This is a genomic window from Limnohabitans sp., from assembly GCF_040400975.1.
GTDB lineage: Bacteria > Pseudomonadota > Gammaproteobacteria > Burkholderiales > Burkholderiaceae_C > Limnohabitans_A.
On sequence record NZ_JBBAPF010000022.1, the window covers coordinates 1 to 49,446 of the forward strand.

Consider the following 49,446-nt stretch of genomic DNA (forward strand, 5'->3'; position numbering starts at 1 on the left):
CAAGTTGCGTGAAAAATACCCCCAAGTCAACATCAGCCTACACCAAGGTGCGCCCGACCAAGTGGCCAAAATGTTGTTGGACGATACGGCCGAGATCGGCATCGCCACCGAGTCTTTGTCTGCTTATGAAGACTTGGTTACCCTGCCTTGCTACGAATGGCAACACGTGCTGGTTTTGCCTTTGGACCACCCCTTGGCAGCCAAACCCACTTTGTCTTTAGAAGACATTGCCAGCGAGCCCCTGATCACTTACCACCCCTCTTTCACAGGTCGCAGCCGGATTGACCAAGCCTTCGCAGCCAAAAAAATCACGCCCCGCATCGCCCTTGAAGCGATTGACTCTGACGTGATCAAAACCTATGTGCGCCTTGGCCTTGGCATCGGTATCGTGGCCGAAATGGCCGTGAAGGACGACCCCATCAAAGATCTGGCGGTTCGACCACTTGGCGCTTTGCTGGGCATGAATGTGGCCCGAGTGGCCTTCAAACGGGGAGCTTATTTGCGCCAATTTGTCTACCAATTTGCCGAAATGCTGAGTGACCGACTGACCGCTCCTTTGGTCGCACGGGCCATGATCGGCCACGTCAACGATTACGAACTTTGAACCTGCCATGAACGCACGTACACCTGATATTGTCTCCAAAGCGCCCCACATGGGCACCACCATCTTTACCGTCATGTCGGCCTTGGCCGCCGAAAAAAATGCTGTCAATCTGGGGCAAGGCTTTCCGGACTTTCCCTGCGACCCGCGCCTTCCGGCCTTGGTCAACGACGCCATGTGTGAGGGCCTGAACCAATACCCGCCCATGACGGGTGTGGCGCCCTTGCGCGAGGCGGTATCGTACAAAATTCAAAACCTTTACGGACGGCACTATGAAGCGGTGAGCGAAATCACCGTCACTGCAGGGGCGACCCAAGCCATCTTGACCATCGTGTTGGCCATCGTGCACCCTGGCGACGAGGTCATCGTGCTGGAGCCTTGCTACGACAGCTATGTGCCCAACATCGAGTTGGCTGGCGGTGTGGTGGTGCGTGTGCCGCTTACCCCTGGCTCTTTCCGTCCAGATTTTGACAAAATCCGGGCCGCCATCACATCCCAAACCCGGGCCATCCTGATCAACTCGCCACACAACCCCAGCGGCATGATCTGGTCCAAGCAAGACATGCTCACGCTGCAAGAAATTTTGGAGCCCACCAACATCGTACTGATCAGCGATGAGGTTTACGAGCACATGGTCTACGCCCCTAACCAGCACTGGAGCGCAGCCCACTTCGACGGCTTGGCCGCCCGCGCCTTCATCGTGTCCAGTTTTGGCAAGACCTACCATGTGACGGGCTGGAAAATTGGCACCGTAGCGGCCCCGGCGGCTTACACGGCCGAGTTCCGCAAAGTACACCAGTTCAATGTATTCACCGTGAACACCCCCATGCAACATGCGCTGGCACGCTTCATGGCCGACCCTGCGCCCTACTTGGAACTGCCAGCCTTTTACCAACGCAAGCGCGATTTGTTCCGCGCAGGCTTGGCGCAAACGCACTTCAAATTGCTGCCGGGCGAGGGCACTTACTTTCAATGCGTGGACATTTCGGGTTTGAAGGTGCCCGAGAAAAATCTGAGCGAAGCTGACTTTTGCAAATGGCTGACCACCAACATCGGTGTGGCCGCTATTCCACTGTCGGCTTTTTATGGCAACGGTTTTGACCAAAAGGTCATCCGCTTTTGCTTTGCGAAGCAGGACCACACGCTGTTAGCCGCGCTGGACAAACTCAAGGGCCTTTGAAGCATGGCGTTCATGATCTGGGCTTGATGACCCTGTTCAAATTTTGGGGCCAATCATGGCTCACCGCCCTGGCTTTGTTGGGCTTGACCGCCTGCTCGCCCAGTCCGGCGCAAATCGCTTCGGTGCCCGTGCGTGATGATCCACCAAGTGCCAGCGCACCAGCACCTTTGCCGGTTCAGTTCCATCTCACAGATGGGCAAAGTTTGGCCGGTCGCGTTTGGCACCATCCCCAACCTCGTCACATCGTGCTGGGTGTGCATGGCTTCAACGACCACAGCAAGGCTTTTGAGCCCTTGGCACAGCATCTGAGAAGCGAATTGGGGGCCACCGTCTATGCCTATGACCATCGCGGATTTGGGGCTAACCCGTCCCCCGGGGTCTGGCCTGGCTCTGCCCCGCTGCTGGAAGACCTGCGGCAGATTGCCTCGCAATTGCGACAACGTCATGCGGGCTTGACGTTCACGGTGGTGGGCGAAAGCATGGGCGCCGCCGTGGTGTGGGTGGCAGCCTCTGAGCAGCCCGGCCTGTTGGCAGACCAATTGGTTCTGAAGGCCCCTGCCGTCTGGGGTGCCAACAGCATGCCTTGGTACCAAAGACTGAGCTTGAACTTCATGAACGCCCTAGCGCCCGACATGCGCCTGACGGGTCGGGGTGTTCAGTCATTGGGGATCACTCCCACCAATGACCCTGATGTTTCGCGCGAACTCAGTCGCGATCCGCTATTTATCAAAGCCACCCGCATCAGCAGCTTGGCCGGCGTGACCGAGCTCATGGGCCGAGCACAAGCCCTGAGCCTTCCACCACCGCAGCGAAGTTTGGTGTTGTACGGTTTGCGCGACCGCATCATCCCGCCACCGCCGGTGTGCGATTGGCTGACGCACCTGAATGCCACAGGGGCTCCCATCACCGAAATCGATTTTGTGATTTATCCTGAAGGTTGGCATCTTTTGACGCGCCAATTGCAAACCCACGAAGTGCTGCGCGACATGCAACAGTGGATAGAAAAAACGCCATTGAACCCAAGGAAAAGTGCCCTAGAAGCACAAGATGCGGTGTGCAGCAAGCGGCCTAAACACTGAGCACTGAACCCTGAATTTTGAAGATTTCACCCCCATGACACCTCGACCAATCATCGCCTTGCTTTTGTTGTGTCTTTTGATGCCCAGTGCTTTTGCGCAGCGAATGTTCGACAACAGCGGAAGGGCTCTTGGAAGGCTGGATGCCGAGCGGATTTACAACGCATCAGGTCAACAAGTGGGTCGCATCGATGGTGAACGCATCTACGACGGATCTGGGCGCCAATTAGGACGCATTGAAGGCGACCGGGTTTACAGTGCATCGGGGCGCCAAATCGGCCGCATTGATGGGGACAGGCTCTACAGCGCCCAAGGCACGCAGATGGGCCGCATCGATGGCGATCGCTTGTACGATGGATCTGGCCGCCAGATTGGCCGTGCCGATGGGCTGCGCCGGATGCAAATGATCGTGTTCTTTTATTTTTTCATGTGAGACGACCCATGACTGTTCGTGACATCCTCAAAATGGGCGATGCGCGCCTGTTGCGCGTGGCAGAGCCCGTGCAGACCTTCGACACCCCCGAGCTCCATGCCTTGATCGCCGACCTGCAAGACACCATGGCCGCCGTGAACGGTGCAGGTCTGGCCGCCCCGCAAATTGGCGTGAACTTGCAACTGGTGATTTTTGGCAGCACGGCATTCAACCCGCGCTACCCGGGCCGCCCGCTGGTGCCACGCACAGTGCTGGTCAATCCGCAGATCACCCCCCTGGGGATCGAGGAAGAAGACGATTGGGAAGGCTGCTTGTCGGTGCCGGGCTTGCGCGGTGTGGTGCCGCGCTGGTCGCGTATCCGCTACACCGGTTTTGACGAAAAAGGGATAGCCATAGACCGCAGCGTGGACGGATTCCATGCCCGGGTGGTGCAGCACGAATGCGACCACCTGATCGGCAAGCTCTACCCCATGCGGGTACGAGACTTCACACGCTTTGGCTATACCGAAGTGCTGTTCCCCGACATCAGTGCAGCCGAGGACGATTGAAAAGTCAGGGTTTCTGACCCGAAAGCAACACGGCCAAACCCGCATCGTCGAGCACTCGAACACCCAAGTCTTGGGCCTTGTCAAGCTTGGTGCCTGCCTCGGCGCCAGCCACAACGTAGTGGGTTTTCTTGCTGACTGAGCCTGCGACTTTGGCACCCAAGGACTCGAGCTTTTCCTTGGCTTCGTCGCGGCCCATGCTTTGCAGAGTGCCCGTCAGCACCACGGTGATACCGGCCAAGGGCATTTCGGTGGGGGCCAGCGCGTGACCTTCAGGCCAATTCACGCCCGCGTCCCGCAAGGCTTGCACCACCTCGCGATTGTGCGGTTGGTCAAAAAAGGTGCGGATGCTGTGCGCGACCACTGGGCCCACGTCGGTCACTCGCAATAGTGCGTCTTCACTGGCCACCATGACGGCGTCGAGTTGCCCAAAATGGCGCGCCAGTTCTTTGGCCGTGGCCTCGCCCACATGGCGGATGCCCAAGCTGAACAAGAATCGTCCAAGCGTGGTGGTTTTGGACTTTTCCAATGCTTCGAGGAGGTTAACAGCCGATTTCTCGGCCATGCGGTCCATGTTGGCCAGTATGTCGGGCTTCAGGTGGTACAGGTCAGCCAAGGTTTTGACGTGTCCTGCATCGACCAGTTGGTCCACCAGTTTGTCACCCAAGCCATCCACATCCATGGCGCGGCGGTGGGCAAAGTGCCAAACGGCTTGCTTGCGCTGAGCGCTGCAAAACAGCCCGCCCGTGCAGCGGTGATCGGCTTCGCCCTCTTCCCGCTCGGCCAGGCTCCCGCACACTGGGCAGTGGCTCATCATGGTGAATTGCGGCGCATCGGCCAGGCGACGGTCTAGCACCACCGACACCACTTCGGGGATCACATCGCCGGCACGTCGCACGATCACGGTGTCGCCCACCCGCACGTCTTTTCGGCGGGCTTCCAATTCATTGTGCAGCGTGGCATTGGTCACTGTGACCCCACCCACAAACACCGGAGCCAGCTTGGCGACGGGCGTCAGCTTGCCGGTACGTCCCACCTGCACGTCAATGGCCTGGACGGTGGTCATTTCTTCTTGAGCCGGGTATTTGTGGGCCACGGCCCAGCGCGGCTCGCGCGTCACAAAACCCAGGCGAGCCTGCTGCGCCAGGTCGTTGACTTTGTAGACAACACCGTCGATGTCATAAGGCAAGGCATCGCGTTCGGCCGATATGCGCTGGTGAAAAGTCACCAATCCTGCTGCGCCTGGCACACAAGACGTTTGCTCGGCCACAGGAAAGCCCCAAACCTTGAGCTGATGGAGCATCTCAAAGTGCGTGCCCCACTGCGGACCGCCTACGGCGGGTGGCGTGATGTCCCCCAAACCATAGGCAAAAAAGCTCAAGGGGCGCTCAGCGGCGATGCCTGAATCCAGTTGCCGCACCGCGCCAGCGGCAGCATTGCGCGGGTTGACGAAGGTTTTTTCGCCCTTGGTGCCTGCTGCGATGCGTTGGCGCTGGCGCTCGTTCAGGCGCTCAAAGTCATCCCGGCGCATATAGACCTCACCGCGCACTTCCAGCACAGCAGGGGCATCGGGCGGCAAACGCAGCGGAATCTGTCCGATGGTACGGATGTTGGCGGTGACCTCTTCACCCGTTTCGCCATCGCCCCGGGTGGCCGCTTGCACCAGCACGCCGTTTTCGTAGCGCAAGCTCATGGCCAGGCCATCAAATTTAAGTTCACCCACGTAGTCCACGGGCGGATCAGATTCACTCAAGCCCAGCTCTTTGCGGATGCGGGTGTCAAAAGCCTCGGCCCCGCTGGCTTCGGTATCGGTTTCGGTGCGGATACTGAGCATGGGCACGCGGTGCGTGACCGGGGCAAAGACATCCAACACCTGCCCACCGACACGTTGGGTGGGCGAATCGGGCGTCATCAGCTCGGGGTGGACCGACTCCAGCACTTGCAGCTCGCAAAAAAGCCGGTCGTATTCTGCGTCCGGAATTTCAGGCGCATCGAGGGTGTAGTAAGCGTGCGAATGATGGTGAAGTTGATTTCGCAAGACCTGCGCCCGAGCGGTTGGCGTCAATGGGCTGCTGTCGGTGGACTGGCCAGACGCCGGAGGTGTCGACTTTGATGGTTCTGGGGACACATCGCCAAACAGGTCGGGCGTGCGGGGATTCAAGGCTTGGGCCCCATCAAGAGAACAGGCGCCGCGCTTGGGGCGAGCCAGCAGACAGCTCGCGAGCATCGAGGGCGTCATAAAGCTGCTGTAAATCTCCGCCGATTTGATCCAGCGCATCGGCGTTCAAGCTTTGACCCTCACCATCGGTGATGGCCCCGTCCATGGCTTCAGCCAGCAAACGTCCGGCTTCTCTGAGACGTGTAAAAGGCTCGTCCTCCCTAGCGGTTTGGGGCACGTCCAGGCTCAATGTAAAAGAGCGAATGGCCGACAATGCAGGGTCTTCGGCCAAGGCCGCATGCGAATCGAACGTGAGGGCCAAAACCGGTGGCAAGCCCTGTTCTGCAGCAGGCAAGACCATGCGACCGGGCATGACCCCTGGAACAAAGCCCAAACGACCGGCATGCTGCTGAATGTAGCCAGGACTCCAAGCTGCGCTGTGGGCGCAAAGGGTAAAGCTCAACTGCGCATCGTGCACGCTGGCGAACTGATCGAGTTCGCGTGCACGGGCGACTTCTTCGAGCATGTCACTGAAACTGGGCGTACCACCCACAGCATCGGCAAAAGCTTGGGTTTTGACGACAAACTCTGAAAACTCAATGTTGTTCAGCGCCCCCATGCGGTTGGCCAACTGCACCCCCGCCTGAAAAGCGGTGTAGCGCCGTGAGGGAGCCAAGCTGTCCCACAAGCCGGTTTCTTGCGACAGGCCTTCGACCATGAACAATTTGCTGCCGACACGGCGCGTGACGGGCAAAGCCGCTAAAGCAGCATCACCCGACACCGCTTGGTCCACTTCAATCAAAGCGATCACATCAATCAGCGCATCCAAAGCGATTTTCCGCTCCAGCAAAGGCAGACTGCCGAAACCGTCATCCAATGCAGGCCCATGCCCAGCGGTCGGGCTGGGGGCCAGATCGGACTCCAGAACGGGCTCGGTCACACCGGCCACAGGTTCGCGCAACGGGTCGGCTTGTCGGGGTTCGTTTTTTCGCGAGGTCCACTGGTTGTAAACCACCACGGCCGCAACCGTGAGCGCGCCAATGGCTGCCAAACTCATCTGCAAAGAACTCATCGATTCCAACATAAGGTCCTCAAGCCAGATCGGCCAATGAAACTGCGGACTCCATGTCCACAGCCACAATGCGTGAAACGCCCTGCTCCTGCATGGTCACGCCAATCAATTGCTCAGCCATTTCCATGGCGATCTTGTTGTGGCTGATGAACAGGAACTGGGTCTCTTTGCCCATGCCCTTGACCAGTTTGGCGTAGCGCTCGGTGTTGGCGTCGTCCAGCGGCGCGTCCACCTCGTCCAACAAGCAAAACGGGGCCGGGTTGAGCTGAAAAATCGCAAACACCAAGGCGATGGCCGTCAGGGCTTTTTCGCCACCCGACAGCAAGTGGATGGTCTGGTTTTTCTTGCCGGGCGGCTGCGCAAGCACCTGAACACCTGCATCCAGAATTTCGTCGCCGGTCATCACCAAGCGGGCATTGCCACCCCCAAACAGCTCGGGGAACATGCGGCTGAAGTGCTCGTTGACGATCTTGAAGGTGCCGCCCAGCAACTCACGTGTTTCGGCATCGATCTTGCGGATCGCGTCTTCCAGCGTGTTCATCGCATCGGTCAGATCGGCGCACTGCGCGTCAAGGAACACCTTGCGCTCGCGGGAAGTGGTCAGCTCTTCCAAGGCGGCCAAGTTGACCGGACCAAGCGCGCTGATTTCGCGCTGGATGCGGTCGATCTCGCCTTGTAAACCGGTCACGCGCACCTGGCCCGCCTCAATCGAAGCGGCCACGGTCTGCAGGTCGGCTTGCGCATCGGCCAGCAGCTGGGTATATTGCTCAAGACCCAAGCGAGCAGCTTGCTCCTTGAGTTGCAAATCGGTGATGCGTTGACGCAATGGGTCGAGTTCACGCTCAAAACTGACCCGGCGCTCATCGCTGGCACGCAGCTTGGCGGTCAGGTCGTCATAGGCGCTGCGACAAGCGCCCAAGGCTTGCTCGCGCTCCAGCTTGACGGCCAGCACGTTTTGCAACCCGGCTTGCGCCGCTGCATCCGTCAGCCGGCTGAGTTCATCATGCGCACGCTGCCTTTCGACATCGATACTGGCCATTTGCTGCTGAGCGGTCTCGATCGTGCGGTTCAGCTCAGCCCGGCGGGCATCCAGGCTGCGCTGTGAGAACTGCGCCTCTTGGGCGCGGCGCTCCAGCCCGCGCTGTTGTTCTCGGCACTCGGCCAGTTTGCGCTCGGCCTCGATGACGCGTTCGTCCAGCTGGGCGTGGCGCTCTTGTGTGTCAGCCAGCTGCATGTCCAGCTCTTCAAAGCGCGCTTCTGCCGTGACACGGCGCTCTTGCAGCTCGTCTAGCAAAGCGTCCACTTCGGACAGGTCGTTGTTGATCTGCTCGCTGCGGGCACGGGTTTGCGCTAGCAGTTGTGACAGGCGCAGGGTCTCGACCTGCAGCTCGTGCGTGCGCGACTGGCTTTCGCTGGCTTCGCGGCGAACGGTGATCAAGCGTTGCGAGGCATCGGCATAGGCCGCTTCGGCCCTCACCAGGGCGCTGCGGCTTTCTTCCGAAATCAGGGTCTGGGCACGCAGTTGCTTTTCCAGGTTCTCGATCTCCTGCGCACGGGCCAAGAGACCCGCTTGCTCGGAGTCTTGCGCGTAAAACACCACGCTGTTGAGGTCCACCGCATGGCCAGCCTGCACCAACAGGGTTTCACCGGCTTGCAGCTGGCTGCGCCAGGTCAAGGCGTCTTCCAAATTGGGGGCGGTGTAGCAGCCTTGCAACCAGTCAGCCAACAGGGCCGACAAACCGGCGTCGTGCACGCGCAGCAAATCGACCAAAGGCTTGCAGCCAGCGGGCATGCCGCTGCGCGGTGAGGCTTTGGCGGCCAGCGGGGGGCTGAAAAAGCTCAGCTTCGCAGGCGGCGCGTCATGGGCAAACGCGCGCACCATGTCCAGGCGAGAAACTTCCAGGGCGGACAGGCGCTCGCGCAGGGCGGATTCAAGGGCGTTTTCCCAACCAGGCTCGATGTGGATTCGGCTCCACAGGCCTTCCAAGCCCTCCATGCCGTGCTTGGACAACCAAGGCTTGAGCTTGCCGTCGGTACGCACTTTTTCTTGCAAGGCCTTGAGCGCCTCAATGCGGGCGCTCAAATCAGCCAACTTGGCCGACTCTTGGTTCACAGCGGTTTGGCGCGTGCGGCGGTCATCGTCGAGCGCGGGCACCTGTTCTTGCAAATCCTGCATCCTGGCTTCGGCCTCGGCAGACAAGGCTTCGGCCTCGGCCAGTTGTTCTTGCAAGTTGTGCAAACGCGCCTCGTCAGGCGCGGCCAGGGCATTGCGGTCGGTCAGCAAGCGTTCGCGGCGGTTGTCGAGTTGGCGCGCTTGCTCTTCAACGTTGCGTTGGTCTGCGGCCAGCACACCGATTTGCTGCTGCACCTGCACCACGGTGGCACGCTGGGAAGTGGCATCGTTTTGGGCTTTGCGCAGGGCTTCTTCCAAATCAGGCAGGGCCATGGCCTGGTCTTCAACCTGGGCGGCCAGCGTCATGTTCTGATCTTCGGCCATGGCCGCTTGCTCGGCCAAGGTTTCCAACTCGGCTTGGGCGTCTTGGCTGCGGGTGCCCCATTGCGCGGTTTGCTCGATCAACTGCTGCAAACGCTGCTCTGCGCGTTGGCGGCCTTCGACCACAAAGCGAATTTCGGCTTCCAGCCGACCCACTTCTGCACTGGCCTCGTACAAAGCACCCTGCGCCTGGTTGACCTGGTCACCCGCCGCGTAATGAGCCTGGCGAATCGTCTCTAGATCGGCTTCCACATGCCGCAAATCGGCCATGCGCGACTCCAGCGCATTGACGGCCTGGTCCACTTCCGACTTCATGCGGCCTTGGTCAGTCTCGGCATCGCGGCGCTTCAAAAACCACAGCTGGTGCTGTTTCAGCGTGCTGTCGGCTTGCAGGGCGTTGTACCGACGGGCCACTTCGGCCTGTTTTTCGAGCTTTTCGAGGTTGGCGTTCAACTCGCGCAGGATGTCATCAACCCGTGTCAGGTTCTCGCGCGTATCGGACAGTCGGTTTTCGGTTTCGCGGCGGCGCTCTTTGTATTTCGAGACGCCGGCGGCTTCTTCGAGGAACAAACGCAACTCTTCAGGGCGCGACTCGATGATGCGGCTGATTGTGCCCTGCCCGATGATGGCGTAAGCGCGTGGGCCCAGGCCTGTGCCCAAAAACACGTCCTGCACGTCACGGCGGCGCACCGGTTGGTTGTTGATGTAATAACTGCTGTTGCCATCGCGGGTCAGCACACGCTTGACCGCGATCTCGGCAAATTGGCCCCACTGGCCACCGGCGCGGTGGTCGGCGTTGTCAAACACCAACTCAACACTGGCACGGCTGGCCGGTTTGCGGGTATTGGTGCCGTTGAAGATGACGTCCTGCATGGACTCGCCACGCAATTCTGAGGCCTTGGACTCGCCCAACACCCAACGCACCGCGTCCATGATGTTGGATTTGCCGCAACCGTTGGGGCCGACCACGCCCACCAGCTGCCCTGGCAGCAAGAAGTTGGTCGGTTCGGCAAACGATTTGAAGCCTGAAAGCTTGATGGAATTGAGGCGCACGGCGGTAAGGAGTCGGTCTCAGGATCAATAAAGACGTCAATGTTAACTGACAGTGATGGTCATGATGTCTTTGCAACCCGCCAGTGTCTGCAAAAGCCTCAACCGTGAATTCAGCCCATCCATCCCGGATAATCGAATCATGAACCCCCTACTTGCCAAGCTGAAACCCTATCCCTTTGAACGGCTCAAACAGCTGTTCGCCAGCGTCACACCCAATCCCGAGCTGCGCCACATCAGTTTGGGGATTGGAGAACCCAAACACGCCACACCGGCTTTCATTCAGGAAGCTCTCAAGGCGGCGGTGGCCACCGGTCTATCGGCTTACCCGGCGACAGCTGGCGAACCCGCTCTGCGCAAAGCATGCGCTGCCTGGCTTCAAACCCGCTACCAATTGAGTTTGGACCCCCTAACGCAGGTGCTGCCGGTCAACGGCTCGCGTGAGGCGCTGTTTGCCCTGACGCAGACCGTGATCGACCCGACCCGCACCGGCGCGACAGTGGTCAGCCCCAACCCTTTTTATCAAATCTACGAGGGCGCGGCCTTGCTGTCAGGGGCTGCGCCCTATTACGTGCCCAGCGATCCGGCCCGAAACTTTGCCAATGCTTGGGACAGCGTGCCTGCCGAAGTCTGGGCCCGCACCCAACTGCTGTTCGTTTGTTCGCCCGGCAACCCCACGGGTGCGGTCATGTCCTTGTCCGAATGGGAAAAGCTCTTCGCCCTGTCCGACCAACACGGTTTTGTGATCGCGTCGGACGAGTGCTACAGCGAGATTTATTTTCGCGAAGAAGCGCCCTTGGGAGGTTTGGAGGCGGCAAAGCAGCTGGGCCGTCACGACTTCAAACGCCTGATCGCCTTCACCAGCCTCAGCAAGCGCAGCAATGTGCCGGGCCTGCGCAGCGGTTTTGTGGCAGGCGACGCGGCCATCATCCAGCAGTTTTTGCTCTACCGCACCTACCACGGCAGTGCCATGAGTCCGGTGGTTCAATCGGCCAGCGTGGCCGCCTGGGGCGACGAAAAGCATGTGGTGGATAACCGCAACCAGTACCGCGCGAAGTTCGCCCAAGTCACCCCCGTGCTGGCTGAAGTGCTGGATGTGAAATTGCCCGACGCCAGCTTTTACCTCTGGGCTGGCGTGCCCGCAGGCTGGCAAGGCGACGATGCCGCATTTGCTCAAGCGCTTTACGAAGCCGAACACGTCACCGTGTTGCCCGGCAGCTACTTGGCGCGTGATTTCAACGGCAGTAACCCCGGGCGGGGTCGCTTCCGCATGGCGCTGGTCGCCGAAACCGCCGAGTGCCTGGAAGCGGCCGAGCGCATCGCCCGATTTGTCCGCGCCCACCCCAAGAAGGCTTGAAGATGACCACCTGTCACGACACCCTGCGCTTTGCCGAGCAGTTGATCTCCAAACCCTCGGTCACCCCCAACGATGCCGGCTGCCTGGACCTGATCGAAGACGCTTTGAAGCCTTTGGGCTTTGCCTGCGAATTCATGGACTCTGGTCCTGACACCTTCCGAGTGCGGAACCTGTGGGCCAAGCGCGCGGGCACCTCAGGTCAGACCCTGGCCTTTGCGGGCCACACCGACGTGGTGCCCACCGGGCCGCTCACGCAATGGGACAGCGACCCCTTCACCCCTACCCACAAAAACGGCAAGCTGTTTGGGCGCGGCGCAAGCGACATGAAAACGTCCTTGGCAGCCATGGTGGTCGCGGTGCAGGAGTTTCTTGCGGCTAACCCCAACCCCGCTTTGGGCATCGCCTTTTTGCTGACCAGCGACGAAGAAGGTCCTGCGCTCGACGGCACGGTGGTGGTCTGTGACAAGCTCCAGGCCCGTGGCGATGCGCCGCAGTTTTGCATCGTGGGTGAGCCCACCTCGGTATTGCAAACCGGCGACATGATCAAAAACGGCCGACGCGGCACCTTGAGCGGCAAGCTCACCGTCAAAGGCGTTCAAGGTCACATTGCCTACCCTCACCTGGCCGATAACCCCATCCACCGCCTGGCCCCCGCACTGGCCGAGCTGGTCAGCATCCGCTGGGACGAAGGCAATGCGTTTTTCCAACCTACCAGCTGGCAAGTGAGCAACATCCACGCAGGCACGGGCGCAAGCAACGTGATCCCGGGCGACTGCGTGGTGGATTTCAACTTCCGTTTTTGCACCGAATCCACACCCGAAAGCCTGCAGCAGCGCCTGAAAGCGGTGTTAGACCGCCAGGGTCTGAAGTACGAGCTGACCTGGACCCTGGGTGGTCGACCATTTCTGACCACGCCAGGTACCTTGGTGGCCGCTATCCAGCAAGCCATCACCGACGAAACCGGTTTGAAGACCGAACTGTCCACCACAGGAGGTACCAGCGACGGCCGCTTCATCGCGCAGATTTGCCCGCAAGTCGTCGAGTTCGGCCCTCCCAACGCGACCATACACAAGGTCAATGAGCATGTGGCGCTCGCCGACATCGCCCCGCTCAAAGGCATCTACCGCCGCACGCTGGAACAACTCAACGCAGGTCTGTCCGCATGAGGGCTTCGAACCTTTCGGGGTTGATCGCAGCGTCGGCCGAGCGACTCCAGCAAGCCGGTGTGGCTTTCGGCCACGGCACCCTCAACGCTTTTGACGAAGCTGTTTGGTTGGTGCTCTGGCGTCTAGGCCTGCCGCTGGACACCGACTTGGACGAAGTGGCAGAACAAGCTGTAACGCCAAAGCAGCAAGCGGGGTGCGCGTCGCTGATCGAGGCGCGCATTGCCACCCGCAAGCCTGCCGCTTACCTGACGCAAGAAGCCTGGTTGCAAGGCGTGTCGTTTTACATCGACGAGCGGGCCATCGTGCCGCGCAGCCTGATCGCCGAAGTGCTGGCCGACGCGACCATCGATGCCTGGCTGAGTGATCAGACGAAAAATGTACTGGACCTGTGCACCGGCAACGGCAGCCTGGCCGTGCTGGCCGCTTTGGCTTGGCCCGAAGTGCAAGTCACCGGGGCCGACATCTCGGATGACGCACTGGCCGTGGCCGCAATCAACCTGGTACGCCACGAACTGCAAGAGCGCGTGAGGCTGGTGCACAGTGATGGCTTGTCGGCATTGCCAGGCCCGTTTGACCTCATTTTGTGCAACCCCCCTTATGTGTGTCAGGCCAGCATGGACGCGCTGCCTGCTGAGTACCGCGCCGAGCCTGAACTGGCGCTGGCAGGTGGCACGGACGGCATGGACTTTGTGCGCCAGTTGTTCAAAGATGCGCCGTCCCGCATGAGCCAACAGGCCATCTTGGTGCTGGAGATCGGCAACGAGATTGAACACTTCATGGCGGCATTTCCCAAACTTGAAGTCGCTTGGCTTGACACCAGTTCAGGCAACGAAGAAGTCATGTTGATCACCCGAGAAGCTTTGCTCAGCCTTTGAAGGGCTTCACCTCAGCTAGCTTCAGCTCTGCAAACTGTCTTTCGCCACCATGCCTGAAAGAGGCTCCCACATCGGCGAAAATACTGGGCTGTGTGATTGGCTTCAGCGCCTGACCATGTGCCTGTTTTTTATCCCGGAGCTTGTCCGGACACTGCTTTTTTCATGATCAACCTCAAAAACGTCACCCTGCGCCGAGGCACCAAAGTGCTGCTGGACAAAGCCTCTGTCACACTCAACCCGGGAGAAAAAGTCGGTTTGGTTGGGCGCAACGGTGCAGGCAAATCCACGTTGTTTGCTTTGTTCAATGGGACCCTGACCGAAGATGGGGGCGATTTTGAGATGCCGCGTCAGTGGCGCATGGGTCAGGTGGCGCAAAACATGCCTGAAACCGACCAGCCTGCCTCCGACTTCGTGCTGGAAGGTGATACCCGCCTGGCCGAATTGCGCCAGCGCCTGATGGCCGCAGAGGCCAGCGGCGACGGCATGGAGATGGCCCACGTTTACACCGACCTGGCCGACGCCGGCGATCACGACGCTCTGCCCCGCGCCGAAGCTTTGATTTTGGGTCTTGGATTTCGGGTGGACGAGCTGAACAACCCGGTCAACAGCTTTTCAGGCGGCTGGCGCATGCGCTTGCAGCTGGCGCGTGCACTGATGTGCCCATCCGACATCTTGCTGCTGGATGAGCCCACCAACCACTTGGACTTGGACGCGTTGGTCTGGCTGGAAGCTTGGTTGCAGCGATACACCGGCACCATGATCGTGATCAGCCATGACCGGGAGTTTTTGGATGCGGTGACCAACGTCACTCTGCACATTGACCACGCCAAGCTGACGCGCTACGGCAGCAACTACAGCGGCTTTGAAATCTTGCGCGCGCAACAAATGGAGCTGCAACAGGCCTCATTTGCCAAGCAGCAAGACAAAATCGCCCATCTGCAAAAGTTCATCAACCGCTTCAAAGCGCAGGCAAGCAAGGCCAAGCAGGCGCAAAGCCGGGTCAAGGCGCTCGAGCGCATGGAAAAAGTGGCGCCACTGCTGGCAGATGCCGAGTTCACCTTCGGATTCAAGGAACCCAACAACCTGCCCAACCCCATGCTGGCCATCAGCGACGCCAGTTTCGGTTACACCGTGGAGGGCGACACCAAAGCCATCCTGCAAGACGTCAGCAAATCGGTACTGGCGGGCCAGCGCATCGGTATTTTGGGAGCCAACGGCCAAGGCAAGTCGACCCTGGTCAAGACCATTGCCCGCACCATGCCGCTGCTGGCGGGCACACTGACCGAAGGCAAAGGCCTGAACATCGGTTACTTTGCCCAGCAAGAACTCGATGTGCTGCACCCCCAGGACAACCCACTGGAGCACATGATTCGCCTGGCCAAGGAGTTGGGCCCCAACAGCGGCGAGCCCAGCCGCGAGCAAGACCTGCGCAACTACTTGGGCACCTTCAACTTTTCAGGCGACATGGTCAAACAAGCCGTCGGCTCCATGAGCGGCGGGGAAAAAGCCCGCCTGGTGCTGGCCATGATCGTGTGGCAACGGCCCAATTTGCTGCTGCTGGACGAGCCCACCAACCACCTGGACTTGGCCACGCGTGAGGCGCTGTCCATGGCGCTCAACGAGTTTGAAGGCACCGTCATGCTGGTCAGCCACGACCGCGCCTTGCTGCGCGCGGTGTGCGACGAATTCTGGATGGTGGGTCGGGGCAAGGTCGAACCGTTCGACGGCGATTTGGATGATTACCAGAAGTACTTGCTGGAAGAGTCCAAGCGCTTGCGTGAGGTGGCCAAAAACATCGCCCGTGATGCATTGGCACCCACAGCCAACGCCGCCAAACCAGTCGATGCGCAAACCGCAGCAGGTCTGCAGGCGCGCGCCATCGGTCAGGATGCGCCTGATGCAGTGCTTGGCACTGCGCCCGTCACACCTTCAGCCATGACATCGGGGTCCGCAATGCCATTGACCATGACGCCCAGCCTCAGCAACGCCGAGCAGCGCAGGATCGATGCACAAAAACGCCAGCAATTGGCCACACAAACGCGCCCCCTGAGAAAAGAGCTGTTAGAAAACGAGCAGCGCATGGCCAGCATCGAAGCCGAGAAAACAAGCTTGGAAGCCCTGCTGACAATGCCCATTTCCCTTGCCGACATGGCCGACGCAGGTCGTCGGCTCAAAGCCTTGTCTGACGAGGTCAGCGCTTTGGAAGAGCGATGGCTTGAACTGACCTCCAAACTGGAAGAAGCCGCAGCGGCTTGACTGTGCACCCCAAGCCCATTTGCCAAACATTCAAGCGCGAAATTGATACGCAACAGGTTTCAAATGTTTCTGCAGCAAGTCCAGTTGGATGCCCACTTGACGAGAATGGCTCTGGAAAATCAAGGACAAAAATAAAAAAAGCACTTTGAATTGAAATTCAAAGTGCTTTTAAATATGGTGGGACCAGCGGGGGTCGAACCCACGACAAACGGATTAAAAGTCCGCTGCTCTACCAACTGAGCTATGGTCCCTTTGCCAAGGTGCACGCACTCCAGCAAGACTCAAATTATAGCCTTAATTTTTAGGCTTCTTGGCCAGGCTTGCCAAAAAATTCAAAATTTCAGAGGCTGCGCACATGCCAAAAGTGGCTGTCACGCTGACCACAGAACCATAACCGTGGCAATTGAGTGAGCCATCGCCGTCGATGGCACATGACGCATCTGGAGGCGCCACAGACTCTCGGCTGAACACCCCTTGAACGCCCATGCGCTGATCACCTCGCGCGGCCTGATGGTGTTTGCGCAAACGGTAACGCAATTGGGCCAGCAAGGGGTCGTGCGTGATGCGCGACAAATCGTCCACATCCACCTTGTGCGCCAAACGCTTGCCCCCCGCAGCGCCGACGGTGATGAAACCGACCCCCATCTGGGTAGCCCAATGGGCCAAAGACACTTTGGCCTTGACCTGATCGCAGGCATCGATCAGCGCATCCGGAACTTCACCTAGCAAAGCAGGCCAGTTGTCAGGCGTCACAAAATCATCCACCACATCCACCCTGCAAGCGGGGTGAATTTGGGCAATACGCGCCTGCATGGCCAAGACCTTGGACTGTCCCGTGGTCACTGTCAGAGCATGGATCTGGCGGTTGATGTTGGACTCTGCAATGTGGTCCATGTCGATCAAGGTCAAACGCCCCACGCCCGATCGAGCCAAGGCTTCTGCAGACCAAGAGCCCACGCCACCCAAACCCACGACCACCACATGTGCTTGGCGAATACGTTGAGCGCCAGACACACCATAAAGGCGCTGTAGCCCACCAAAGCGGCGTGCATCGTCGGTCTCACCTGCGAGCGATTGAAAGTCATCGGTTTCATGCATCGGGGCTACCCAACTCATCCGTGTTGACGCATTTGCCACTGCAACGCGGCGTATGCACCTAAAAAAATACCCATGACCGACAATAAACTGCCCAAGCTGAGGGTAGACAATCCCGTCAGCCCTTGGCCAAAGGTGCAACCCATGGCCAACACCCCACCGGCCCCCATAAGGCTGCCACCGATCAGGTGCAGAACCAAGTCTTCGCGATGGGCAAAACTCTCCCACCGGAAAGAGCCCTCCAAGCACGCACTGATGCAGGCACCTGCCAATACACCCGCTACCGTGACCATGCCCAGCGTCAGTCTCTTGCTGCCATCGCTGTAGTACAAAAGTGCGTCCAGCCAGTAACCCACGGGCGCGGTGAAACTCAAGGCTTCCATGCGACCACTGTGGGTGGTCAAGAAAACAGGCTCCAGCGTCAGCGGGTGCTCCGGAACAAACCCAAACACACCAGTCAGCCACCAAAAAGCCACCACCAGCACACCCAAACCCGCGCCTGTGACCCAATTAGAAAGCGTGTGAAAGCCGCGCTCCTGCATGACCCACACCAGCAACAACACAGCCACCAAAACTGCCGACAAACCCAAGGCGTCGGGCAATGTCAATCCAGTCAGCGCAGACAACCACTGACCGACAAAGGGGCCGTGCGGCAAGTTGACACCAATTGGATCAATGTAATTGACGCGCCAAACAGCGGTCAGGCCTTTCATGGTGGCCAAACCGGCCACCGCCATGGCCATCAAGACGACCAAGGACTTCAAGTTGCCGGCGCCCAAGCGCACCAAGGATTTGCTGCTGCAACCTGAAGCCAGCACCATGCCCACACCAAAGAAGGCGCCACCCAAAAGACCAGAGAGCCAACTCAGATGCTTGGAGGCATAAATGGTGTTGGCCGGTTCGATCCAGCCCACCCAAGCCATCGCACCAAAACCCAACATCGCCACAGCCAAGGCCAAGGCCCACTGGCGAAGGCGAGTGGCTTTGCGCATGAGCACCCAGTCACTGATGGCCCCCATGGTGCAAAAGTGCCCCCGGTGGATCAAAACGCCAGCGGCGAAGGACAAGGCAAAGCCAATGGTCCAAATTTGGACCATCAGTGTCTGCAAGTCATCAGCCGTGATGGGTGGCATCAAAAAATCAGCGCAACCGACTCAAGCGCTCACGGGCAGTGGCTGCGGTTTCAGTGGCGGGGTAGGCTTTGACCAAATCCTCTAAGGTTTTCCGAGCGGCCTTGAGATCTTTGAGTTCCACATGAACGTTGGAGATGGCCAACATGGCCTCGGCAGCCCTGGGGTGCGTTGGTGACTCGGTCAGCAAGCGCTGAAAGTTGGCCAAGGCTTCGCGGTAAGCCTTGTTGGCGTATTGCGCATTGCCAAGCCAGAAGAGGACCGAAGGCTTGTAAACACTGGTGGGGTAACGGTTAAGAAAGCCGGCAAATGCCGCTTGGGCACCCGGAAAATCGCCTTGCCGAAACAAAGCCATGGACCGGTCAAAGTCCGCCTTTTCAGCAGGCTCGACCATCGCCTCGCGACCATCGACGCTGACCTTCACGGGTTCGAATCGGCGCAAACGGTCATCCACCGAGGACAAGCTGTCCTTTTGGCGAAGTTGAACCTCGGTCACATCACGGGCCAAACGCTCTTGCGCACCCAAACTCTGGGCCAAATCAGCACGCAGTTTGTCAATTTGGGTTTGCAAATCCAGCAAGGCAGAACGCAGCTGCCCCAGCGATTGGTTGTGCTGCTGAGTCAACTGAGCGATCTGCTGGGTTTGTTGTTGTGCCGCTTGGTCCATCAGTGCTCGGTTGGCGGTCTGGGCTTGCTCTAAGCGCTGGCGCAAATCCAAGATGGCCCGACGCGCTTCGTCATCACCGAACAAAGCCGCCTGTGCGCTCCCCCCCCAAAAAACCGCAAAGAGCAACAAAGCAAGGCCAGATTTTTTCAATCCCAAAACGGCTTGAGTCATGTCAGACCTCAATAGCGGATTTCAACGCGGCGGTTTTTCGCCTGTTCGATGTCAGACCCGCCTTCGGACAGGAGTTTTTCTTTACCAAAACTCACCGCCTCCAGTTGAGATTCGGGCACGCCCAACAAGCTCAAAGCTTGGCGAACGGCATCCGCTCGCTTTTGACCCAGGGCCAAGTTGTATTCACGACCACCACGGTCATCGGTATGGCCTTCCAAACTGGCTTTGCGCTGTTTGTTGGCTTGCAAAAACTGGGCATGCGAGGCAATGACGGGGCGGGCCTCGGCGCGAATCACAAAACTGTCGTAATCAAAAAAGACCACATGGGCAACACCCACCGGGCCTTGTCCTGCTGCCCTGGCATCAACCGAGACCGTGGGTATGCCCGTTTGCGCTCCCCCTTGGCCAGCACCGATGCCCTGCACGGCCACGGCCACGCCCGCGCCAGAACCTGCCGCAGTGCGCGAACCCGCAGAAGTGGCCGACTTGTCTTCGACCGGAACGTCATCCAATTTGACACCTGAGGCGCACCCGCTGAGCAGGGCACACACCACAACCACCGACCAAATTTGCTTTTTCATAATCAACCTCAAGGATAAAAAACTGTCTTCAACGTTTCAAGGCCTCGCTGGCCCCCAATGGGGTTCGCGCAAATCACCGCCTTGGCCTGCCAAACGGGCCTTGACGCGACCATCCAGGGTGGTGGTCATCAGGGCCTCACCCGCCTGTTGGGTGGCATACACCAATAAACGACTGTTGGGGGCAAAGCTGGGGCGTTCATCAAAAGAAGTCTCTGTCAGTGCGCTGACTTGTCCTGAAGTCAAATCCATCAAGTGGAGTTTGAAGCCAGCGCCCATGCGCGAAACATAGGCCAACCAACGGCCATCGGGACTGATCGCAGGTGAAATGTTGTAGTTACCCGAAAAAGTGACACGCTCTGCCGGTCCGCCTTGGGCAGGCATTTTGTAAATCTGCGGATTCCCACCTCGGTCACTGACAAAAAACAAGGTCTGACCGTCGGGCGAAAAGGCCGGTTCGGTATTGATGCTACCAGTGGTCAAACGCTGGGCCTCTCCACCGTTCAAACCCACTCGCCACAACTGCGAGCCACCGTCGCGACTCAAGGTGGCCACAATGGAACGCCCATCGGGCGCCCAGGCTGGCGCACTGTTGGAGCCTTTGAAGTTGGCCACCTCGCGTCGCTGACCCGTAGCCAATTCGTGGACATACACCACCGGTTTGCGGTTTTCAAAGGAAACATAGGCCAATTGGGCGCCGTTGGGTGACCAAGAGGGCGAGATGATGGGCTCAGGACTGGTGATGGCGGAACGGGCACCCTCGCCATCCGAGTCGGCCACCCACAAGCTGAAGCGTCCAGAGGACTTGGTGACATAGGCAATGCGAGAAGTGAAGACGCCGGGTGTTCCAGTCAACTGCTGGTATACCCAGTCAGACAAACGGTGCGCAGACAAACGCAGATCAGCGGCACCAACCGTGTCTCTGAAGTCTGCTTTTTCTTGTCCTTTGACGGCATCCCACAATCGGGCGCGCACATCAAAGCGCCCATCGGCCAAGCGGTTGACAGAGCCCGCAAGCAAGGCCTCTGCAGACAAGCTGCGCAGGGCCGACCAATCCGGACGGCTCATCTCATCCAGGGCCAAGTTGCCGGTAGGCAGAGGTTTGAATTGGCCAGTGCGCGACAAATTCGCCTGGACGATGCTGGCTATTTTTTGCGGTGCCTGGGCTTCCCCTTTGAAGGGTGTCACCAGCACGGGCAATTGGGTCATGCCCACACCCGTGACTTCGACCCTGAATTGAGCCCCAGCAGCGCTGCTGAAGGCTACTGCACACAAAAAGCTCACAAGAGGTCCCAAGCATCGTGCTGGATAGGAGAACAAAGTCATGAACGTCTCAGCGGAGATATCGGTGTGAAAGCCGTGATCGTACACCCTGAACCGACGCCATTTCGTGAAATCCACACAGATGAAGTGCTGAGCGCACCAGAGCTTGACAGGGTCAGGGCCGCGGCAGGTGTGGCCTGCTTACAATCCAGATTCCATGTCCTCGTCCACACCCTCCCCCGCTTCGGTCCTCGCCCAACCCAGCATTCGTCAAAGGTTGCTGCGTCTGAAGCCCTATTTTGTCCGTCAAAAGTGGGTTTGGGCCCTGGCCATGGGGGCCACTTTGATGGCGGCGCTCACCGAACCCTTGATCCCAGCCTTGTTTCAGCCTTTGTTGGACAACGGATTTGCCGAGAACAAACTGCCTTTGTGGTCGATTCCATTGGCGGTCATTGGTCTGTTCACAGTGCGTGGCTTGGCGCACTTTGTGGCGCAATATGCCTTGGCCCGGGTCACCAATGACGGCATGGAGAAACTGCGCAGCGATCTTTTTGCCAAGTTGGTGCGTTCAGATTTGTCGCTTTTCAGCCGTCAATCGGCCAGCGCCCTGTCGAACACGGTGGTGTACGAGGTACAGGTGGGCGCCTCCCAGTTGGTGTCGGCACTGATTGGTTTGACGCGCGATGGTTTCACCTTGTTGGCTTTGGTGGGCTATTTGATGTGGCTCAATTGGCAATTGACCTTGGTGGTTTTCACGGTGGCGCCGGGTTTGAGTTGGATCATGAAGGTGCTGTCACGACGGCTTTATGGTTTGACTAAGGAAAGCCAGCAAGCGACCGACCATTTAGCCTACGTGGTGGAAGAAAACGTGTTGGCCCACCGCATGGTGCGTCTTCATGGCGCACAGGCTCAGCAAATTGGTCGATTCAATGCGCTGGGCCAGCGCCTGCGTCAGTTGGCGCTCAAATCCACCGTGGCCTCAGCGGCCATGACGCCACTGACCCAAATCATGGCAGCCATCGCACTGTCTTTGGTGTTGGTGATCGCCTTGGTGCAAAGCCGGGATGTGGGCTCCGGCGCAACGGTGGGTGGTTTTGTGGCCTTCATCACCGCCATGCTGATGTTGATTGCACCCATCAAACGCTTGGCCGATGTGGCCAACCCCATCACCAGAGGACTGGCAGCCTTGGAAAGGGGCCTGGGACTGATGCACGATGCCCCAGAAGAGTCCCAAGGCCAACATTCAGCGCTAAGGGTTCGGGGCGCTATCGAGTGGCACGACGTGTCCGTGCAGTTCTCGGCCGATGGCGAGGCGGCCTTATCTCATGTTCAACTGACGGTGCAACCCGGTGAAACCGTGGCTTTGGTCGGTACATCAGGTGCCGGTAAAACCACCTTGATCCAACTGTTGCCACGTTTTTTGAACCCCACCAGCGGCCAGGTGTTGCTGGACGGTGTGCCATTGCCCCAATGGCAGTTGGAGAGCCTGCGCAGCCAATTGGCCATGGTCAGCCAAGATGTCGTGATGCTCAATGACAGCTTGGCTGCCAACGTGAGTTTGGGCCAGTCACCCGACAGAATCAAAGTGGCGCATTGCCTGCAGGCGGCCAATTTGTGGGCCCATGTCCAGACGCTGCCGAACGGGATAGACACCGAACTGGGGCACAACGCCAACCAACTCTCAGGTGGGCAAAGGCAGAGGCTGGCCATTGCCCGGGCCTTGTACAAAGATGCGCCAATCTTGATCTTGGACGAGGCCACCTCGGCGCTGGACAACGAATCCGAGCGGCTGGTACAAGACGCCTTGCAAAAACTGATGCACGGTCGCACCACCCTGATCGTGGCGCACCGTTTGTCCACCATTGAACACGCCGATCGGGTGATTGTGATGGAGCGCGGCCACATTGTGGAGCAAGGGGCACCAGCCCAGTTGCTGGCGCAAGGAGGTGCCTATGCCCGCTTGCACCACAAGGGTGAGTGGAGCCACGAAGAGGAACCCGCCAAGGTCTGACAGGATCCAAACCCTCCCTGTGGGCAATGGGCGTACACCAGGGCATTGAACAGCACCAATCATGGACCCCGCGACAGGTCGATGGGTCCTTTTAAAGCAGAACGATGTCGTATTGCTCGGGGCCCATGCCCGCTTCGACTTGCAACGAAATCGGCTTGGCAATGAAATCCGAGAGCCCCGCCAAGTGCTGGCTTTCTTCGTCCAGCAACAACTCGATCACGGCCGAGGTGGCCACGATGCGGAACTCACGCGGGTTGAATTGACGTGCTTCACGCAAAATCTCGCGCAAGATGTCGTACACGACCGAGCGCGGCGTCTTGACGATGCCTTTGCCCTGACAACTTGGACAGGGTTCGCAGAGCATGTGGGCCAATGACTCGCGTGTGCGTTTTCGTGTCATCTCGAGCAAGCCCAGCGATGAGAATCCCCCCGCCATGGTTTTAACCCGATCACGGGCGAGCTGCTTGCGGAACTCGGACAGCACGGCTTCCTGATGCTCGGGTCGGGCCATGTCGATGAAATCGGCAATGACAATGCCGCCCAAATTGCGCAGCCGAAGTTGACGTGCAATGGCTTGAGCAGCTTCCAAGTTGGTTTTGAAAATCGTGTCTTCGAAATTGCGCGCACCAACATAAGCGCCGGTGTTCACGTCCACGGTGGTCAGGGCTTCAGTTTGGTCGATGATCAGGTACCCCCCCGATTTCAGGTCTACCCTGCGGCCCAGCGCCTTGGCAATTTCCTCGTCGATCGCATAAAGGTCAAAGATCGGCCGCTCACCTTTGTAATGCTGCAAGCGCTCGGCCGCTTTGGGCATGAACTCCTGTCCAAAAGCCTGAAGTTTGGCAAATTGCTCTTGCGAATCGATTCGGATGCTTTGGGTGGCCTCTCCCACCAAATCGCGCACAACTCTTTGCAAAAGCGTCAGATCTTGGTGCAACAAGGAACCAGGCGGCAAACGCAGCGAGGCCTCTTTGGTGCGAGCCCAGGTCTTGCGCAAGTAAGCGATGTCATCACTCAACTCCTCATCGCTGGAATCTTCGGCATTGGTGCGCAAAATGAACCCGCCCCCGGCGGGACCCACCAAAGCCTGCAGCCTTTGACGCAGCGCATCGCGTTGGTCTGCCGGGATTTTTTGGGAGACACCGATGTGGTCGTCCTGCGGCAGAAACACCAAATGGCGTCCCGCGATGCTGATTTGGGTAGAGAGTCTGGCCCCTTTGTTGCCCATGGGTTCCTTGATAACCTGGACCATGATGGCCCGGCCTTCAAACACCTGCTTTTCAATCGGCACGAGCGGCTGGCCCGTGCGAGCCGCTGAGGCCTCGCCCTCGGCATGCTTTTGCCACAAGTCGGCCACATGCAAAAAAGCCGCTTTATCGAGGCCGATGTCAATGAAGGCCGATTGCATGCCCGGCAATACGCGGGCCACTTTGCCCAGGTACACATTGCCCACCAAACCGCGCTCAAGCGTGCGCTCGACATGCAACTCCTGTACCGCGCCAAATTCCACCACCGCGACCCGGGTTTCCTGGGGCGACCAATTGACCAAAATATCTTGTTGCATGGAGGGCATCAGATGGAGAAAAGTGAAAACAATTTGGTGAATGCCTGAGCACCATCAGCGCCTTGGCATGCGCGAACGCTCAACAGCGCACGCCCAAGGAACGCAGCAAAGCGGCAGTCTCGAACAGCGGCAAACCCATGATGCCTGAATAACTGCCCCGGATCTGTTCAATATGGGCAGCAGCCCTGCCCTGCACCCCGTAAGCCCCCGCTTTGCCCATGGGCTCCCCAGTGGACACGTAGGCACGGATTTGGGCACTGGTCATCGGGGCGAAACGCACCCAGGATTGAGACACCGTCGCCACACGCTTGTGCCCTTTTTGTGCGGCAACGGCGGTCAATACGCGGTGGGACTGGCCAGAGAGCAGTTTCAGGATGCGCACGGCATCGGCCGCATCCGCCGGTTTGCCCAAAATCTCAGGTCCTAGACACACGGTGGTGTCGGCGCACAGTACGGGGGCCGCAGGCAGGCCCTGGCGTTTGAGCCGCTTCAGGGCGGCGTCGAGTTTGAGCCCCGTGACGCGCGCCACATACCGCCTAGGCGCTTCGGCGCCGCACACGTGTTCCAAAGACTCGGCATCTTCATCGGGCCCGGCCAAAAGCAGCTGGTGGTTCACCCCAATTTGATCAAGCAGCTGACTGCGACGGGGGCTTTGGGAGGCGAGGTAGATGAAGTCGCTCATTCGCGGTGGTAGGGGTGGTTGGCGTTGATGGACCAGGCGCGGTAAAGCTGCTCGATCAGGAGCACCCGGGCCATGGCGTGGGGTAAAGTCAGATCAGACAAGCGAATGCGCTCGTGCGCGTCTTGCCGGAACTCCGGCTCCAGACCATCAGGGCCGCCAATGACCAAAGCCACATCGTCACCACCCAGCTGCCAGCTGGTCAAGCGGGTGGCGAGGGCCTGCGTGGTCAATTGGGTGCCCCGCTCGTCCAGCACCACAATGCGGGTGCCACGTGGAATGGCCGCTTCGATCCGCTGGCGCTCCGCCGCATACAGGTTGGGCAGTGTTTTGGACCCCCGGGGCTCGGTTTTGACGGCCTTGAGCTCGACCTTGAGCTCAGGCGGAAAACGTTTGACGTAGTCATCCCAAGCCGTCTGGGCCCAGTCGGGCACGCGCAGGCCGACCGCAACGATCAGCAGCTTCATGCAGGATCAATCGGCTTTGCGACGGTTGGCCGTTTGCACGGCCTTGCGCGCAGGGGCCTTTTTGGAGGCTGCTTGGGCAGCCGACTTGGCCGCAGCTTTGGCCGAGGGCCTTCCGACCGTCTTCAAAGCAGGCTTGCTGGTGGGGCTGCTGGATTTCGGGGCCGATTTAGCTGGTGCCTTGGCCGCCGGTTTGGCAGATTTAGCCGGCGCCTTCAACGCAGGCTTGGCCTTGGCGTCGGGTTTGGCGACTGCCTTATTGGCAGCGGGAGTTTTGCCAGCAGTGGATTTGGCAGCGGCTTTGCGCGAGGCTTTTTTCGGCACTGCGTTCTGAATATGGCCTTTGACTTCGGCCGTCGCTGCGGGTTTAGGGGCACCGAACTTCAGGCGCACAGGTGTGCCACCCCAGATTTCTTCCAGGTTGTAGTAGGTGCGGATGGTTGGCTGCATGACATGTACCACAGCCGGACCGCAATCGACAATGATCCATTCGCCGTTGTCTTCGCCCTCAATGCGGGGCTTGCCAAAACCCGCACTGCGCACTTTGTCTCGCACGCTGGCGGCCAGCGCCTTGGTCTGGCGGTTGGAGGTACCCGAAGCGATGATGACCCGCTCAAACAGCGAGGACAGATGCTCGGTGTCAAACACCTGTATTTCTTGGGCCTTGACGTCCTCCAGTGCGTCCACGATGGCTCGCTGGAGTTTCTGGATGTCTTTTTTGGCGGCGTTTTCGGTCATCAATGGTGCCTGTAAAGGTGGTGTTCGTGAATATAGCGCTCAACAGCGGGAGAAACCAAGCCCGTCAGGGTCTGCTCTGTGGCCGCCAGCACACGGATGTCCGTGGCACTGTGAGGCATCAACGGCATGTCGAGGGATCGAATGCGCGCCTGCAGCGTGTCTGACATGGGGAGGGATGAATCAGGCGAATTCGAATTGTCATTCCAGGCACGCACAGCCATATTGCGACCTGCGGCGCAGATTATAGCGACGCGGTCAATTTCACCGATCTGGTGCCAGGAAGGCAGGGACCGCCGCTGGTCATCGCCGAGCAGCAAATACAGCTGTGCTTGCGGATATTCGACCTGCAACTCGTGCAAGGTGTCTACCGTGTAGCTGGGGCCTGTGCGCAGGATTTCCCGCTCGTCCACCACCACCTTGGGCACATGCGTGAAAGCCAGACGCGTCATGGCCAGGCGGTGTGCGGCCTCGCTCAGCTGCCGTGGCTTGTGCCAAGCTTGGCCTGTGGGCAACACGCGCACCAAATCGAGCTGCAGTTGGGCCAAAGCCGCTTCAACCAGGGCCACATGGGCCAAGTGCGGCGGGTCGAACGCTCCGCCAAAAATGCCCAGGCGCTGCACAGCCGCATGGGTGTTTTGCATGGCAAGCGGCTGACTCAAACCCAGTCCCTGGGCACCAGAAAGTGGCTGAGCAAGCGCTCCTCCGGGGAGCCGACTTCATCTTGGCGCTGATACGACCAACGCACCTCAGGCGGCATGGACAACAGGATGGATTCGGTGCGGCCACCTGACTGCAGACCAAAATGCGTGCCCCGGTCCCAGACCAGGTTGAATTCGACATAGCGACCGCGGCGGTACAACTGAAAGTCTCGCTCTCGCTCGCCATAGGGCGTGTCCTTACGGCGCATCACGATGGGCATGTAGGCCGTCAGCAGTGAATCGGCCACGCTTTGCAGCATGGCAAAGCTCTGGTCCATACCCAGTTCAGAAAAGTCGTCGAAGAAAATGCCGCCCACGCCGCGCTGCTCACGCCGGTGCTTGTTGCAAAAATAATCGTCGCACCAGGTTTTGAAACGCGGGTGCAAAGCCTCACCAAACGGGCTCAAAGCGTCTTTGCAGGACTGGTGGAAATGCACCGCGTCTTCGTCAAAGCCGTAATAAGGTGTCAGGTCCATGCCCCCACCAAACCATGCCACAGGCGCCCTGCCCTCGGGCTTGGCTGCGATCATGCGCACATTCATATGCACCGTGGGCACATAGGGGTTGCGTGGGTGAAACACCAATGAAACGCCCATCGCCTCAAAGGCCGATCCGGCCAACTCTGGGCGGTGCTGGGTGGCCGAGGGTGGCAGCTGCGGCCCGGTGACGTGCGAAAAGCCGCAACCGGCTCGCTCAAAAATCGGCCCACCTTCCAGAATCTGGGTGATGCCATTGCCTTGGAGTTTTTCGCCCGGGTCTTTTTGCCAAGCATCGGTCAAGAAAGGTGTGCCATCCAGGTCGGTCAGGGCGCCGGTGATGCGGGACTGCAAGCCGACAAGATAGTTTTTGACGGTGCCGAGTTCAAAGGGGGTGCTCATGGTGGATTTGGACGTTAAAAAGGTTCAGAAATTCTTCAGGGTTTCAGGCGAGCAGATTCAAGCGCCTGGCCCGGACTCCAGGGGAGTATGGGTCCCATCTGGTGTTCATGGAAGCCTTTGACGCCTTCAAAGACCTGGGCCATGTGGGCGTAATCGCGCTCAACTTGGCCCGTCAGATCGTAAAAGTCGACCACACTGAAGCGGCGCTGACCCCAGTCGAGCTTGACGAGCGCCAGAGGCACTTGCGCACCCAAGGCCAGTTGGTAAAAGCCACTGCGCCAGCCGGGTGTGAAGCTGCGTGTGCCCTCCGGGGCCAGTCCCAGCCAAAGCAACTGGTCGTTTTGCTTGTGCTGCTCAAAAACATGCACCATCTGGCCTACCACACCTCGAGAGGAGCTGCGATCAATCGGGATGCCGCCCACCCAGCGCATCCAATCACCGACCACAGGAAACTTGAACAGCGAGTCCTTGCCCCAAAAGTGAGCCGGAATGCCCAGGGCCCATTTGGCCAACATACCAATGGGGAAATCCCAGTTGCTGGTGTGCGGGTACACAATGGCCACGCCTTGGCGGGTGGGAAAGCCTTCGAAGTCCAATCGCCATCCGAGCATTTTCAAAATCCAACGGGCCAGACGGGAGCCCTTGAAGGTCACAGGATGTCGGGTCAAGGGGCTCATGCGGTTCCGGTGTTTCAGTTTTTGATCGCTCGGTAACCAATGTCCTGGCGCATCTGCATGCCATCAAACGCAATCGGGCCTGCGGTTTGGTAGGCTTTTTGCTGCGCCTGCTTGACCGAATCGGCAAGGGCCGTGACGCACAGGACACGTCCACCAGAAGTCAGGATTTGGCCGTCTTTTTCGGTGGTGCCCGCATGGAACACCATGGCATCGCCCAGGTCCTTGGGCAGGCCGGTGATGGCATCGCCCTTGCGCGGCTTGAGTGGGTAACCGGCTGCGGCCATGACCACCCCTAAGGCCACGCGCCGGTCCCACTCCATCTCCAGTTGGTCCAGGCCTTCCGCGGTCGCCGCCATCAGCACGTCCAACAAATCCGTCTTCAGGCGCATCAAAATGGGCTGGGTCTCGGGGTCACCCATGCGGCAGTTGAATTCCAGTGTCTTGATGCGGCCTTGCGGGTCGATCATCAGGCCCGCATACAAAAAACCGGTGTAAGCGATGCCGTCTCTCTCCATGCCACGGATGGTGGGCAAGATGACCTCGCGCATGGCGCGCGCGTGCACCTCGGCTGTGACCACGGGTGCAGGCGAATACGCGCCCATACCGCCAGTATTGGGCCCCTCGTCGCCGTCTTGCAGGCGTTTGTGGTCTTGGCTAGTGGCCAAGGCCGCCACGTTTTTGCCATCGCACAGCACCATGAAACTGGCCTCTTCGCCTTGCAAAAATTCCTCAATCACCACGCGTGCACCGCTAGCGTTGTGGGCCACACCCAGGGTGTTGTCCAGCAGCATGAAGTCAATCGCCTCATGGGCTTCGGCCAGGGTCATGGCCACCACCACGCCTTTGCCAGCGGCCAAACCGTCTGCCTTGACCACGATGGGTGCGCCCTGGCGATCGACGTAGGCATGGGCCAGGGCCGCATCGGTGAAAGTCTCAAATGAGGCCGTGGGGATGCCATGGCGTTGCATAAAGGCTTTAGAGAAGGCTTTGGAGCTCTCCAGCTGGGCCGCCGCTTGCGTAGGGCCAAAAATGCGCAGGCCATGCGATCGAAAATCGTCCACGATGCCAGCAGCCAAGGGGGCTTCGGGGCCGACCAAGGTCAGGCCGATGCCGTTGTCCAAGGCCCACTGCCGCAGCAGGGCCAAGTCGGCGATGGGCACATTGACCAAGTTTTTGTCTTTGGCCGTGCCGCCGTTGCCGGGTGCCACATAGACCTGCTGCACTTTGGGCGACTGCGCCAATTTCCAAGCCATGGCGTGCTCACGACCACCACTGCCGACTACCAATACTTTCATCCAACTTCCTTAATCTTCAAAATCGGCGTTATGAAACACGTTTTGCACATCGTCCAAATCTTCCAACACATCCAGCAATTTTTGCATTTTGGCAGCATCTTCCCGGGTCAAAGTCACGCTGTTTTCCGGTCGCATGGTCACTTCGGCTACTTCGGCCACCAATCCAGACGCTTCCAAGGCGTTTTTCACGGTTTCAAAAGCGGTGTAAGCGGTCAGAACTTCGATGGCGCCGTCGCCGTGTGTAATCACGTCATCGGCTCCGGACTCGAGCGCCACAGTCATCAACTGATCCTCGTCTGTGCCGGGCGCAAAAATCAGCTGACCACAGTGTTTGAACTGGAAGGCAACAGAGCCTTCTGTTCCTAAATTACCGCCATGCTTGGTCAAGGCATGGCGCATTTCGGCCACAGTGCGAACCCGGTTGTCGGTCATGGTGTCCACCATGATGGCCGCTCCCCCGATGCCGTAAGCTTCGTAACGGATCTCCTCGTAGCTCACCCCCTCCAAGTTACCAGTGGCTTTGTCCACGTTGCGCTTGATGGTGTCGGCCGGCATATTGGCCGCTTTGGCCTTCTCAATGGCCAGACGCAAACGGGGATTGGCGCTGACGTCACCACCGCCAGTGCGGGCAGCGACCATGATTTCTCGCACCACCCGGGTCCAGATGCGCTGGCGCTTTTCGTCTTGACGCCCCTTGCGGTGCTGAATATTTGCCCATTTACTGTGGCCAGCCATCGGGAATTCCTTGAATGTTGATTTAACCTAGAGCCCTGAATTTTACTTTTCACACATGGGGAAAAACCAAAATGGCTGAACCAATGTTGATCGCTCAAAACGCCAAGGTGCAGTGCCACCTTTTGCCAGGCTTGGCCAACCGCCACGGCCTCATCACCGGAGCCACCGGCACGGGTAAAACCGTGACCTTGCAAACCTTGGCTGAAAATTTTTCGCGCTTGGGCGTGCCGGTCTTCATGGCCGATGTCAAAGGTGACCTGACCGGGGTCAGCCAAGCGGGCAAGATCGGCGAAAAGCTGGCCAGCACATTGAGAGACCGAGGACTCGCATTGCCAGAGCCCTTGGCCTGCCCCACTGCATTGTGGGACGTGTTTGGCGAGCAAGGCCATCCAGTGCGCGCCACCATCTCTGACATGGGTCCTTTGCTGCTCACGCGCATGCTGGGGCTCAACGACACCCAGGCGGGGGTGCTGAACCTGGTCTTCAAGGTCGCTGACGACAACGGCTTGATGTTGTTGGACTTGAAAGACCTGCGAGCCATGCTGCAGTATGTGGGCGACAACGCCAAACAGTTCACCACCGAGTACGGCAACATCAGCGCAGCCAGCATCGGGGCCATTCAGCGCGGTTTGGTGCAAATCGAGACCCAAGGCGGTGATCGGTTCTTTGGCGAGCCCATGCTCAACATCGAAGACTTCATGCAGACCGACGCACAAGGCCAAGGGGTGGTCAACATCCTGGCAGCTGACAAGCTCATGAATTCGCCGCGCCTGTATGCCACCTTCTTGCTGTGGATGCTGTCGGAGTTGTTTGAGGTCTTGCCCGAGATCGGCGATCCTGAAAAACCCAAATTGGTTTTCTTTTTCGACGAGGCGCATTTGCTCTTCAAAGACGCGCCAGCGGTCCTGGTCGAGCGCATCGAACTGGTGGTGCGCTTGGTGCGCTCCAAAGGTGTCGGCGTGTATTTCGTGACGCAAAACCCGCTGGATATCCCGGACAGTGTGCTGGGCCAGTTGGGAAACCGGGTGCAGCACGCCCTGCGCGCCTACACCCCGCGCGACCAAAAAGCCGTGAAATCAACCGCGCAAACCATGCGCCCCAAGGCAGGCTTGGACATCGAGGCAGCCATCACCGAGCTGGCCGTGGGCGAGGCCCTGCTGAGTTTTCTGGATACCAAGGGCCGCCCCTGTGAGACCGAGCGGGTGTTTGTGTTGCCCCCAGCCAGCCAGCTTGGCCCCATCACCACCGCGCAACGCCAAGCGCTGATTCAGGGCTCTTTGGTGGCCGGGGTTTACGAGCAAGTTCAGGACCGGGAGTCGGCTTACGAACGCATCAAGGGCCAGGCCACGACGTCCAGCCAAGCCAGCGCCTCCAGCCCCTTGCCGGGACAGGCACCGGCCGCTGCGGAGCCTGTCAGCGGCGGACTGATGGGCGGCTTGTCTGACATGCTGTTTGGCAGCACCGGACCTCGCGGCGCGCAACGAGATGGCGTGGCCCAAATGGTGGTGAAAAGTGCTGTGCGTACCGTGGGCTCGGCCATAGGTCGGGAAATCGTGCGTGGTGTGCTGGGCGGCTTGCTGGGTGGCAGCAAGCGAAAATAAGCGCTTGACCCACACAAGGTTTGCTTACAACAAAGCATGAAAAAAGGCTCCTACGAGCCTTTTCCCATGAGCGTTTAGAACCCAATTCAACCCGCTGTGGCTTCCTCAGGCTCGGTGGGTTCAGAGCGCGAAGCACGGCTGTCTTTCTTAGGGGTGGGCGTGATGTCCAGCTGAACTTCGTTTTTGTCGTCGATGTCCACGGTGAGCCTCCCCCCGTCGGTAAGACGCCCAAACAACAACTCGTCGGCCAAAGCTTTGCGGATGGTGTCTTGGATCAGGCGCTGCATGGGACGAGCGCCCATGAGCGGATCGAAACCCTTTTTACCCAAGAATTTTCGCAAAGCATCGGTGAAAGTGACTTCCACTTTCTTCTCGCCCAACTGGGTTTCGAGCTGGAGCAAGAACTTGTCCACCACGCGCAAGATGATTTGTTCATCCAGTGGCTTGAAGCTGACCATGGCATCCAGGCGGTTGCGGAACTCGGGGGTGAACAGGCGCTTGATGTCGCCCATTTCATCGCCGGCCGCACGCGGATTGGTGAAACCAATGGTGGCTTTGTTCATGGTCTCGGCACCCGCATTGGTGGTCATGATGATGATCACGTTGCGGAAGTCGGCCTTGCGTCCGTTGTTGTCGGTCAAGGTGCCGTGGTCCATGACCTGCAGCAGCACATTGAAAATATCTGGGTGTGCTTTTTCAATCTCGTCGAGCAAGAGCACGCAATGCGGCTTCTTGGTCACGGCTTCGGTCAACAGGCCGCCCTGGTCAAAGCCCACGTAGCCTGGAGGCGCGCCGATCAGGCGGCTAACAGCATGGCGCTCCATGTACTCGGACATGTCAAAACGGATCAGCTCGATGCCCATGATGTAGGCCAGTTGTTTAGCCGCTTCGGTCTTGCCCACACCCGTTGGGCCTGAAAACAAGAAAGCACCAATGGGTTTGTCAGTCTTGCCCAAGCCCGACCGTGCCATCTTGACCGCAGAGGCCAGCACTTCAAGGGCCTTGTCCTGACCAAACACCACAGATTTCAGGTCGCGCTCGATGGTCTGCAACTTGCTGCGGTCGTCATTGGAGACGTTGGCCGGTGGAATCCGCGCGATCTTGGCCACAATGTCCTCGATCTCGGATTTACCAATCGTCTTTTTGCGCTTGGAAGCCACTTGGATACGCTGGGCAGCACCGGCTTCGTCAATCACGTCGATGGCCTTGTCCGGCAATTGGCGGTCGTTGATGAACTTGGCCGACAGCTCGGCAGCGGCCTGCAAAGCGGCGATGGTGTATTTGACACTGTGGTGATCTTCAAATCGGCTCTTGAGGCCTTTGAGGATGTCCACGGTCTCCGAAACCGTCGGCTCGACCACATCCACTTTCTGGAAACGGCGAGATAAGGCGGCGTCTTTTTCGAAGATGCCACGGTACTCGGTGAAGGTGGTTGCACCGATGCATTTGAGCTGGCCACTGGACAAAGCTGGCTTGAGCAAGTTGGAGGCATCCAAGGTGCCGCCCGAGGCCGCACCGGCACCGATCAGGGTGTGGATCTCATCAATGAACAAGATGCCATTGGGCTTGTCCTTGAGGGATTTGAGCACCCCTTTGAGGCGTTGCTCAAAATCACCCCGGTACTTGGTTCCCGCCAGCAGAGAGCCCATGTCCAGCGAGTAGACCGTGGCCTCGGCCAGGATATCAGGCACCGTGCCTTGGGTGATGCGCCAGGCCAGGCCTTCAGCAATGGCAGTTTTGCCCACGCCTGCCTCACCCACCAACAGCGGGTTGTTTTTGCGGCGACGGCACAAGATTTGGATGGTGCGCTCAACCTCATAGTCTCGGCCAATCAGCGGGTCAATCTTGCCGTCTTTGGCCGCTTGGTTGAGGTTGTTGGTGAACTGTTCCAAAGGTGAAGCTTTTTCATTGCGCTCACCACCGCTGGACTCTTCGGTTTCAGAACTGGCAGGTGCGTCCGACTTGGCGACCTCGGGCGGATCGGTTTTACGGATACCGTGGGCGATGAAGTTAACCACATCCAAACGTGTGATGCCCTGTTGATGCAAGTAGTACACGGCATGGGAGTCTTTCTCGCCAAAAATGGCCACCAGCACGTTTGCGCCAGTCACTTCTTTTTTACCATTGCCCGTGGACTGCACATGCATGATGGCACGTTGGATGACACGCTGAAAGCCCAGAGTGGGCTGGGTATCCACCTCTTCTGTGCCCGCCACCTGAGGGGTGTTGTCCTTGATGAAGTTGCCCAGTGCTTTGCGCAGGTCATCGATGTTGGCGGCACAGGCCCGCAAAACTTCGGCAGCACTGGGGTTGTCCAGCAAAGCCAAAAGCAAATGCTCGACCGTGATGAACTCGTGGCGTTGCTGACGGGCTTCAACAAAGGCCATGTGCAAACTGACTTCCAATTCTTGGGCAATCATATGATTTCCTTATGCCTTGCTGAGTGAGAGAGATGGTTGGGAGATGAGGGGCATGGCCGCTTATTCAATAGGTTCGCTGACACATTGCAGAGGATGACCCGCCTGTTTGGCAGCATCCAAGACCTGATCCACCTTGGTGGCGGCAACGTCGCGCGAGTAAACGCCGCACACGCCTTTGCCATCCAAATGGATTTTGAGCATGATTTGGGTGGCTGCTTCCCTGTCTTTGCTGAAAAACTCTTGGATGACCATGACGACAAACTCCATCGGCGTGAAATCGTCGTTGAGCATGGCCACTTGGTACATCTGAGGCGGTTCAATTTTTTGGGCACGCCGCTCCAGCACCACCGCATCGCCCCCATCGGGCGTTTGGGGTATCACAGTCGGCAGCGTCGGATTTGGAGGTTTTTTCGTTGCCATGATTTCATTCTATCGATGCTTTCAAGCCCTTTGAGGCTGAGATCAGAAAAGTCTTGATGCACAACGGCCAAAAAACATCGCCCCCGGGAAAACCTCACATTGACAAATTCACCAAGAAATACTCAAACTGATTCATCAGATCAATCACGGAGACAGGGTATGCCCCATGGCACGGTCAAATGGTTCAACGATGCCAAGGGTTTTGGCTTTATCCAACCCGATGGCGGCGGGGCTGACGCCTTCGCCCATTTTTCGGCTATCGAGATGGCGGGTTTCAAATCCCTCAAAGAAGGCCAAAGGGTCAGCTTTGAATTGATCGAGGGTGAAAAAGGATTTTTGGCGATGCGAATTCAAGCCGAAACCACCATACCCAGCAACGACGCCCCATTGCCCATCAGCGATGGTTCAGGGTTCGGCCACAGCTAGGCCAGACTTTGCCGATCATTGCCAAGGTCTCGCTGGTTTCATGATTTATGCTCTGTGGTCAGCCATACTCCACGCTCGTCGCAGCCCATGAATCGCCTCACCTTTTTGCCTCGTATTTTGCCAGCACGGTCTTATTCATTCTTGACGAAATGCTTTGGGTTGTTGATTTGCCTTGGCTGCAGTTCAAGCTTTGCCCAAGGCACACCTCAAATGGGTTTAGAGCGCGCACAACTCATGGCCGGCATGCACCGTTTGGATGTTCAGTTGGCCCAAACACAGGAACAACGCCAAATCGGGTTGATGTGGCGCAAAGACATGCCGCAGCACGAGGGCATGTTGTTTGTTTTTGACCAAGCCAGCACCCAGTGCTTTTGGATGCGCAACACGCTGATCCCGCTCACGGCTGCATTTTTGGAAGACGACGGCACCATCGTCAACCTGGCGGACATGAAACCCTTGAACGACGATTCGCACTGCTCGACCAAACCCGTGCGCTTTGTCCTTGAAATGAACCAAGGCTGGTTTGCCAAGCGACAAATCAAGCCCGGGTTCAAGATGGGTGGATCGGTCTTTGGCAAGCGACCGAACTGAGTTCAAACACCCCAAACCAGGTCAGCGGGGGTCGCTACGCACTGTTTGAGTACCTTGATCATGGGGCTGGCACGCTGAAGCAGCCGAACAGCATCGCGCTCACATTCGAGGGGGGCAAGGTCCACCAGACCCTGTTCTTTGCCGATTTGGGCATCTTGGATGTGCGCGGCTCTAAGGACTTCGTCTTGGGCCACCGCCGATTCCAACTTGGCCAGTACATGTGGCATATCTTGGCTGAGAACAATCCCCTTGATGGGGTCATCTCCCAGCATGATTTTGAGCAGCCTTCGGCCATCGGCCTCCAGCATGATCAAATCGCTGGTGACTTGAGATTTGAATTTGAACAACATGGTTGGCTCCTTGAATCGATTCAGCGGCCCACCATCTCCACACCTTCGTCTTCAACAGCGTCGCCTTGAACCAAGGCCTTGAGTTTATGGCTGGCATGGAAGGTGGCAACACGACGTGCATCAATAGGAATCAATTCTCCGGTGCGAGGGTTGCGACCCGGGCGTGCCGCCTTGGTGCGAATCTGGAAATTGCCGAAACCAGAAATTTTGACCTCGTCTCCGGCCATCAATTGCTCGACCACCAGGTCAAAAAATGCATCCACCATGTCCTTGGACTCACGCTTGTTCAAGCCAATCTGTTCATACAACAAGTCGGCCAAATGGGCTTTGGTCAGTGCTGGGGTTTCAAGAGATTCAAAACTGATTTGCATATGAGGCCTCAAGAACGCAGACGCGCAGAGAACTGCTGCGTCAAAGCCAAGACCACACTTTTCATGACCGTCTCAATTTGAAGGTCGGTCAATGTGGCCTCATCGCTGTGCAAACTCAAGCGCACGGCCAGGCTCTTCTCCCCCACCAACAACCCACCGGCTGACTCGGCCTTCGGTCGGTAAATGTCAAACAGCACCGCATCACGCAGCAAACCCTGAGTAGGCGCTTTGTGGATGGCGGCCATCAATTGGGCATGGGTGACATGATCATTGACGATGACCGCGATGTCTCGCTCCACTGATTGGTGTTTAGCCACCGCTTGCGCCACTGGCAAATAACGGGCCGTGACCGCATCCAACGACAGCTCAAAGACCACGGGCGCGCTGGTCAAATCCCAAGCCTGCCGCCAGCGAGGATGCAACTCGCCCACATGACCCATCAGAACGCCGTCGAGAAGCACCTGAGCCGAGCGGCCGGGGTGCATGGCCGGGTGTTCTGCGGCCACAAATTCGGCTTGACGCGGGGCCAAGAGCTTTTCCACATCGGCCTTGACATCGTAAAAATCGACTTGGCGGGCCTTGCCCTGCCAGCCCAATGGCTGAATCGGGCCCCAAGCCATACCGGCCACATGCATGGGTTGGTCAAAACCTTCCACGGTGGTGTCGCTGTTATGCACCGATGCATTGCGCAAAAACACGCGCCCCAACTCGAACACGCGCACGCGATCGGCTTTACGGTCGGCATTGAACTTGACGACTTGCAGCAGCGAGCCGATCAGACTCGAGCGCATCACGCTCATCTGGCTGGCGATCGGGTTGAGCAGTCGAATGGGGTTGGTATTGCCCGCCAGATCGCGCTCCCAGCTTTCTTCGACAAAGCTGTAATTGATGGTTTCCTGGTAACCCAAAGCGGCAATAGCACGGCGCACGGTGGACGGGCTGCGCTCAGTTTCTGGGCGTACCTTGGAGGTGATGGGGGCCAGCGGAGGGCTAGTGGGCAGGTTGCTGTAGCCCACCATGCGGACCACCTCTTCGATCAGGTCTTCTTCGATCTGAAGATCAAAGCGAAAACTCGGAGGCGTGACGGTGACGGCGCCCTCGCCTTCGGCCACCTGCAGGCCAAGGCCTCGCAGCGCATCGGCACACTGCTTTTGCGTGAGCGGCATGCCGATGACCTTGATCGCACGGGCCACGCGCAGCGTGACGGGCTTGATCAATGGGATGTTCAGCGTCTGGTCGTCGATGGGGCCGACCTTCGTCTCTGGCGTGCCGCATATGTCCAGCACCAACTGGGTGATGCGCTCGATGTGCTCCACCGTCAACTGCGGGTCCACGCCACGTTCAAAGCGGTGACCGGCATCGGTCGAAAAGTTATAGCGGCGCGAACGCCCTGCGATGGCCGTTGGCCACCAGAAAGCCGCTTCAATGTAAATGTTTTGTGTGGCATCGGACACAGCGGTGGAGTCGCCACCCATGATGCCCGCCAAGGACTCGACCTGGCTGTCATCGGCGATCACGCCGACCTTCTCATCCACGGTCACGGTGTTGCCATTCAGCAGTTTGAGCGTCTCGCCAGGCTGACCCCAGCGCACCTGCAGGCCGCCGTGGATCTTATCGAGGTCAAAAATGTGTGAAGGCCGGCCAAACTCGAACATCACGTAATTGGAGATGTCCACCAGCGGACTCACGCTGCGCTGGCCGCAACGAGCGAGACGATCCACCATCCACTTCGGGGTTTGGGCCCGGGTGTTCACGCCCTTGACCACACGACCGCTGAAGCGACCGCACAGGTCTGGGGACTGGACACTCACGGCCAGCTTTTCGAGGATCTGGGTGGCCACAGCGGGAAACGATGGCACCTTCAGTGGCGCATTGGTCAGGGCCGACACTTCACGCGCGATGCCGTACACGCTCAAACAATGCGCCAAATTGGGCGTCAACTTGAGCGTCATCAGGGTGTCGTCCAGATTCAAGTACTGGCGGATGTCTTGACCGATAGGGGCGTCGCCAGGCAACTCCAGCAGACCCCCGTGGTCGTCGGCGATTTTCAGTTCTTTGGCCGAACACAGCATGCCTTGGCTCTCCACGCCGCGCAGCTTCCCGACCTTGATGACAAAAGGCTTGCCGTCTTCGCCGGGTGGCAGCTCGGCGCCCACCAAGGCACAAGGCACGCGGATACCTACGCGGGCATTGGGCGCACCACACACAATGTTCAGCAGGCTGCCCTGCCCCACGTCCACTTGGCACACGCGCAGGCGGTCGGCATTGGGGTGCTGAACGGCTTCCTTGATTTCGCCCACAACAATCTGTGTAAACGGCGGGGCTACGGGCTCGAGCTCTTCCACTTCGAGACCAGCCATGGTCAGGGTATCGGCGAGTTGCTGTGTGGTCAGGGGCGGGTTGCAGAACTCGCGCAACCAGGATTCGGGAAATTGCATGACTCGTGTCTCGGCTTGGAAATTACTGGAACTGATTCAGAAAGCGCACATCGCCGTCAAAGAACAGGCGCAGATCGTTCACGCCGTAACGCAGCATGGTGAAGCGGTCCATGCCCATACCAAAGGCGAAGCCGATGAAGCGTTCGGGGTCGAGGCCCATGTTGCGCACCACGTTCGGGTGCACTTGGCCGGAGCCGCCCACTTCGAGCCAGCGACCGGCCAAGGGACCGCTTTGGAACTGGATGTCGATCTCGGCGCTGGGCTCGGTGAAGGGGAAAAAACTGGGGCGAAAGCGCAACACCAAGTCGTCGCTTTCAAAGAAGGTGCGACAGAAATCGGTGACCACGACCTTGAGGTCTTTGAAGCTCACGTTCTCGCCAATCCAAAGGCCTTCACACTGGTGGAACATGGGCGAGTGGGTCGCATCGCTGTCCACACGGTAGGTGCGGCCCGGCGCAATGACGCGGATCTCAGGCATGCCCTGTCCGGAGTCGAGTTGGTTCTTGTAGCGTTTGACGTGCTGCACCGCATGGCGAATCTGCATCGGGCTGGTGTGCGTGCGCAGCAAATGGCCGCCTTCGACATAGAAGGTGTCGTGCATGGAACGGGCGGGGTGATCTTCGGGCGTGTTGAGCGCTGTGAAGTTGAACCAGTCGGTTTCGATCTCGGGGCCTTGCGCCACTTCAAAGCCCATGGAAGCAAAAATATTCTCTACCCGCTCCAGCGTGAGCGAAACGGGATGCAAGCCTCCTGCATTGACACTGCGACCTGGCAGCGTCACATCCAGCGCTTCTGCCTTGAGTTGGGCTTCCAATTCTGCATCGGCCAAGGCTTGGCGGCGGTCGTTCAGCACAATCTCGATAGATTGCTTGGCGATGTTGATGGCAGCACCACGTGTTTTCTTGTCTTCCACGCTCAGAGCGGCCATACCCTTCATCAGCTCGGTGATGCGACCGGCTTTGCCCAAAAAAAGGGCTTTGGCATTTTCCAGGTCAGCAGGTGTCTGTGCCTGCAAAAAACTCTGGCGGGCAGATTCGACCAGGGTGTCCAGCTCGTTCATGTTGAGAATTCAGTAGATGAAAAAATAAAAAAGGGATTGAAGCTTTTGCGAGCCTCAATCCCTTTGATCGAGTGCGTGGCACCAGCCCAAAGGCCCATGCCACTCATGAACTCAAGCTGCAGCCAATTTGGCCTTGACTTGGTTCACGATGCCAGCAAAAGCGGCCTTGTCGTGCACGGCAATATCTGCCAGCATCTTACGGTCGATTTCAATGGCAGCCTTCTTCAGGCCGTTCGCGAACTGGCTGTAGGTCAGACCGCATTCACGCGCAGCGGCGTTGATACGGGCAATCCACAACTGACGGAACACACGCTTTTTGGTGCGGCGGTCACGGTAGGCGTATTGGCCAGCCTTCATCACCGCCTGTTTGGCGATACGGAAGACGTTGCCGCGGCGACCGCGGAAACCTTTTGCAAGGGCCAAAACTTTCTTGTGACGGGCGCGTGCCGTTACACCACGTTTAACGCGAGGCATATTGATTCTCCTTGTTCGTCAGTGATTACAGGCCAGCCATCGGCAGCATTTGCGCGATGTGACCCATATTGGTCTCATGCACAGACACGGAACCGCGAAGGTGACGCTTGTTTTTGGTGGTCTTCTTAGTCAGGATGTGACGTTTGAAGGCTTGGCCGCGTTTAACGGTTCCACCTGGACGAACACGGAAGCGCTTTTTGGCACTGCTTTTGGTCTTCATCTTGGGCATATTCATGCTCCTTTAATTGTGCTCGTGAGGCGTCTGCAAAAAATTTGCAGCCTTGTTGGCCCCGAGCCACTTTTAACAAAAACAACTCGAAAGCTGCTTTTGACCCAACCCACCGTGAGGCAGGTTAAATTCTTTTAAACCGATTCAGCCGGTGAAGGCGCATCGGTTGATTTGCCGCCGGCAGGCTTTTTACGGCCTGGTGCAATCATCATGACCATCTGACGGCCTTCCAACTTGGGAAACTGCTCGACGATGATGGTATCGGCCAACTCATCACGGATACGATTGAGAAGCGCCAAACCCAATTCTTGGTGTGTGATCTCACGGCCACGGAAACGCAAAGTAATCTTGCACTTGTCCCCATCGGTCAAAAATCGGCGAATGTTGCGCATTTTGATGTTGTAGTCACCATCGTCCGTACCTGGCCTGAATTTGACTTCCTTGATGTCAATGACCGTCTGCTTGGCTTTGGCTTCTGCCGCACGCTTTTGCTCTTGGTACTTGAACTTGCCGTAATCCATCAAACGGCAGACAGGGGGAACGGCGGTGGCGGCAATTTCAACCAAATCCACGTCCATCTCACCCGCAAGGCGCAAGGCTTCAGCCAAAGACAAAATGCCCATGGGCTCATTTTCAGGGCCGGAAACACGGACCTCTGGGGCCATGATTTCACGGTTCAATCGGTGTTTACGTTCTTCGCGTTGGCGACGATCACGAAATTCGGTAGCGATGACTCAATCCTTTACGGAACAAAACTGCGAAAGCAGCCTATCCATCTTTGTGCCCACGGGCCAAAGCTTGTGGCGAAAAAACACCTTCAGGCTTTAGAAGCGATGTCAGCAGCAATGTGTTCAATGAACGCATCGATTGACATCACACCGAGGTCTTTGTTGCCTCGGGCGCGCACTGCGACGGTACCTGCTGCCTTTTCTTTGTCGCCAGCGACAAGGATATAAGGCAGCTTTTGCAACGAATGCTCGCGTATTTTATACGTGATTTTCTCGTTACGCAGATCCAAATCGACCCTAAGGCCTTGATTTGACACTGATTTTTGCAGTTTTGCAGCGATTTCACGACAGTAGTCGGCCTGTGCATCGGTGATGTTGAGCACTGAAATCTGCACAGGAGCCAACCAAGTGGGCAAGGCCCCTGCATGCTGCTCGATCAAAATACCGATGAAACGCTCCATGCTGCCCACGATGGCGCGGTGCAAAATGACCGGACGCTGGCGCGATCCGTCTTCGGCCACGTACTCTGCATCGAGGCGTTCAGACAAATTGAAGTCCACCTGGATGGTGCCGCACTGCCACTCACGGCCAATCGCGTCTTTCAAGGTGTATTCAATCTTGGGTCCATAAAAAGCACCGTCCCCTTCGGAAATCACGAAATCACATCCGGAGTGACGCAAACTGTCCATCAATGCTTTTTCGGCTTTGTCCCATAACTCATCTGAGCCAATTCGCGCAGCAGGTCGGGTAGAAACCTTGTACAGGATGTCATTGAAACCGAAATCGGCGTAAACTTTTTTGAGGACTTTGGTGAAGTCATCGCACTCGGGCAAGATTTGGTTTTCAGTGCAAAAAATGTGGCCATCGTCCTGGGTGAAACCGCGCACACGCATGATGCCGTGCAAACCACCAGAGGGTTCGTTTCGGTGGCACTGGCCAAATTCGCCATAACGCAATGGCAGGTCGCGGTAGCTCTTCATGCCTTGCTTGAAGATCAAGATGTGTCCTGGGCAATTCATCGGTTTCAAAGCGTAATCACGCTTTTCCGACTCGGTGGTGAACATGTTGTCGCGGTACTTGTCCCAGTGGCCCGTTTTCTCCCAGAGGGTCTTGTCAAGCAATTGGGGGCCCTTGACCTCCTGGTAGCCACTGTTGCGGTAAACCTGGCGCATGTACTGCTCCACGGTTTGCCAAACGGTCCAGCCTTTGGGATGCCAAAAAACCAAGCCTGGCGCGTGTTCATCGATGTGGAACAAGTCCAGCTCGCGGCCCAATTTGCGATGGTCACGCTTTTCGGCTTCTTCTAGACGCGTCAAATAAAGTTGCAAATCTTCTTTGCTGGCCCAAGCTGTGCCATAAACACGCTGCAACATTTCGTTTTTGCTATCCCCTCGCCAATAAGCGCCGGCCACCTTCATCAACTTGAAGTATTTGAGCTTTCCGGTGCTGGGTACGTGGGGACCACGACAAAGGTCTTCAAAATCACCTTCGCGGTACAGACTGACCTGCTCGCCCGCTGGAATCGAGCCGATGATTTCGGCCTTGTAATGCTCACCCATGGCTTTGAAATAGGCCACAGCTTCGTCACGGGGCAGAACCCGACGCACCACAAGCTCATCTTTAGCGGCCAATTCGGCCATTCTCTTTTCAATTGAAAGCAAATCTTCGGGCGTGAAAGGCCTTGAATAGGAAAAATCGTAATAGAACCCGTTATCGATCACAGGCCCAATCGTGACCTGAGCATCCGGAAACAGGCTTTTGACCGCATAGGCCAACAAGTGGGCCGAAGAGTGGCGAATCAGCTCCAAGCCTTCCGGATCCTTGGCCGTGATGATGGCAAGCCTGGCATTGGCAGACATGGAAAAACTGGTGTCAACCAATTGACCATCGACTTTGCCGCCCAAAGCTGCTTTAGCCAAGCCTGCTCCGATAGAAGCCGCAACCTCTGCAACCGTGACCGGACCTGGAAACTCTCGCAATGAGCCATCAGGAAGCGTAATTTGAACCATGTGTATAAAAAAGCGCGGCCAATGACAACGCAAAGTGAAATGATCAACAAGCTTTAATTTTCACACAATTAAAAGTACGATCAAAAGAACAGACTAGATCTCAGTTGCAGCACCAAAATACTCTGGCTTCAATCCTTTGATCGAGGAGGACGTCAGCCCATTGTCGGCATGCTTGGTTTAAGATAACGGTCTTCTTTTTCATCCTGTAAAAAAGCACCACGATGACCACGCCAACAGCACGACCCAAAATCATTTACACATTGACCGACGAAGCCCCATTGCTGGCCACTGCGGCTTTTTTGCCGGTCATCCGCTCTTTCACAAAACCTGCTGGCATTGATGTACAAACCAGCGATATTTCAGTGGCTGCGCGAATACTGGGTGAATTTTCCGACATGTTGCCTGTGGAACAGCGTGCACCCAACAACTTGGCAGAATTGGGCAAGTTGACCCTCAAATCAGATGCCAACATCATCAAATTGCCCAACATCAGTGCTTCGGTTGGCCAGTTGACTGCGGCCATCAAAGAGTTGCAAGAAAAGGGGTATGCTTTGCCCAACTACCCTGATGCGCCGAAAACAGACGAAGAAAAAGCCATCAAAGCACGTTATTCCAAGTGCATTGGTTCCGCCGTTAACCCCGTCTTGCGGGAAGGCAATTCAGACCGCCGAGCGCCCCGCGCGGTCAAAGAGTTTGCTCGTAAAAACCCACACAGCATGGCCGAGTGGAGCCAAGCTTCCCGTTCGCACGTCTCGCACATGCATGCGGGTGACTTTTACCATGGCGAAAAGTCCATGACCTTGGATCGTCCACGCGAAGTGAAGATGGAGCTGATCACTCAAAGCGGCAAGACCATTGTTCTCAAAGAACGAGTTGCTTTGCTTGACCGTGAAGTGATCGACAGCATGTTCATGAGCAAGAAAGCCTTGCTTGAGTTTTACGAAAAAGAAATTGAAGACGCCCACGCCACTGGGGTAATGTTTTCGCTTCATGTCAAAGCCACCATGATGAAGGTCTCGCACCCCATCGTGTTCGGTCACTGCGTCAAGATTTTTTACAAAGACGCTTTTGCCAAACATGGCGCTTTGTTCAAAGAGCTGGGCGTGAACGTCAACAACGGCATGGCCGATCTCTATGCCAAAGTGGCCACTTTGCCGCAGTCCAAACAAGACGAAATCAAGCGCGATCTGCACGCTTGCCACGAAGGCCGTCCAGAACTAGCCATGGTGGACTCGGCCAAGGGCATCACCAACTTCCACTCACCCAACGATGTGATTGTGGATGCCTCCATGCCCGCCATGATCCGCAATGGCGGCAAGATGTGGGGCGCCGACGGCCGCTTGAAAGACGTCAAGGCGGTGATGCCCGAATCGACCTTCGCGCGTATCTACCAAGAGATGATCAACTTCTGCAAATGGCACGGCGCTTTCGACCCTAAAACCATGGGCACGGTGCCCAACGTGGGCCTGATGGCGCAGCAAGCCGAAGAGTACGGATCACACGACAAGACTTTTGAAATCCAAGAAGACGGCGTGGCCAACATCACCGACATCAACACCGGCGAAGTGCTGCTGAGCCAGAACGTCGAGACCGGGGACATCTGGCGCATGTGCCAAGTCAAGGACGCTGCGATCCGCGACTGGGTGAAACTGGCCGTGACCCGCGCACGCAACTCCGGCATGCCCGTGGTGTTCTGGCTCGACCAGTACCGCCCGCACGAAGCTCAGCTGATCACCAAAGTGAAGATGTATCTGCACGAGCACAACACGGCTGGTTTGGAAATTCAGATCATGAGCCAGGTTCGTGCGATGCGTTACACACTGGAACGTGTGGTGCGCGGCTTTGACACCATCAGCGCCACCGGCAACATCTTGCGCGACTACCTGACCGACCTGTTCCCCATCATGGAACTGGGCACCTCGGCCAAGATGCTGTCCATCGTCCCTTTGATGGCGGGCGGCGGCATGTACGAAACCGGTGCGGGCGGCTCTGCCCCCAAACACGTTCAGCAGCTGGTCGAAGAGAACCATTTGCGTTGGGACTCGCTGGGTGAATTCCTGGCACTGGCCGTATCGCTGGAGGACCTGGGCCTCAAAACCAGCAACAAAAAAGCTGGCGTTTTGGCAAAAACCTTGGATGCAGCCACAGGTAAGCTCTTGGACAACAACAAGAACCCTTCACCCAAAACGGGTCAACTTGACAACCGCGGCAGTCAGTTTTACTTGGCCATGTACTGGGCGCAAGAGTTGGCCGCTCAAACCGACGATGCTGATTTGGCCAAGCATTTTGAGTCTTTGGCCAAAACCCTCACAGCACAAGAAAAAACCATCGTTGGCGAGTTTCAGGCTGTGCAAGGCAAGCCTGTGGACATTGGTGGTTACTACTTCCCCTCACCTGAGAAGTTGCAAGTCATCATGTGCCCGAGCAAAACCTTCAACGAAGCACTCAAGACCATTTGAGACCAGCCAACGACCTCAACTCAGCTTGAGCGCCTGACGGAAAAAAAGCCACCGCGAGGTGGCTTTTTTGTGAGCGGATAGCGCCTGCCCGAAGGCCGGTCCATGGACCGATCAGTGAAACTGCTCCTCTTCGGTCGAGCCGGTCAGGGCCTTCACGCTGGAGGAGCCACCCTGGATCACGGTGGTCACGTCGTCGAAGTAGCCTGCGCCGACTTCTTGCTGGTGCGACACGAAGGTGTAACCCTTGTCGCGAGCCGCAAATTCAGGCTCTTGCACCATGTTGACGTAGTGTTTCATGCCTTCGCCGTTGGCGTAAGCGTGTGCGAACTGGAAGGTGTTGTACCAGTTGATGTGGATACCCGCCAAGGTGATGAACTGGTACTTGTAACCCAATGCAGAAAGGTCTTCTTGGAAAGAAGCGATCTGGTTGTCGTTGAGGTTTTTCTTCCAGTTGAACGATGGCGAGCAGTTGTAAGACAAGAGCTTGCCGGGACAAGCGGCGTGAACAGCTTGTGCGAATTCGCGAGCGAAGCCAATGTCAGGCACGCCGGTTTCGCACCACACCAAATCAGCGTAGGGAGCGTAGGCCACGCCACGGCTGATGGCTTGTTCCAGACCGTTTTTGACGCGGTAAAAGCCTTCTTGGGTGCGCTCACCGGTCAAGAAGGGCTTGTCGTTGGCGTCGTGGTCTGAGGTGATCAGGTTGGCGGCTTCGGCATCGGTACGGGCCAAGACGATGGTAGACGTCCCCATGACGTCTGCCGCGAAACGTGCCGAAATCAATTTCTCGCAAGCTTCTTGGGTCGGAACCAAGACTTTGCCGCCCATGTGACCGCATTTCTTCACTGCTGCCAATTGATCTTCAAAGTGCACGCCAGCCGCGCCGGCGGCGATCATGTTCTTCATCAGTTCGAAGGCGTTCAATACGCCACCGAAGCCGGCTTCAGCGTCGGCCACGATAGGCAAGAAATAATCGATGAAATCTTTGTCACCGGGGTTGATGCCACGAGCCCACTGGATTTCGTCGGCGCGCTTGAAGGTGTTGTTGATGCGGCGAACCATGGTGGGCACCGAGTCGTAGGCATAGAGCGACTGGTCGGGGTACATGGTCTCAGAGGTGTTGCCGTCTGCGGCGACTTGCCAGCCCGACAGGTACACCGCTTCCAAGCCGGCTTTGGCTTGTTGCATGGCTTGACCCGCAGAGATCGCGCCGAATGAGTTGACATAGCCTTTTTTGGCACCGCCGTTGACTTTTTCCCACAGCTTTTCTGCACCACGCTTGGCCAATGTGTGCTCAATGGCCATGCTGCCACGCAAGCGCACGACGTCGGCTGCGGAATAGCCGCGCTTGACGCCCTTCCAACGGGGATTGGTCGCCCAGTCTTTTTCAAGCGCAGCAATTTGCTGTTCACGGCTCATTTGTGTGTTGTTTGAAGACATAAAAAAAACTCCTCTAGTCAAGTTGAAATCAGACGACTGTTGCAGGCTTTTCTGCGGTGCCGATGTCGTGATCTTAACTCTTATATAAGACTGAAATTTTATCTTGTGTCTTATATAAGACTTATTTTTACTTGTTAAAAATCAATGACTTAGACAGCATTTACCACATTACAAAACAAAAAACTGCATTAAGAACAAACACAGGGGTAAGCGATCGGCATTTTTTTTGCATTGCAAAAAATACAAACAAATCATGAAACAAAGAAAGAATCGTCGTGTGTGGCGATCACCATGGGCATCCGCAAAAAATAGAGATCGAGAACCAATCTCGTCGAAAGACATGAGCCAAAAATCCATAAAGAGACGAAATCAGGAACAACACCTAGATAAAAATGATTTTTTCACTTGGAAACTGTCACTTTCTCAATTAGCATCGCATTAGCTGTAAACACACCGTTTATCAGCGGCGAACCCACTTCCGACCAAAGGAAATTCATCATGGCAACTGCGAAGAAATCCCCGGCTAAAAAAGCTGCAGCACCCGCTAAAAAAGCAGCACCGGCAACCAAGGCTGCTCCAGCCAAAAAGGCGGCAGCACCTGCTAAAAAAGTAGCTGCCAAAGCGCCTGCTAAAAAAGCAGCTCCAGCTACCAAACGCACCCCCAATCCCGCTTTCATGAAAGCATTGACCCCAAGCGCTGCCTTAGCTGCTGTGGTGGGCGCAACACCACTGCCACGCACCGAAGTGGTCAAGAAGATGTGGGTGTACATCAAGAAGAACAACCTGCAAGACAGCGTGAACCGCCGTGCGATCAACGCCGACGACAAACTCAAGGCTGTGTTTGGCAAGGCTCAGGTCACCATGTTTGAAATGGCTGGCTTGATCGGCAAGCACCTGAAGTAATTCAGCCAAGCCCCTAACAAAAAACCCGCCTTGGCGGGTTTTTTGTTGGGCATTTGAGCATCCTCAGATGAACAAGCCAAAAGCCAGCGAGCGAACGGTCACTGCCTCGCTTGCTTGGCCAAAGCCGCTTGCGTGATGGCGCTCAAAGTGCCACGTGTAGTGATCACCTCGGGGTCAAGAATCACTTCAATCAGAGTGCCTTGAGGCCGTGCCATCGCCGCCAACAACGCCGCCTCAAAATCTTCGGTGTGATCAATCCGCACGCCCACATAACCATAAGCTTGCGCCAAAGCTGCAAAATCGGGATTTTGCAGCTTTGACCCGGCAACATGATCTGGGTACTCACGCTCTTGGTGCATGCGAATGGTCCCGTACATGCCGTTGTTGAGCAAAACAATGATGCTTTTCCCGCCATGCTGAACAGCAGTGGCCAGCTCTTGACCATTCATCAGGAAGTCACCATCCCCAGCGATGGTGAATGCAAGTCGCCCAGTCAACAAATTGGCCGCAATACCCGCAGGAACCCCATAACCCATGGCGCCCACGGTGGGTGCCAATTGGGTCTTATGGCCTTTGACCAAACCATGGTGTTGGTAAAAGCGGTGCATCCAACTGGCAAAG

44 protein-coding genes and 1 tRNA gene are annotated in these 49,446 nt (G+C 57.5%); 15 read left to right on the plus strand and 30 right to left on the minus strand.

Features of this window, described 5'->3' with window-relative positions:
* From ABWQ00_RS12210 to def, 5 genes are all read left to right on the plus strand, one after another.
* On the plus strand, window positions 1-604 hold a 604-nt coding region (locus ABWQ00_RS12210), incomplete at its 5' end, for a LysR substrate-binding domain-containing protein (RefSeq protein WP_353238953.1).
* A 7-nt stretch (window positions 605-611) separates the two neighbouring features.
* Window positions 612-1,781: a pyridoxal phosphate-dependent aminotransferase gene (locus ABWQ00_RS12215; RefSeq protein WP_353238954.1), complete on the plus strand. Its 1,170-nt coding sequence runs from the start codon at window positions 612-614 to the stop codon at window positions 1,779-1,781.
* Window positions 1,782-1,807: 26 nt separating this feature from the next.
* On the plus strand, window positions 1,808-2,860 hold the full coding sequence (locus ABWQ00_RS12220) for an alpha/beta fold hydrolase (RefSeq protein WP_353238955.1): 1,053 nt from the start codon (window positions 1,808-1,810) through the stop codon (window positions 2,858-2,860).
* A gap of 34 nt (window positions 2,861-2,894) precedes the next feature.
* On the plus strand, window positions 2,895-3,290 hold the full coding sequence (locus ABWQ00_RS12225; RefSeq protein WP_353238956.1) for a 5-fold beta-flower protein: 396 nt from the start codon (window positions 2,895-2,897) through the stop codon (window positions 3,288-3,290).
* An 8-nt stretch (window positions 3,291-3,298) separates the two neighbouring features.
* Complete coding sequence (def, locus tag ABWQ00_RS12230; protein ID WP_353238957.1) at window positions 3,299-3,838, plus strand: peptide deformylase; 540 nt, start codon at window positions 3,299-3,301, stop codon at window positions 3,836-3,838.
* A gap of 4 nt (window positions 3,839-3,842) precedes the next feature.
* On the opposite strand, the gene ligA is transcribed toward def, so the two are convergent.
* Genes ligA through smc form a run of 3 tightly spaced genes read right to left on the minus strand, consistent with a single transcriptional unit; the run spans window position 3,843 to window position 10,612 of the window.
* Window positions 3,843-5,996 carry an NAD-dependent DNA ligase LigA gene (ligA, locus tag ABWQ00_RS12235; RefSeq protein ID WP_502908132.1) on the minus strand — a complete coding sequence of 718 codons (2,154 nt, stop codon included), beginning with the start codon at window positions 5,994-5,996 and terminating at the stop codon, window positions 3,843-3,845.
* A gap of 13 nt (window positions 5,997-6,009) precedes the next feature.
* The gene (locus ABWQ00_RS12240) at window positions 6,010-7,065 is read right to left on the minus strand and encodes a cell division protein FtsZ (protein WP_353238958.1); all 1,056 of its coding nucleotides are present in this window, start codon (window positions 7,063-7,065) and stop codon (window positions 6,010-6,012) included.
* Between the two features lie 19 nt (window positions 7,066-7,084).
* Window positions 7,085-10,612 (minus strand): chromosome segregation protein SMC, encoded by a 3,528-nt coding sequence (gene smc / locus ABWQ00_RS12245; RefSeq protein ID WP_353238959.1) that lies wholly within the window; start codon window positions 10,610-10,612, stop codon window positions 7,085-7,087.
* 139 nt (window positions 10,613-10,751) lie between these two features.
* Between smc and dapC the strand changes: the two genes are divergently transcribed.
* From dapC to ABWQ00_RS12265, 4 genes are all read left to right on the plus strand, one after another.
* The gene (gene dapC / locus ABWQ00_RS12250) at window positions 10,752-11,966 is read left to right on the plus strand and encodes a succinyldiaminopimelate transaminase (RefSeq protein WP_353238960.1); all 1,215 of its coding nucleotides are present in this window, start codon (window positions 10,752-10,754) and stop codon (window positions 11,964-11,966) included.
* Window positions 11,967-11,968: 2 nt separating this feature from the next.
* Window positions 11,969-13,132: a succinyl-diaminopimelate desuccinylase gene (gene dapE, locus ABWQ00_RS12255; RefSeq protein WP_353238961.1), complete on the plus strand. Its 1,164-nt coding sequence runs from the start codon at window positions 11,969-11,971 to the stop codon at window positions 13,130-13,132.
* Window positions 13,129-14,007 (plus strand): 50S ribosomal protein L3 N(5)-glutamine methyltransferase, encoded by an 879-nt coding sequence (gene prmB / locus ABWQ00_RS12260; RefSeq protein ID WP_353238962.1) that lies wholly within the window; start codon window positions 13,129-13,131, stop codon window positions 14,005-14,007. The genes dapE and prmB overlap by 4 nt, the downstream gene beginning before the upstream one ends.
* Before the next feature lie 162 nt (window positions 14,008-14,169).
* Window positions 14,170-16,263: an ABC-F family ATP-binding cassette domain-containing protein gene (locus ABWQ00_RS12265; protein ID WP_353238963.1), complete on the plus strand. Its 2,094-nt coding sequence runs from the start codon at window positions 14,170-14,172 to the stop codon at window positions 16,261-16,263.
* A gap of 175 nt (window positions 16,264-16,438) precedes the next feature.
* Here the strand turns inward: ABWQ00_RS12265 and ABWQ00_RS12270 are convergent.
* The 6 genes from ABWQ00_RS12270 to tolB all read right to left on the minus strand — a co-directional run bounded on the left by ABWQ00_RS12270 (window position 16,439) and on the right by tolB (window position 21,230).
* Window positions 16,439-16,514, minus strand: a tRNA-Lys gene (locus tag ABWQ00_RS12270).
* A 43-nt stretch (window positions 16,515-16,557) separates the two neighbouring features.
* Window positions 16,558-17,361 (minus strand): tRNA threonylcarbamoyladenosine dehydratase, encoded by an 804-nt coding sequence (locus ABWQ00_RS12275; RefSeq protein ID WP_353238964.1) that lies wholly within the window; start codon window positions 17,359-17,361, stop codon window positions 16,558-16,560.
* Between the two features lie 14 nt (window positions 17,362-17,375).
* Window positions 17,376-18,455 (minus strand): YeeE/YedE family protein, encoded by a 1,080-nt coding sequence (locus ABWQ00_RS12280; RefSeq protein ID WP_353238965.1) that lies wholly within the window; start codon window positions 18,453-18,455, stop codon window positions 17,376-17,378.
* A gap of 43 nt (window positions 18,456-18,498) precedes the next feature.
* Window positions 18,499-19,326 carry a tol-pal system protein YbgF gene (gene ybgF / locus ABWQ00_RS12285; RefSeq protein ID WP_353238966.1) on the minus strand — a complete coding sequence of 276 codons (828 nt, stop codon included), beginning with the start codon at window positions 19,324-19,326 and terminating at the stop codon, window positions 18,499-18,501.
* An 8-nt stretch (window positions 19,327-19,334) separates the two neighbouring features.
* A complete protein-coding gene (locus ABWQ00_RS12290) occupies window positions 19,335-19,907 on the minus strand; it encodes an OmpA family protein (protein ID WP_353238967.1) in 573 nt (190 codons plus the stop codon).
* A gap of 36 nt (window positions 19,908-19,943) precedes the next feature.
* Window positions 19,944-21,230: a Tol-Pal system beta propeller repeat protein TolB gene (tolB, locus tag ABWQ00_RS12295; RefSeq protein ID WP_353238968.1), complete on the minus strand. Its 1,287-nt coding sequence runs from the start codon at window positions 21,228-21,230 to the stop codon at window positions 19,944-19,946.
* Between the two features lie 154 nt (window positions 21,231-21,384).
* Here tolB and msbA point away from each other — a divergent pair, with 154 nt between their 5' ends.
* Window positions 21,385-23,178, plus strand: a complete 1,794-nt coding sequence (msbA, locus tag ABWQ00_RS12300) for a lipid A export permease/ATP-binding protein MsbA (protein WP_353238969.1) — start codon at window positions 21,385-21,387, stop codon at window positions 23,176-23,178.
* Window positions 23,179-23,269: 91 nt separating this feature from the next.
* Here the strand turns inward: msbA and rng are convergent, their stop codons facing one another.
* From rng to ABWQ00_RS12345, 9 genes are all read right to left on the minus strand, one after another.
* Window positions 23,270-24,742, minus strand: a complete 1,473-nt coding sequence (rng, locus tag ABWQ00_RS12305; RefSeq protein WP_353238970.1) for a ribonuclease G — start codon at window positions 24,740-24,742, stop codon at window positions 23,270-23,272.
* Window positions 24,743-24,821: 79 nt separating this feature from the next.
* On the minus strand, window positions 24,822-25,424 hold the full coding sequence (locus tag ABWQ00_RS12310) for a Maf family protein (RefSeq protein WP_353238971.1): 603 nt from the start codon (window positions 25,422-25,424) through the stop codon (window positions 24,822-24,824).
* The gene (gene rlmH, locus ABWQ00_RS12315; RefSeq protein ID WP_353238972.1) at window positions 25,421-25,888 is read right to left on the minus strand and encodes a 23S rRNA (pseudouridine(1915)-N(3))-methyltransferase RlmH; all 468 of its coding nucleotides are present in this window, start codon (window positions 25,886-25,888) and stop codon (window positions 25,421-25,423) included. Before rlmH ends, ABWQ00_RS12310 begins: the two co-directional genes overlap by 4 nt.
* Window positions 25,889-25,894: 6 nt before the next feature.
* On the minus strand, window positions 25,895-26,623 hold the full coding sequence (gene rsfS, locus ABWQ00_RS12320) for a ribosome silencing factor (RefSeq protein ID WP_353238973.1): 729 nt from the start codon (window positions 26,621-26,623) through the stop codon (window positions 25,895-25,897).
* Entirely contained in the window at window positions 26,623-27,264 is a 642-nt protein-coding gene (gene nadD, locus ABWQ00_RS12325; protein ID WP_353238974.1) for a nicotinate (nicotinamide) nucleotide adenylyltransferase, read from the minus strand. Before nadD ends, rsfS begins: the two co-directional genes overlap by 1 nt.
* Window positions 27,265-27,278: 14 nt before the next feature.
* Window positions 27,279-28,199, minus strand: a complete 921-nt coding sequence (hemF, locus tag ABWQ00_RS12330; protein ID WP_353238975.1) for an oxygen-dependent coproporphyrinogen oxidase — start codon at window positions 28,197-28,199, stop codon at window positions 27,279-27,281.
* A gap of 35 nt (window positions 28,200-28,234) precedes the next feature.
* A complete protein-coding gene (locus tag ABWQ00_RS12335) occupies window positions 28,235-28,876 on the minus strand; it encodes a 1-acyl-sn-glycerol-3-phosphate acyltransferase (RefSeq protein WP_353238976.1) in 642 nt (213 codons plus the stop codon).
* Window positions 28,877-28,890: 14 nt separating this feature from the next.
* Window positions 28,891-30,171, minus strand: coding sequence for a phosphoribosylamine--glycine ligase (gene purD / locus ABWQ00_RS12340; protein WP_353238977.1), 1,281 nt, complete (start codon window positions 30,169-30,171; stop codon window positions 28,891-28,893).
* A gap of 9 nt (window positions 30,172-30,180) precedes the next feature.
* Window positions 30,181-30,906, minus strand: a complete 726-nt coding sequence (locus ABWQ00_RS12345; RefSeq protein ID WP_353238978.1) for a YebC/PmpR family DNA-binding transcriptional regulator — start codon at window positions 30,904-30,906, stop codon at window positions 30,181-30,183.
* A 71-nt stretch (window positions 30,907-30,977) separates the two neighbouring features.
* Between ABWQ00_RS12345 and ABWQ00_RS12350 the strand changes: the two genes are divergently transcribed.
* Window positions 30,978-32,507 carry a helicase HerA-like C-terminal domain-containing protein gene (locus ABWQ00_RS12350; RefSeq protein WP_353238979.1) on the plus strand — a complete coding sequence of 510 codons (1,530 nt, stop codon included), beginning with the start codon at window positions 30,978-30,980 and terminating at the stop codon, window positions 32,505-32,507.
* 86 nt (window positions 32,508-32,593) lie between these two features.
* Here ABWQ00_RS12350 and clpA read toward each other — a convergent pair whose 3' ends face one another.
* Complete coding sequence (gene clpA, locus ABWQ00_RS12355; RefSeq protein WP_353238980.1) at window positions 32,594-34,927, minus strand: ATP-dependent Clp protease ATP-binding subunit ClpA; 2,334 nt, start codon at window positions 34,925-34,927, stop codon at window positions 32,594-32,596.
* A gap of 60 nt (window positions 34,928-34,987) precedes the next feature.
* Window positions 34,988-35,347: an ATP-dependent Clp protease adapter ClpS gene (clpS, locus tag ABWQ00_RS12360; RefSeq protein ID WP_353238981.1), complete on the minus strand. Its 360-nt coding sequence runs from the start codon at window positions 35,345-35,347 to the stop codon at window positions 34,988-34,990.
* A 159-nt stretch (window positions 35,348-35,506) separates the two neighbouring features.
* Between clpS and ABWQ00_RS12365 the strand changes: the two genes are divergently transcribed.
* Both ABWQ00_RS12365 and ABWQ00_RS12370 read left to right on the plus strand, forming a co-directional pair.
* Complete coding sequence (locus ABWQ00_RS12365; protein ID WP_353238982.1) at window positions 35,507-35,773, plus strand: cold-shock protein; 267 nt, start codon at window positions 35,507-35,509, stop codon at window positions 35,771-35,773.
* A gap of 87 nt (window positions 35,774-35,860) precedes the next feature.
* Window positions 35,861-36,364, plus strand: a complete 504-nt coding sequence (locus ABWQ00_RS12370) for a DUF192 domain-containing protein (protein WP_353238983.1) — start codon at window positions 35,861-35,863, stop codon at window positions 36,362-36,364.
* A gap of 2 nt (window positions 36,365-36,366) precedes the next feature.
* Here ABWQ00_RS12370 and ABWQ00_RS12375 read toward each other — a convergent pair whose 3' ends face one another.
* The 8 genes from ABWQ00_RS12375 to thrS all read right to left on the minus strand — a co-directional run bounded on the left by ABWQ00_RS12375 (window position 36,367) and on the right by thrS (window position 44,023).
* A complete protein-coding gene (locus tag ABWQ00_RS12375) occupies window positions 36,367-36,714 on the minus strand; it encodes a DUF1840 domain-containing protein (RefSeq protein WP_353238984.1) in 348 nt (115 codons plus the stop codon).
* 20 nt (window positions 36,715-36,734) lie between these two features.
* Window positions 36,735-37,085, minus strand: a complete 351-nt coding sequence (locus ABWQ00_RS12380) for an integration host factor subunit alpha (RefSeq protein ID WP_353238985.1) — start codon at window positions 37,083-37,085, stop codon at window positions 36,735-36,737.
* 8 nt (window positions 37,086-37,093) lie between these two features.
* The gene (pheT, locus tag ABWQ00_RS12385; protein WP_353238986.1) at window positions 37,094-39,523 is read right to left on the minus strand and encodes a phenylalanine--tRNA ligase subunit beta; all 2,430 of its coding nucleotides are present in this window, start codon (window positions 39,521-39,523) and stop codon (window positions 37,094-37,096) included.
* A 22-nt stretch (window positions 39,524-39,545) separates the two neighbouring features.
* Window positions 39,546-40,583 carry a phenylalanine--tRNA ligase subunit alpha gene (gene pheS, locus ABWQ00_RS12390; protein ID WP_353238987.1) on the minus strand — a complete coding sequence of 346 codons (1,038 nt, stop codon included), beginning with the start codon at window positions 40,581-40,583 and terminating at the stop codon, window positions 39,546-39,548.
* A gap of 111 nt (window positions 40,584-40,694) precedes the next feature.
* Window positions 40,695-41,057 (minus strand): 50S ribosomal protein L20, encoded by a 363-nt coding sequence (rplT, locus tag ABWQ00_RS12395; protein ID WP_026036460.1) that lies wholly within the window; start codon window positions 41,055-41,057, stop codon window positions 40,695-40,697.
* Window positions 41,058-41,082: 25 nt separating this feature from the next.
* Window positions 41,083-41,286: a 50S ribosomal protein L35 gene (rpmI, locus tag ABWQ00_RS12400; RefSeq protein WP_026039701.1), complete on the minus strand. Its 204-nt coding sequence runs from the start codon at window positions 41,284-41,286 to the stop codon at window positions 41,083-41,085.
* A 134-nt stretch (window positions 41,287-41,420) separates the two neighbouring features.
* Window positions 41,421-42,017 (minus strand): translation initiation factor IF-3, encoded by a 597-nt coding sequence (infC, locus tag ABWQ00_RS12405; RefSeq protein ID WP_353238993.1) that lies wholly within the window; start codon window positions 42,015-42,017, stop codon window positions 41,421-41,423.
* An 86-nt stretch (window positions 42,018-42,103) separates the two neighbouring features.
* Entirely contained in the window at window positions 42,104-44,023 is a 1,920-nt protein-coding gene (gene thrS / locus ABWQ00_RS12410) for a threonine--tRNA ligase (RefSeq protein ID WP_353238988.1), read from the minus strand.
* Between the two features lie 221 nt (window positions 44,024-44,244).
* On the opposite strand from thrS, the gene ABWQ00_RS12415 reads away from it, so the two are divergent.
* A complete protein-coding gene (locus ABWQ00_RS12415) occupies window positions 44,245-46,482 on the plus strand; it encodes an NADP-dependent isocitrate dehydrogenase (protein WP_353238989.1) in 2,238 nt (745 codons plus the stop codon).
* Window positions 46,483-46,593: 111 nt separating this feature from the next.
* Here the strand turns inward: ABWQ00_RS12415 and aceA are convergent, their stop codons facing one another.
* Window positions 46,594-47,922, minus strand: a complete 1,329-nt coding sequence (gene aceA, locus ABWQ00_RS12420; protein ID WP_353238990.1) for an isocitrate lyase — start codon at window positions 47,920-47,922, stop codon at window positions 46,594-46,596.
* A gap of 498 nt (window positions 47,923-48,420) precedes the next feature.
* On the opposite strand from aceA, the gene ABWQ00_RS12425 reads away from it, so the two are divergent.
* The gene (locus ABWQ00_RS12425; protein WP_353238994.1) at window positions 48,421-48,825 is read left to right on the plus strand and encodes an SWIB/MDM2 domain-containing protein; all 405 of its coding nucleotides are present in this window, start codon (window positions 48,421-48,423) and stop codon (window positions 48,823-48,825) included.
* 98 nt (window positions 48,826-48,923) lie between these two features.
* Here ABWQ00_RS12425 and ABWQ00_RS12430 read toward each other — a convergent pair.
* The coding region (locus tag ABWQ00_RS12430; RefSeq protein WP_353238991.1) for a thiamine pyrophosphate-dependent enzyme at window positions 48,924-49,446 on the minus strand (523 nt) is incomplete at its 5' end.

Bases quoted from the DNA above. Each gene is read 5' to 3' on its own strand.
- ABWQ00_RS12215 (WP_353238954.1), top strand. From the start codon at position 612: ATGAACGCACGTACACCTGATATTGTCTCCAAAGCGCCCCACATGGGC.
- ABWQ00_RS12220 (WP_353238955.1), top strand. From the start codon at position 1,808: ATGACCCTGTTCAAATTTTGGGGCCAATCATGGCTCACCGCCCTGGCT.
- ABWQ00_RS12225 (WP_353238956.1), top strand. From the start codon at position 2,895: ATGACACCTCGACCAATCATCGCCTTGCTTTTGTTGTGTCTTTTGATG.
- def (WP_353238957.1), top strand. From the start codon at position 3,299: ATGACTGTTCGTGACATCCTCAAAATGGGCGATGCGCGCCTGTTGCGC.
- ABWQ00_RS12240 (WP_353238958.1), bottom strand. From the start codon at position 7,065: ATGAGTTCTTTGCAGATGAGTTTGGCAGCCATTGGCGCGCTCACGGTT.
- dapC (WP_353238960.1), top strand. From the start codon at position 10,752: ATGAACCCCCTACTTGCCAAGCTGAAACCCTATCCCTTTGAACGGCTC.
- dapE (WP_353238961.1), top strand. From the start codon at position 11,969: ATGACCACCTGTCACGACACCCTGCGCTTTGCCGAGCAGTTGATCTCC.
- prmB (WP_353238962.1), top strand. From the start codon at position 13,129: ATGAGGGCTTCGAACCTTTCGGGGTTGATCGCAGCGTCGGCCGAGCGA.
- ABWQ00_RS12265 (WP_353238963.1), top strand. From the start codon at position 14,170: ATGATCAACCTCAAAAACGTCACCCTGCGCCGAGGCACCAAAGTGCTG.
- ABWQ00_RS12275 (WP_353238964.1), bottom strand. From the start codon at position 17,361: ATGCATGAAACCGATGACTTTCAATCGCTCGCAGGTGAGACCGACGAT.
- ABWQ00_RS12280 (WP_353238965.1), bottom strand. From the start codon at position 18,455: ATGGTCCAAATTTGGACCATTGGCTTTGCCTTGTCCTTCGCCGCTGGC.
- ybgF (WP_353238966.1), bottom strand. From the start codon at position 19,326: ATGACTCAAGCCGTTTTGGGATTGAAAAAATCTGGCCTTGCTTTGTTG.
- ABWQ00_RS12290 (WP_353238967.1), bottom strand. From the start codon at position 19,907: ATGAAAAAGCAAATTTGGTCGGTGGTTGTGGTGTGTGCCCTGCTCAGC.
- tolB (WP_353238968.1), bottom strand. From the start codon at position 21,230: ATGACTTTGTTCTCCTATCCAGCACGATGCTTGGGACCTCTTGTGAGC.
- msbA (WP_353238969.1), top strand. From the start codon at position 21,385: ATGTCCTCGTCCACACCCTCCCCCGCTTCGGTCCTCGCCCAACCCAGC.
- rng (WP_353238970.1), bottom strand. From the start codon at position 24,742: ATGCAACAAGATATTTTGGTCAATTGGTCGCCCCAGGAAACCCGGGTC.
- ABWQ00_RS12310 (WP_353238971.1), bottom strand. From the start codon at position 25,424: ATGAGCGACTTCATCTACCTCGCCTCCCAAAGCCCCCGTCGCAGTCAG.
- rlmH (WP_353238972.1), bottom strand. From the start codon at position 25,888: ATGAAGCTGCTGATCGTTGCGGTCGGCCTGCGCGTGCCCGACTGGGCC.
- rsfS (WP_353238973.1), bottom strand. From the start codon at position 26,623: ATGACCGAAAACGCCGCCAAAAAAGACATCCAGAAACTCCAGCGAGCC.
- nadD (WP_353238974.1), bottom strand. From the start codon at position 27,264: ATGCAAAACACCCATGCGGCTGTGCAGCGCCTGGGCATTTTTGGCGGA.
- hemF (WP_353238975.1), bottom strand. From the start codon at position 28,199: ATGAGCACCCCCTTTGAACTCGGCACCGTCAAAAACTATCTTGTCGGC.
- ABWQ00_RS12335 (WP_353238976.1), bottom strand. From the start codon at position 28,876: ATGAGCCCCTTGACCCGACATCCTGTGACCTTCAAGGGCTCCCGTCTG.
- purD (WP_353238977.1), bottom strand. From the start codon at position 30,171: ATGAAAGTATTGGTAGTCGGCAGTGGTGGTCGTGAGCACGCCATGGCT.
- ABWQ00_RS12345 (WP_353238978.1), bottom strand. From the start codon at position 30,906: ATGGCTGGCCACAGTAAATGGGCAAATATTCAGCACCGCAAGGGGCGT.
- ABWQ00_RS12350 (WP_353238979.1), top strand. From the start codon at position 30,978: ATGGCTGAACCAATGTTGATCGCTCAAAACGCCAAGGTGCAGTGCCAC.
- clpA (WP_353238980.1), bottom strand. From the start codon at position 34,927: ATGATTGCCCAAGAATTGGAAGTCAGTTTGCACATGGCCTTTGTTGAA.
- clpS (WP_353238981.1), bottom strand. From the start codon at position 35,347: ATGGCAACGAAAAAACCTCCAAATCCGACGCTGCCGACTGTGATACCC.
- ABWQ00_RS12365 (WP_353238982.1), top strand. From the start codon at position 35,507: ATGCCCCATGGCACGGTCAAATGGTTCAACGATGCCAAGGGTTTTGGC.
- ABWQ00_RS12370 (WP_353238983.1), top strand. From the start codon at position 35,861: ATGAATCGCCTCACCTTTTTGCCTCGTATTTTGCCAGCACGGTCTTAT.
- ABWQ00_RS12375 (WP_353238984.1), bottom strand. From the start codon at position 36,714: ATGTTGTTCAAATTCAAATCTCAAGTCACCAGCGATTTGATCATGCTG.
- ABWQ00_RS12380 (WP_353238985.1), bottom strand. From the start codon at position 37,085: ATGCAAATCAGTTTTGAATCTCTTGAAACCCCAGCACTGACCAAAGCC.
- pheT (WP_353238986.1), bottom strand. From the start codon at position 39,523: ATGCAATTTCCCGAATCCTGGTTGCGCGAGTTCTGCAACCCGCCCCTG.
- pheS (WP_353238987.1), bottom strand. From the start codon at position 40,583: ATGAACGAGCTGGACACCCTGGTCGAATCTGCCCGCCAGAGTTTTTTG.
- rplT (WP_026036460.1), bottom strand. From the start codon at position 41,057: ATGCCTCGCGTTAAACGTGGTGTAACGGCACGCGCCCGTCACAAGAAA.
- rpmI (WP_026039701.1), bottom strand. From the start codon at position 41,286: ATGCCCAAGATGAAGACCAAAAGCAGTGCCAAAAAGCGCTTCCGTGTT.
- thrS (WP_353238988.1), bottom strand. From the start codon at position 44,023: ATGGTTCAAATTACGCTTCCTGATGGCTCATTGCGAGAGTTTCCAGGT.
- ABWQ00_RS12415 (WP_353238989.1), top strand. From the start codon at position 44,245: ATGACCACGCCAACAGCACGACCCAAAATCATTTACACATTGACCGAC.
- aceA (WP_353238990.1), bottom strand. From the start codon at position 47,922: ATGTCTTCAAACAACACACAAATGAGCCGTGAACAGCAAATTGCTGCG.
- ABWQ00_RS12425 (WP_353238994.1), top strand. From the start codon at position 48,421: ATGGCAACTGCGAAGAAATCCCCGGCTAAAAAAGCTGCAGCACCCGCT.